This window comes from Desulfosporosinus sp. I2 (assembly GCF_000960765.1).
Lineage (GTDB): Bacteria > Bacillota > Desulfitobacteriia > Desulfitobacteriales > Desulfitobacteriaceae > Desulfosporosinus.
Genome location: NZ_JYNH01000004.1, coordinates 57,672 through 105,462 on the forward strand (window position 1 = coordinate 57,672; position 47,791 = coordinate 105,462).

41 protein-coding genes, 4 pseudogenes and 1 riboswitch are annotated in these 47,791 nt (G+C 43.0%); of the genes and pseudogenes, 36 read left to right on the forward strand and 9 right to left on the reverse strand.

Annotation, left to right across the window (positions count from 1 at the left end; all coding sequences use genetic code 11):
- The first annotated feature begins 280 nt into the window (after window positions 1–280).
- From UF75_RS02115 to UF75_RS02185, 15 genes are all read left to right on the forward strand, one after another.
- Window positions 281–1,432 carry a membrane protein gene (locus UF75_RS02115; protein WP_045572948.1) on the forward strand — a complete coding sequence of 384 codons (1,152 nt, stop codon included), beginning with the start codon at window positions 281–283 and terminating at the stop codon, window positions 1,430–1,432.
- A 114-nt stretch (window positions 1,433–1,546) separates the two neighbouring features.
- A complete protein-coding gene (locus tag UF75_RS02120; protein WP_045572949.1) occupies window positions 1,547–2,605 on the forward strand; it encodes a 2,3-butanediol dehydrogenase in 1,059 nt (352 codons plus the stop codon).
- Between the two features lie 281 nt (window positions 2,606–2,886).
- Entirely contained in the window at window positions 2,887–3,273 is a 387-nt protein-coding gene (locus UF75_RS02125; protein WP_045572950.1) for a Lin0512 family protein, read from the forward strand.
- A gap of 13 nt (window positions 3,274–3,286) precedes the next feature.
- Window positions 3,287–4,249, forward strand: a complete 963-nt coding sequence (gene pdhA, locus UF75_RS02130; protein WP_045572951.1) for a pyruvate dehydrogenase (acetyl-transferring) E1 component subunit alpha — start codon at window positions 3,287–3,289, stop codon at window positions 4,247–4,249.
- Between the two features lie 24 nt (window positions 4,250–4,273).
- Window positions 4,274–5,248, forward strand: a complete 975-nt coding sequence (locus UF75_RS02135; protein WP_045572952.1) for an alpha-ketoacid dehydrogenase subunit beta — start codon at window positions 4,274–4,276, stop codon at window positions 5,246–5,248.
- A gap of 92 nt (window positions 5,249–5,340) precedes the next feature.
- On the forward strand, window positions 5,341–6,372 hold the full coding sequence (locus UF75_RS02140; RefSeq protein ID WP_045572953.1) for an NAD(+)/NADH kinase: 1,032 nt from the start codon (window positions 5,341–5,343) through the stop codon (window positions 6,370–6,372).
- 49 nt (window positions 6,373–6,421) lie between these two features.
- Window positions 6,422–8,014 carry a 2-oxo acid dehydrogenase subunit E2 gene (locus tag UF75_RS02145; RefSeq protein ID WP_045572954.1) on the forward strand — a complete coding sequence of 531 codons (1,593 nt, stop codon included), beginning with the start codon at window positions 6,422–6,424 and terminating at the stop codon, window positions 8,012–8,014.
- A gap of 18 nt (window positions 8,015–8,032) precedes the next feature.
- A complete protein-coding gene (gene lipA, locus UF75_RS02150) occupies window positions 8,033–9,574 on the forward strand; it encodes a lipoyl synthase (protein WP_045572955.1) in 1,542 nt (513 codons plus the stop codon).
- 14 nt (window positions 9,575–9,588) lie between these two features.
- On the forward strand, window positions 9,589–10,023 hold the full coding sequence (locus UF75_RS02155; protein WP_045572956.1) for a glycine cleavage system protein H: 435 nt from the start codon (window positions 9,589–9,591) through the stop codon (window positions 10,021–10,023).
- A 2-nt stretch (window positions 10,024–10,025) separates the two neighbouring features.
- Window positions 10,026–11,534 (forward strand): FAD-binding oxidoreductase, encoded by a 1,509-nt coding sequence (locus tag UF75_RS02160; protein ID WP_045572957.1) that lies wholly within the window; start codon window positions 10,026–10,028, stop codon window positions 11,532–11,534.
- Complete coding sequence (locus UF75_RS02165) at window positions 11,531–12,700, forward strand: (Fe-S)-binding protein (protein WP_045572958.1); 1,170 nt, start codon at window positions 11,531–11,533, stop codon at window positions 12,698–12,700. Before UF75_RS02160 ends, UF75_RS02165 begins: the two co-directional genes overlap by 4 nt.
- Before the next feature lie 69 nt (window positions 12,701–12,769).
- A complete protein-coding gene (gene gcvH / locus UF75_RS02170) occupies window positions 12,770–13,192 on the forward strand; it encodes a glycine cleavage system protein GcvH (RefSeq protein ID WP_045572959.1) in 423 nt (140 codons plus the stop codon).
- Window positions 13,185–14,291, forward strand: a complete 1,107-nt coding sequence (locus UF75_RS02175; protein WP_052692952.1) for a radical SAM protein — start codon at window positions 13,185–13,187, stop codon at window positions 14,289–14,291. The genes gcvH and UF75_RS02175 overlap by 8 nt, the downstream gene beginning before the upstream one ends.
- A complete protein-coding gene (locus UF75_RS02180; protein ID WP_242860076.1) occupies window positions 14,288–15,286 on the forward strand; it encodes a radical SAM protein in 999 nt (332 codons plus the stop codon). The genes UF75_RS02175 and UF75_RS02180 overlap by 4 nt, the downstream gene beginning before the upstream one ends.
- 37 nt (window positions 15,287–15,323) lie before the next feature.
- The gene (locus UF75_RS02185; protein ID WP_045572960.1) at window positions 15,324–15,998 is read left to right on the forward strand and encodes a class I SAM-dependent methyltransferase; all 675 of its coding nucleotides are present in this window, start codon (window positions 15,324–15,326) and stop codon (window positions 15,996–15,998) included.
- A 191-nt stretch (window positions 15,999–16,189) separates the two neighbouring features.
- Here the strand turns inward: UF75_RS02185 and UF75_RS02190 are convergent.
- Window positions 16,190–16,745, reverse strand: a pseudogene (locus tag UF75_RS02190) (phosphomethylpyrimidine synthase ThiC); the annotation flags it as partial.
- Between the two features lie 625 nt (window positions 16,746–17,370).
- Here UF75_RS02190 and UF75_RS02195 point away from each other — a divergent pair.
- Window positions 17,371–17,979 carry a molybdenum cofactor guanylyltransferase gene (locus tag UF75_RS02195; RefSeq protein ID WP_045572961.1) on the forward strand — a complete coding sequence of 203 codons (609 nt, stop codon included), beginning with the start codon at window positions 17,371–17,373 and terminating at the stop codon, window positions 17,977–17,979.
- Window positions 17,980–18,043: 64 nt separating this feature from the next.
- On the opposite strand, the gene fdhD is transcribed toward UF75_RS02195, so the two are convergent.
- A complete protein-coding gene (gene fdhD / locus UF75_RS02200; protein ID WP_045572962.1) occupies window positions 18,044–18,829 on the reverse strand; it encodes a formate dehydrogenase accessory sulfurtransferase FdhD in 786 nt (261 codons plus the stop codon).
- A gap of 148 nt (window positions 18,830–18,977) precedes the next feature.
- Window positions 18,978–19,110: riboswitch (molybdenum cofactor riboswitch) on the forward strand.
- 71 nt (window positions 19,111–19,181) lie between these two features.
- Here fdhD and moaA point away from each other — a divergent pair.
- The 7 genes from moaA (at window position 19,182) to groL (ending at window position 25,064) form a co-directional block, all read left to right on the forward strand.
- Entirely contained in the window at window positions 19,182–20,153 is a 972-nt protein-coding gene (moaA, locus tag UF75_RS02205) for a GTP 3',8-cyclase MoaA (protein WP_045572963.1), read from the forward strand.
- 4 nt (window positions 20,154–20,157) lie between these two features.
- Window positions 20,158–20,643: a cyclic pyranopterin monophosphate synthase MoaC gene (gene moaC / locus UF75_RS02210; RefSeq protein WP_045572964.1), complete on the forward strand. Its 486-nt coding sequence runs from the start codon at window positions 20,158–20,160 to the stop codon at window positions 20,641–20,643.
- Between the two features lie 21 nt (window positions 20,644–20,664).
- A complete protein-coding gene (locus UF75_RS02215; protein ID WP_045572965.1) occupies window positions 20,665–21,102 on the forward strand; it encodes an MOSC domain-containing protein in 438 nt (145 codons plus the stop codon).
- Complete coding sequence (locus UF75_RS02220) at window positions 21,099–21,602, forward strand: MogA/MoaB family molybdenum cofactor biosynthesis protein (protein ID WP_045572966.1); 504 nt, start codon at window positions 21,099–21,101, stop codon at window positions 21,600–21,602. Before UF75_RS02215 ends, UF75_RS02220 begins: the two co-directional genes overlap by 4 nt.
- A gap of 392 nt (window positions 21,603–21,994) precedes the next feature.
- Entirely contained in the window at window positions 21,995–22,822 is an 828-nt protein-coding gene (locus UF75_RS02225) for an NYN domain-containing protein (protein WP_045572967.1), read from the forward strand.
- A gap of 280 nt (window positions 22,823–23,102) precedes the next feature.
- A complete protein-coding gene (gene groES, locus UF75_RS02230; RefSeq protein WP_045572968.1) occupies window positions 23,103–23,387 on the forward strand; it encodes a co-chaperone GroES in 285 nt (94 codons plus the stop codon).
- 33 nt (window positions 23,388–23,420) lie between these two features.
- Window positions 23,421–25,064: a chaperonin GroEL gene (gene groL, locus UF75_RS02235; protein WP_045572969.1), complete on the forward strand. Its 1,644-nt coding sequence runs from the start codon at window positions 23,421–23,423 to the stop codon at window positions 25,062–25,064.
- A gap of 76 nt (window positions 25,065–25,140) precedes the next feature.
- Here the strand turns inward: groL and UF75_RS02240 are convergent, their stop codons facing one another.
- From UF75_RS02240 to UF75_RS02270, 7 genes and pseudogenes are all read right to left on the reverse strand, one after another.
- Entirely contained in the window at window positions 25,141–25,968 is an 828-nt protein-coding gene (locus UF75_RS02240) for a site-specific integrase (RefSeq protein WP_197079303.1), read from the reverse strand.
- 215 nt (window positions 25,969–26,183) lie between these two features.
- Window positions 26,184–26,834, reverse strand: a complete 651-nt coding sequence (gene istA / locus UF75_RS26065; protein ID WP_052692954.1) for an IS21 family transposase — start codon at window positions 26,832–26,834, stop codon at window positions 26,184–26,186.
- The gene (locus tag UF75_RS02245) at window positions 26,831–27,073 is read right to left on the reverse strand and encodes a hypothetical protein (RefSeq protein ID WP_052692955.1); all 243 of its coding nucleotides are present in this window, start codon (window positions 27,071–27,073) and stop codon (window positions 26,831–26,833) included. The genes istA and UF75_RS02245 overlap by 4 nt, the downstream gene beginning before the upstream one ends.
- A gap of 108 nt (window positions 27,074–27,181) precedes the next feature.
- Entirely contained in the window at window positions 27,182–27,667 is a 486-nt protein-coding gene (locus UF75_RS02250) for a hypothetical protein (RefSeq protein ID WP_242860077.1), read from the reverse strand.
- Between the two features lie 1,398 nt (window positions 27,668–29,065).
- Window positions 29,066–30,484 carry a sigma 54-interacting transcriptional regulator gene (locus UF75_RS02255; protein ID WP_045572971.1) on the reverse strand — a complete coding sequence of 473 codons (1,419 nt, stop codon included), beginning with the start codon at window positions 30,482–30,484 and terminating at the stop codon, window positions 29,066–29,068.
- Window positions 30,485–31,200: 716 nt separating this feature from the next.
- Window positions 31,201–32,070, reverse strand: a pseudogene (locus tag UF75_RS02260) (IS110 family transposase); the annotation flags it as partial.
- An 807-nt stretch (window positions 32,071–32,877) separates the two neighbouring features.
- Window positions 32,878–34,377 carry a transposase gene (locus UF75_RS02270; RefSeq protein WP_045572973.1) on the reverse strand — a complete coding sequence of 500 codons (1,500 nt, stop codon included), beginning with the start codon at window positions 34,375–34,377 and terminating at the stop codon, window positions 32,878–32,880.
- A 269-nt stretch (window positions 34,378–34,646) separates the two neighbouring features.
- Here UF75_RS02270 and UF75_RS02275 point away from each other — a divergent pair, with 269 nt between their 5' ends.
- The 13 genes and pseudogenes from UF75_RS02275 to UF75_RS02335 all read left to right on the forward strand — a co-directional run bounded on the left by UF75_RS02275 (window position 34,647) and on the right by UF75_RS02335 (window position 47,559).
- Window positions 34,647–35,435 carry an aspartate/glutamate racemase family protein gene (locus UF75_RS02275; RefSeq protein ID WP_045572974.1) on the forward strand — a complete coding sequence of 263 codons (789 nt, stop codon included), beginning with the start codon at window positions 34,647–34,649 and terminating at the stop codon, window positions 35,433–35,435.
- A 31-nt stretch (window positions 35,436–35,466) separates the two neighbouring features.
- Entirely contained in the window at window positions 35,467–36,891 is a 1,425-nt protein-coding gene (locus tag UF75_RS02280) for a trimethylamine methyltransferase family protein (protein WP_045572975.1), read from the forward strand.
- Window positions 36,892–37,008: 117 nt separating this feature from the next.
- Window positions 37,009–37,820 (forward strand): annotated as a pseudogene (locus UF75_RS29795) (branched-chain amino acid ABC transporter permease).
- A 13-nt stretch (window positions 37,821–37,833) separates the two neighbouring features.
- A complete protein-coding gene (locus tag UF75_RS02295; protein ID WP_045572978.1) occupies window positions 37,834–38,841 on the forward strand; it encodes a branched-chain amino acid ABC transporter permease in 1,008 nt (335 codons plus the stop codon).
- Window positions 38,842–39,032: 191 nt separating this feature from the next.
- Window positions 39,033–40,267, forward strand: a pseudogene (locus tag UF75_RS29800) (ABC transporter substrate-binding protein).
- Window positions 40,268–40,386: 119 nt separating this feature from the next.
- Window positions 40,387–41,103 carry an ABC transporter ATP-binding protein gene (locus tag UF75_RS02310; RefSeq protein ID WP_045572981.1) on the forward strand — a complete coding sequence of 239 codons (717 nt, stop codon included), beginning with the start codon at window positions 40,387–40,389 and terminating at the stop codon, window positions 41,101–41,103.
- Between the two features lie 56 nt (window positions 41,104–41,159).
- Window positions 41,160–41,867 carry an ABC transporter ATP-binding protein gene (locus UF75_RS02315; protein ID WP_045572982.1) on the forward strand — a complete coding sequence of 236 codons (708 nt, stop codon included), beginning with the start codon at window positions 41,160–41,162 and terminating at the stop codon, window positions 41,865–41,867.
- A gap of 123 nt (window positions 41,868–41,990) precedes the next feature.
- Window positions 41,991–43,130, forward strand: coding sequence for an MFS transporter (locus tag UF75_RS02320; RefSeq protein ID WP_197079304.1), 1,140 nt, complete (start codon window positions 41,991–41,993; stop codon window positions 43,128–43,130).
- 220 nt (window positions 43,131–43,350) lie between these two features.
- A complete protein-coding gene (locus tag UF75_RS26070; protein ID WP_282433755.1) occupies window positions 43,351–44,007 on the forward strand; it encodes a serine dehydratase beta chain in 657 nt (218 codons plus the stop codon).
- A gap of 7 nt (window positions 44,008–44,014) precedes the next feature.
- Window positions 44,015–44,884, forward strand: coding sequence for an L-serine ammonia-lyase, iron-sulfur-dependent, subunit alpha (sdaAA, locus tag UF75_RS26075; RefSeq protein ID WP_282433756.1), 870 nt, complete (start codon window positions 44,015–44,017; stop codon window positions 44,882–44,884).
- A 64-nt stretch (window positions 44,885–44,948) separates the two neighbouring features.
- Window positions 44,949–46,541: a hydantoinase/oxoprolinase family protein gene (locus tag UF75_RS02330; protein ID WP_052692959.1), complete on the forward strand. Its 1,593-nt coding sequence runs from the start codon at window positions 44,949–44,951 to the stop codon at window positions 46,539–46,541.
- A gap of 23 nt (window positions 46,542–46,564) precedes the next feature.
- Window positions 46,565–46,915 carry a hypothetical protein gene (locus tag UF75_RS29805; RefSeq protein WP_052692960.1) on the forward strand — a complete coding sequence of 117 codons (351 nt, stop codon included), beginning with the start codon at window positions 46,565–46,567 and terminating at the stop codon, window positions 46,913–46,915.
- Window positions 46,912–47,559 carry a DUF1638 domain-containing protein gene (locus UF75_RS02335; RefSeq protein ID WP_045572984.1) on the forward strand — a complete coding sequence of 216 codons (648 nt, stop codon included), beginning with the start codon at window positions 46,912–46,914 and terminating at the stop codon, window positions 47,557–47,559. Before UF75_RS29805 ends, UF75_RS02335 begins: the two co-directional genes overlap by 4 nt.
- Window positions 47,560–47,791 lie beyond the last annotated feature (232 nt).

Genomic DNA, 47,791 nt, shown 5'->3' on the forward strand with positions numbered 1-47,791 from the left:
AGTGCTCGGGGAACGAACATACTGTTCAGTTCCCGGGCACTTGTTTTTAGGGATAGTATACAAAAAGCTGAACATACCTTAATTAAAATAGTATTGTTTAGAGGTATTTCAAAAGATCGATAAAATTAAACTTTGGCACAAAATTTGCAATATATTGAAAACTGGCTAGCCAAATTAATAATAAGGGGGTATTTCGCGAGAAAGCATTAAGCCATCGGAGATTTTTTTGGAACAATTGTAATGGAGAGCTGGAAGAAAAGGCGATTTAATTGGGAGGTGTATGGGTTTGGATGCTTCAACCAATGCGGCAGGGAAGGGTGGCGAGATTATTAGCGCCAAGAAACAATTTGGTTTATCCGTTAATCCGATCACGTTTGCACTGGCGCACCTAACAATAATTCTGGTAGTTAGTCTTGTGGTTTGGAATTTGTTTGCGGATCCAAAGCAAGGCATATGGAAACTGTACCCACAGCCCTTTGGTGCTGTCATGTTCTGGTTCATTTTAGAGGTTGTATTCCTGGCATTTAATGGTGAGCTATGGCCCTTTCATCGCTTAAAGCAACCTCTATCAGGATTAGTTACATTTGTTACCGGCGCAGTTTTAGCTTTTCTAACAGTGGGAATACTCGTTTTCGGCATCGGAAGTTATGAACCGGCTTTTAATCCAAGCGGAGCAGGTTGGACGGCAACCGGCATGATTGTCCTAATGGGTTTTTACTTTTTCGGTATCTTACCAACAAACATGGGGCATTGGCCATGGGTGGATTTAGGGCTAAAGCAGCCATGGGTCGGGATTATAGAGTTCTTTGAAGGGTTTTTCCTGGCGTTTTTGGGTTATCTGATATTAATTTATCCGAGCGTAGCCAGTTGGTCCCAGAGCGGAAAAGTGATTCTTCCATTGGTCACAGCGGTTGGCTGGTTTTATTCAGTTATTGTCTCTTGGCTTACGACAGCTAATGCCTTAGATAACTGGCCGTGGAGCCAATTGGGTTCAAGAGCCAAAACTGCTCTGGTATCACTCTTCGGCAACTTTGTCATCGGTACAGGTATTTATTTCTTGTTTTTGGCTATCCTTAAAAATTTCCTGATCCCTGTTGAGGCTCAGAAATCTCTTGGAGTTGCGATTACAATGTGGCCAGCTCAATTAGGGGTTTGTATCTTGTTTTGGGTCTTAACGTGGTCGACAGTTTTTGACAATCAACCTCTAAATACCGTCTCGAAAAAGGTTATCAGAGTGGTGATTACTTACGGCCTGGGGCTGATAACATTTTTGGTTTATACCCGGTGGTTTGCGATTTCGGTACTGCATGAAGCTGAGATCAGCAAAGGATTCGGTGGAGATCCTTTAACGTGGATAGATTTGATGATTTTAGTTATGTTGATTTATGCCGTATATTTCGGTTCTTATGGCTTAATCAAAAAGAACAAATAAGGTTTGAAATTTTTAAAGCTTGTTCATTTTTAGTAAACTTGGGCTTTTTAAACAGAGCATCCAAAGTATTTCGAATATTGGAGAATAACTATATTTTTAAAGGAGAGATGATCAATGAAAGCAGCAGTGTGGTATGGAAGAAAAGATGTTCGCGTTGTGGATGTACCGGAGCCACCTACACCGGGTGAAGGGTGGGTAAAAGTAAAGGTTAAATGGTGTGGAATTTGTGGTTCCGATCTCCATGAATACTTAGCTGGGCCAATTTTCATTCCTGTTTCAGCGCCAGATGCGCTAACAGGTAGTAAAGCACCAATTATTCTTGGACATGAATTTTCCGGAGAAGTGGTAGAAATCGGCCCAGGAGTAAAAAATGTTCAGGTGGGAGATCGGGTTGCACCTGATGCATGCCAAGTGTGTTGGGAATGTTATCATTGTAAACGCATGAATTACAATATGTGCGAAAAATTGGCGTTTACTGGGTTGATGACGGATGGTGCCTTTGCAGAATATGTCAATGTACCAGCCTATACGATATATAAAATTCCGGATGATATGTCCTACGAAGTAGCAGCCGTAATCGAGCCGATAGCTGTTGGGATCCATGCAGTTCGAATGGCACCTGTTATCGAAGGAGATATAGTCGTTGTCCTGGGCGGGGGAACAATCGGGCTCGCGACATTACAAGCTGCGAAGGCAGCTGGAGCTAGTAAAGTTTATGTGATTGAAATGGCTAAGGCTAGAAAAGAATATGCTTTAAATATGGGGGCAACGGCAGTCTTCGATCCTAGAGAAGTAGACGTTGTCGCAAAGATCAAGGAGCTTACCGACGGATTAGGAGCGGATATTACCTTCGAATGTATCGGGAATGAGAAGACAGCACCACTGGCCATACAATTGGCAAGAAAAAGCGGTAAAGTTGTCATGGTAGGTATCTTTGAACGTGAGAGTACGTTTAACTTTTTCGAGGTTACCGCTAATGAAAAACACATTATAGGATCCTTGGCCTATAATGGAGAGTTTAGTACGGCGATTGCTTTAATGAATGATGGCCGGATTCAGGGAGAACCCATGATTACGGGAAAAATTAAACTCGATGATATTATAGAAAAGGGATTTGAAGAACTGGTAAACCGGAAAGAGGTAAATATCAAAATATTGGTCTCACCGAGCTAAGCGATACAACTCGTCTGAAAAAGCGCCTGGAATATCTAGGCGTTTTTCTATTGAGATTTCTAAAACGTTGTTCGAAGATCGAACGAATGTTCAATTCGCGACCACTGGATGGATACAGGGCTAGTGAAGTGTTTAACGCTGCAGGTTTAAATGAATTGTCAAGAATCGTTCAAACAAGGTAGTTTCGCAGCTTTACATTAAATTTTTCATGAGAGTCTAGTTTGGCACATGGCTTGCGTATATATCATTTATTCGGATATTCAGAAGAGAAGGGGATAGGTATGAATCTAAAACGCTACATTATCGAATTAGGAGTTGGTACGGACTTGCATGGACAGGATGTGACGAAGGCAGCTACGAAAGCGGTGCGTGATGCCATTTCCAGGAGCTGTTTGTGTGGTCTTGTTGAGGTTTTTAACTTAAAAAATCTCAATGAAATGGTCGTAAAGGTTCATGTGGCTGCCCCTTATCCTGAATTGGTTCGGACGGAGGAGGTGTTAAATCAAATTCCGTTCGGTAGAAAGGATATCACGGTCAGCAAAGGAGGAATGGAAGTAGAGGGGATGTTAGTGCCTGGATTGGGCGATAGCGTTAATAGCATTTTGGTGGTTAATGTTTGTGTGACAGTTTATGTGGACTTGGACTGGAATCAAAACTTATTCGGATGAGGAGTGATATTAAGTGGCGCTTAATAAAGAACAAATGCTTGATTTATATCGTCAAATGCGTACGATCCGTGAATTTGAAGAAACAGTGGCTAACTTCTTTTCGCAGGGTCAAATTCCTGGCTTTGTTCACTTGTACATTGGTGAAGAGGCTGTGGCTACCGGAGTTTGTGCGAACTTAGAGAAACAGGATTATATTGCCAGCACCCACCGTGGCCACGGACATGCGATTGCTCGTGGAGCCTCGGTGAACAAAATGATGGCTGAGATTTTTGGTAAGATCGACGGATTCTGTAAAGGAAAAGGCGGCTCCATGCATATCGCAGATATAGAACTGGGTTTCCTAGGTGCAAATGGAATAGTGGGTGCGGGTCTACCTTTGGCGACTGGAGCAGGCTTTGCCCTTAAATATATGAAAAAGAATGGAGTCGCAATCTGCTTTTTTGGGGATGCAGCATCGAACAGAGGGACTTTCCATGAGTCCTTGAACATGGCGAGTATTCAGAAATTGCCGGTGGTGTTCGTCAATGAGAACAATGGGTACGGCATTTCTATGAGCCAGGCAAGGCATCAAAACATAAAGGACATAGCAGACCGGGCATCGGCCTACGGCATGCCTGGTGTGGTCGTTGACGGCAATGACGTTATGGCGGTCTACGAAGCGGCAGAAGAAGCTGTGAAGCGTGCCCGTGCGGGTGGAGGCCCCATCTTAATTGAATGCAAAACATATCGACATCATGGCCATTTTGAAGGGGATCCGACCGTATACAGGACCGATGAAGAAGTGAACGCATGGAAAGCAAAAGATCCTTTGCCACGGTTTGCGAGCCGTTTGCAAGAAATGAAAATGGCTACGGAAGCGGAAATTAAGCAAATCGATCTTGAAGTTAAAAAGATTATTGCTGATGCGGTTGAGTATGCTCAGAAGAGTCCTGTGCCTTCTCAAGATGAACTGTTGACCGATGTTTATTGCAATTAAGGAATTAGAAGGGGTGAGATTATTATGGCGGAAATGACATATTCTCAAGCAATTAATGAGGCTCTCCGTGAAGAAATGCGTAGGGATAAGAATGTGTATATTCTAGGAGAAGACGTTGGAGCATTTGGTGGGTGTTTTGGAGTAACAACTGGACTTATTGATGAATTTGGCCCGGAAAGAGTGTTGGATTCTCCGATCTCGGAGACCGCTATTATGGGTTCAGCTGTTGGAGCCGCTGTTGCGGGTTTACGCCCAGTGCCAGAAATCATGTTTGACGACTTTTTAGGTGTATGCATGGATGAGGTAGTAAACCAGACAGCAAAAATGCGTTATATGTTTGGTGGCAAAGCGAAGGTACCGCTGACATTAAGAATGGCCTGCGGTGCCGGAGTGGGTGCAGCGGCTCAACATTCTCAATGCCTAGAAGCATGGCTTTGTCATACTCCAGGACTTGTAGTCATTATGCCTTCGACGGCGGCAGATGCTAAAGGTTTGTTGAAAACTGCCATCCGTGATGATAATCCGGTAATGTTCTTAGAACACAAACTTCTCTATGGGGCAGGTGGGGAAGTTCCTGAAGGGGAGTATACAATTCCCATTGGCAAGGCGGATATCAAGCGGGAAGGAAAAGATGTCACTATCTTAGCTTATTCTATGATGCTTCATAAAGCGCTAGCGGCAGCGGAAACCCTAGCTCTAGACGGAATAGATGCAGAAGTGATTGATCCTCGGACACTTATCCCATTTGACAAGGAAACATTGTATAAATCCATAGAAAAAACTGGACGGTTGGTTATTGTGCATGAAGCTGTCAAACAAGGAGGATTTGGGGGAGAAATAGCAGCAATGGTTGCGGAAGAATGCTTTGATTCTCTCGATGCTCCCATTAAAAGGGTAGCAGCACCTTTTACTCCAATTCCTTTTGCATCTGGCCTAGAATCAGCCTATATTCCGGATGAGGCCAAAATCATTGATGCGGTGAAATCCGTTCTGGGATAAAATCTATTCTTTAGGATGTCTTCGTAAAGTAATTTCGCTTTTGAAGAAGGGCGGCCGTCCGTCCGGCCACCCTTAATCTTTGGTAGGAGGAGATGAACTTGATTGCAGGAATTATTGCAAATCCGGCTTCAGGAAAAGACATCCGACGTTTGGTGGCTCACGCCACTGTCTTTGATAATCTGGAAAAAGTTAATTTAATTCGGAGAATTTTGCTTGGGCTTCAAGCGGCTGGGGTTCAAAGGGTCTGGGTTATGCCGGACTATTTTAATTTTTATGAGCAAGCATTAGATTTCTTCATCGGTGAGAATCAGCTAACCATGGAAACAAAGCTCGTACCCATGAAGTGGAATGCGTGTCAAGAAGATTCACAGTTTGCGGCGGCTAAAATGGCAGAATTAGGAGTACGTTGTTTGATCACCCTGGGTGGTGACGGAACAAATAGGGTTGTAGCTAAAGGGGCCGGAGATGTTCCTATCATGCCTGTTTCCACAGGAACCAACAATGTTTTCTCGGTCATGTTGGAAGGCACTCTAGCGGGATTGGCAGCTGGTTTAGTTGCAACAGGAGTGGTAGAACGGGAATATTCTCTTCTCCGTACCAAAAAATTGATAATCCATCTCAATGGTAAAGCTGTAGATATAGCCTTAATCGACGCGGTTGTGCTCGAAGATCAGTTCATCGGTTCCCGGGCCATATGGAACATGGGTAAGGTCCGGCAGATTGTGGCAACACGTGGCGAGCCCTTTCATATTGGTATTGCGGCAATCGTCGGCGCTTTGCATCCTATCGATATGAGAGCAGCCGAGGGAATTAACTTAATCGTCGCAGCAAGTGGCGAGCAAATGCTGGACCAAAATCAAGGTTCTATAATTCAGGTAAAAGCGGCAGTAGCACCTGGTTTGATTCGATCAATTCCTGTTCGTTCACACGAATTAATGAGTCCCGGTCAGAAAGTAACTGTACGTCATCGCCCTTGTGTCATAGCACTCGATGGTGAAAGGGAAATTATTGTTGGCCCAGATGATTGTTGCGAAATAGAACTTGCGCAGACGGGTCCCTATGTGGTCGATTACAAAAGAACGTTAAAACGTGCTGCTGAAAAAGGTTACTTCATAAATCGTTGAACTTCTTTAAAACAAAGAAAATAAGCATAAAATTCAGGAGGAAATTAGAATGGCACATATTATGCTCATGCCTAAATTAGGCCTAACCATGAAAAAAGGAAAAATAGTGAGCTGGCTCAAAAACGAAGGGGAGACGGTTGCCCAAGGAGAGGCACTTTTAGAAGTGATGACAGAAAAGGTCAACATTAAAGTTGATTCACCTTATAGTGGAGTACTTTATAAGATCATTGGTGCTCCAGGCTCGAGTTTCCCGATTTCTGTTCCACTTGCTGTTTTAGCGGAAGAAGGGGAAGATGCCGCTTCTTTAGAAGGGGCTCTGGCAGAGGCGAAAAGTGTTCTACAAGCAGCACTAGCAGGTGGGAGTGGCGAAGGAGAGAAGAAGAAAGAAACAAAACCTGTTAAACCTTTTGGGATTTTTGCCAGTACTGGCAAGGTATCTCCTCGTGCGGCTAAACTCGCCGATAAAGAAGGCGTCGCAATTGGTTTAATTAATGGCAGCGGTCCAAACGGCAAGGTTGTTGAAGCAGATGTATTAAATTACATTCTTCAGGTCAAGGGAGAGACGACTTCTGAACTGCGTTCAATTGATCCTCTGAGCATGCGGGGTGTCATCGCGGAGCGTATGCTTAAGAGCCGGAGAGAGGCTGCCCATGTCACTCTCATGAAAGAAGTGGATATGACCTCATTGAAAGATGTACGGGAGCAATTAAACGAGTTGGGCGCGGACAAACGAGTTAAATTTTCCTTTACTGATTTCCTTGTTAAGTTTACAGGACAGGCTTTATCGGAATTCCCGCTGGTGAACTCGCGGAGCACCGAGAAGGAAATTGAATTAGCCAAATCGGTCAATGTTGGGGTAGCCGTCGCCTTGGAAGAGGGGCTTGTCGTTCCCAATCTGAAAAATGTTCCAATGCTTACCCTGGAACAGATTTCAGCCAAAATTAAAGACCTAGCAACGCGAGCACGCAATTCTGAACTCAATCCGGAGGAGATAGAACAAGGCACCTTCACGATTACCAATCTGGGAGCATACGGAGTGGAAGGGTTTACTCCCATTATTAATCGACCGGAAACCGCCATTCTCGGTGTTGGAACGATAAAACAGAAACCAATAATGGTCGATAGTCGCTTAGAAAACCGCTTTTTTATGACACTTAGCCTTTCTCTCGATCATCGAATCATCGATGGTTCACTCGCTGCAGAGTTTTTAGGCCGTCTTATAGAAATGTTGGAGAATCCCTATCCTTGGCTCCAGTTACATCCGCAAGGCAATGACGATCTTCTCATCAAGACCGGAGGCAAAGAAACACCTCACGACCTGTTGGGGGCGTTTTCAGGTGGGTTGGAAGAATTGAAAGAAGAAGCCCCAGAATTAGCGATTGGCTTCGAAAGCCTCATGGCTCCAGTCTTTTGCGAAGGGGAACTGGGGATCATGGAAAAAGAATTAATGGCGGTGGCCATCGCCATTTATGGGAAATGTGAGTACTGCATTGCCGCTCATGTTTATAATGCCATGAATGCCGGAGCATCTGGTGATCAAGTGCTGGAGGCAGCCGGAGTCGCTGTCGCTTTTGGAGGCGGCCCGGCAATGGCTTATACCGTAACAAAAGTTCGCGAATGCATCAAAGCTTTTGGCGGTTAAAGAAAGCGGGGATAACCGATGGTTGGGTCTTTTCACCCCACGTATCTTCTTGACCTCGGGAAAGCGGACTATAAACCGGTTTGGCAACTTCAGAAGAATTTACAAAATCTCAGAATTGAGGGTCAGGTCGCAGATAGCTTTATTTTGGTCGAACACTCTTCCACAATTACGGCGGGTAAAGACAGTCGCAGGGAACATATCTTAGTCGATGAAGAATGGCTCGCCGCCCATGGGTTCCAAGTTTTCCAGATTGAAAGAGGTGGAGATGTTACTTACCATGGTCCGGGACAACTTGTAGGGTATCCCATTCTAGATCTTAAAGACTACGATAAAGACGTCCATTTGTTGGTTTATAGATTAGAAGAAATGTTGATAAGAACGCTTTCTGCATTTGGAATCAAGGCGGTGCGACGGGTTGGATTTACTGGAGTGTGGGTTGGGGAGAAGAAAATTGCCAGCATTGGATTAGGGGTAAATCATTGGGTGACAATTCACGGTTTTGCCATTAATGTTAACCCGGATTTGTCTCAATTTAAGACCATTGTTCCTTGCGGCCTGTCCGGTGTGCAAATGACTTCGCTTGCCGAAGAACTAAACAGTTCAATTAGTATTTCCAAGGTCAAAAATAGGATTATTGAAGAAATGTGTGCGCTTTTTCAATGGGAAATTCGCCCAATATCCCAAGAAATAGAAACGTTGTTGGCTGTCGACGGCCTAGAAGCAAAAGTTAATCGACCAAGTTGGTTAAGGGTAAAGGCTCCTTTATCGGGCGTGATAGAAGAAATGGAAGGGCTTTTGGCAAGGGGCCGTTTGCACACGGTCTGTGAGGGAGCATGTTGTCCTAACGCGGGTGAATGCTTTGCTCTAGGTACGGCCACGTTTATGATTCTTGGTGACGTCTGCACTAGGGGATGCCGTTTCTGTGCGGTGAGCAAAGGAATTCCTTGTGCTCCTGATCCAGCGGAAGCGGAAGCAGTAGCTCAGACCGTTAAAACTCTTAACCTCAAACACGCTGTCATCACATCCGTTACCAGGGATGACTTATTCGACGGCGGAGCAGGAGAATTCGCCCGAGTTGTTATAGCCTTACGACGAATAACCCCGAAGACAAGCATCGAACTATTGATTCCGGATTTCGCTGGATCAGAATCAGCGCTTGAAACCGTTGTTGCCGCTAAACCCGAAGTCATCGGTCACAATATAGAAACCGTTCAGCATCTCTATCCTCAAGTACAACCAGGGGCAGACTACGAACGTTCGTTAATGGTTTTAAGAAATGTTAAAAAACTGGACCCTCGGATCAAAACCAAAAGTGGGCTGATGGTCGGTCTAGGGGAAACAACGCAAGATGTTTGTACGGTCATGCGTGACTTGAGAAAGGCAGGGTGTGATTACCTGACTATCGGCCAATACCTGCAGCCCACGCCTAAACATCTGCCGATAAAAGGGTTCATTCCTCCGAGTATGTTTGCTTGGTATCGGGAGCAGGCCCTTGAGCGTGGCTTTAAAAAAGTGGAATGTGGCCCATTAGTCCGCAGTTCCTATCATGCACAACCCTAACGGAGGTGGAGAATATGGCAATTATTGAAGGATACAATTTACCCGATGACCTCTACTATACTGAAGACCATGCCTGGGTGAAAGTAGAGGGAAATTTAGTCAGAGTAGGGATGAATGATTTTGCCCAGAAATTGGCGGGAGATATTTCGTTTGTTAAACTACCTAAAGTCGGTAAAGACGTACCAATAGGTAAACTTCTCAGCTCTATGCAGTCGGGGAAATGGGCGGGACGTATCGAGGTACCTGTAGCAGGTAAGATCGTGGAAGTCAATAAAGAGTTATTGCATGAACCGCAAAAGATGAACCAGGATTGTTATGGAGCTGGCTGGATTGCCTTGATTGAGCCTAACAATTTCCAGGAGGACTCCGCCAAACTCATGGATGGGGCGAAAGCCGCAGTGTGGCTTAAGGGAGAAATTACCCGGAATGTTCCGGGTAAGGAGGGGTAGTTATGGAACAAGCTTTGCAAAAAATATGTGGGAAAAGGGTCACAACCGACCCTTTTGAATGTGCCCCATATGCTAAAGATGTAGCCTATATCCCTGGTTTTTTTGTCCATTTACTCACGAATCCTGTACCGAAAGCCGTGGTTCAGCCCATCTCTGTAGAAGAAATCTCTAGTTTGATCAAGTGGGCAAAGCAAGGCAAAATACCGGTCACCGTCCGGGGCGGAGGCTCTACCGCCTATTTCAATTCCGTTCCGATGCGAAGTGGTTTAGTAATTGATACGAATCGCCTCCAAGGGTTTTCCAAACTTGAGCTAAGCCAGGGGAGCAATAGAAAAATGGTCTGGGTCAAAGCAGGGATGACTTGGAAAGACCTGGATGACGGATTGCGACAGCAGGGTTGTGCGGTTTGCTCAAGCCCTAGCAGTGCCCCCTCCGCTACTATCGGAGGGTGGGTTTCCATGGGGGGGTTAGGTATCGGTTCTGTCCCTTATGGTCCAGTTCACGATCAGATTATGGCCATAAGGGGGGTGACGGCCACTGGGGAAATAGTGGAACTCTCACGACCTGGCAAAGATCTTACAAAGATACAGGGATCTGAGGAATTGGGCTTACAATTTGATGATTTGATGGGCACTGAAGGAACTCGGGGAATTATTACGGAGATTAAGCTGTTGGTGCGTGACGTTCCAGAAAAAGAGGAACACCTGCTGGCGGTATTTAATAGTGAAACGGATACTGGCTCGATGATGTCCTGGCTAGGCGGAGAAAATTTAACTTCTCTGTACAATGTTCATTTTAGTAGTCCGGAATTCATCATGACGCTCCAGGAAGCTGGATACGCTCATGAGATTCCTCTGGGGAAGTTCAGTCTGGAAATTGATCTTGAGGGCAAGCGTGACGAGGTGGATGTAGCTGTTGCTCACATCAGAAAACATGTAAAAGTCCTAGGCGGAACTTTATTGCCTGATGGGGTAGGAGCAGAGGAATGGGCCGATCGGTTTAAATCCCTCCGGCTTGAACAAACACTTCCTTCCCTACAAGCGGCAGAAATTACACTCCCTGTCAGTAATTTTGCGGCTTTTTATGAGGGGTTAAGTAAGTTGGCCCAAAAGACAAATACCCTATGTGTTACTTATGCCCATCTCGTGTCTCCTGAAATGGCCCTGGTGATGGTTCTTTATCCCTCAGATGAACTTAACACGATCCGTTACATTGCCGATCTTAGCTTCATCAGCCAGATTTACAAGTTGGGACAAAGCTTTGGTGGTAAACCCTACGTCATTGGTCTTTGGAATACCCCCTATTTGGGAAAAGTATATGACCGGGGTGAGAGAGAGCGTCGGCGCCAGCGTAAACAAGCTCTAGATCCCCAAGCTCTACTCAATCCCGGAAAGGGTTACAATCCCCCTTCAATTATTCTGAACAGCTATGTCTTTGGTTTTGGTATGATCATGATTGGTCTCTTGCGACCTTTGGTCCTTAAAATCCTAAAAGGAGGAAAAGGACGATGAAAACTATTGAAGAACTTCGGGAGCAAATAGCCAAAACCAGTTATATCTGCGGAAGCTGCGGCAGTTGTCGAAGTGTCTGTCCCGTTTACCGAGAAATTGGTTGGGAATCCGCTGCACCCCGAGGGAAAATTGCTTTGGCCAAAGAGGTATTCCTGAAGAAAAAAGAGGAAAAAGCCACGGACCAATATGCTCAGCGTTTGCAGGAGTGTACGCTGTGTGGTAAATGTGCGGAAATATGTGCAGCTGGAATTAAAACACGTGAGCTCTGGTTGAATCTGCGGGAGGATTTAAGAGCTCGGGGAATGGAACATCAGAACTTAACACAGATGGCTCGGCAAATTAAAACGACACACAATATCAGTACGTTCTCCAATGAAAATCGCCTTGACTGGGTGGACGATTTAGATGAGGTTGAAGTAGAAGTCTCAAAAGCCGGAAGTGAGGTTGCCTACTTTGTAGGATGTGTGTCTTCCTTCTATCCGATGTCGGTTGGAATCTCCCAAAGTATTGTAAGTTTATTGGATCGAGCAAACATTAATTATACCGTTCTAGGAAGTGAGGAATGGTGTTGTGGATTTCCCCTCATCGCTTCAGGAAACACGCAACAAGTCACTGAATTAGCCAAACACAATGTGGAAAAGGTACGCGCTCTTGGTGTCAAAACCTTAATAACGGGCTGCGCCTCCTGTTATCATACCTGGACACACGAATATCCGACGATCCTTAGGGAAAATCTTGGCTTTGAGGTGCTCCATGCAACTCAGTATCTGGCTGGATTAATCCGTAAAAGACAATTAGTGCCTGGCAATTTAGATGAAACCGTCACTTATCACGACCCTTGCGATTTGGGTCGTAACAGTGGAATCTATGACGAGCCCCGAGAACTTTTACAGGCCATGGAGGGGGTTAACTTTGTAGAAATGCCTCATCGCCGGGAGATGGCCGACTGTTGCGGTGGTGGAGGGAATCTAGCTGCCGTAGATAAGGATTTAAGTCAAGCTATTGCTGTGAAACGGGTACGTGAGGCTGTAACAACCGGGGCAACTATTTTAACCTCTGCGTGCCAGCAATGTGTACAGACTTTGCAAATGGCGGCAAGACAGGAAAAATTACCGCTTGAGGTCTTAGATGTTACTGAGTTATTGTGGCGATCCTTGGAAGAATAGTTTATTAACCTTCCTGAAATAGCATAGGAACTTGGCTACTTGCACGATAATGATAAAGAGGGTGAGAATATGAAGGTCGGAGAGTGGCATTTCCCAGATGAATTACTCTATGATGAACACCATCAGTGGCTCAAAAGGGAAGGAAAAACTATCATCATTGGCTTAACCGATTACGGGCAATACACCAGGGGGGATATATTGTACTTGAATTTGCCAGAATCCGGCACTCAGGTGAAGGCAGGAGAGGCCGTAGGTTCTCTGGAAACGGGAAAATGGGTCGGGCGTTTTTATGCTCCCCAGACAGGGGAAATCTGTGCCGTGAACGCGGAAGTCCTGGAAAGCACACGCTTGATTAATCAAGATCCCTATGGGCGCGGTTGGCTGTTTAAAATAGAAACTCATTCCTCTGAAGGACCAATGCTTATGACGGTAGAGCAACTCAAGGAATGGTTAGACGTGGAATTAGCCAGAGAGAAGGCCTGTGATGTCTAACACTCACGCTGATCGTTCCCAAGCTGAACTTACCCAAGAAATCGAGGACCTTGGTTTAGAAAGTCCGGAGGTTATCCAAACGAGTCTTGCAGCCGCGATGACTCTCGGTTTAAAGGGCGGCATTTTCTATCGCAATGCCAAGCTCAGCTGCTTAAACTTGCTGCTGACTTATCGAGAGGGCTGTCAGGGACGCTGCGGTTATTGCGGTTTGGAACAAAAACGTTCAGAAAAAACCAAAGGGACAACGTTCATCCGAGTTGCTTGGCCCACCTACTCCTTTGATCTTATTCTCGAACGGACAAAACAATATCAAAACTCTTTGAAACGAATTTGCCTATCCATGATTACCCATAAGAGGGCCATTGAGGATTCGTTAAAGCTTGTATCCCGTTTACACAGTGCAGTCAATTTGCCGATTAGTATCCTTTGTGCCCCGACGCTGATCCACAAGACGGAAGACCTGCAAAAACTTAAAGAGGCTGGTGCCGATCAACTTGGGGTGTCGATTGACGCAGCTACCCCAGAAATCTTCCAAAAATACCGAGGAAAAGGTGTAAGGGGACCTCATCGCTGGGAACATTACTGGGAGATTTTAAGAAAGGGTGTTGCTGTTTTTGGACAAGGCCAGGTCAGTGTTCATCTGATTGTTGGCCTCGGAGAAAGCGAACAAGAGATGGTCATGGCTTTGCAGCAAGTACACGATTTAGGCGCGGTGGTTCATCTGTTTTCGTTCTATCCCGAACCGGGGAGTGCTCTGGCGGAGAAAGCGGCACCCTCTCTTAGTCAATACCGCCGTATGCAATTAGCCCGTTATCTAATTATGAATGATTTGGCGAGTGCCAGAACTATGTACTTTAATAGTTCTGAACAAGTTTATGATTTTGGGATGGATGTCGAACCTTATGTGGCTTCCGGCCAACCTTTTCGCACGTCCGGCTGTCCCGGGCATGATGGAGAAACTGCCTGTAATCGGCCCTATGGCAATGAACGACCAGGTACTACCCTAGCAAATTATCCGTTTGTTCCTAATGCACGAGATGTGGAGCAGATCAGAGGTGAACTCTACGCCGGGCTCATGGAGGGTGTTGAACAATTGTGAATTCGAATGAAGAGAAGATGCTAGGGAAGACAATTATCGGAGGTTGGACGGAATTTGATCAAAGTGCGAACTTACCTAATCTGCTAAAAGAAGCCTGGAACCTGCGCCGGAGAACCTTCCCTGATTTCATCCACTTTGCAGTTCCCGGCGGGAGGCACTATGAAGGTAAGCATTTTTGCAATTCAGGCCGATTTCTCAATGTGAGCATCACAGGAACCTCCTGCGCTCTTCAGTGTGACCATTGTCAGGGGACAATGCTAAATGGAATGATTCCGGCTCCAGCCCCAGAAAAACTACAGGAACTGGGAATCAACCTGCGGAAAAAAGGAGTTACGGGCCTTCTTATCACTGGAGGATGTAATCAAGAGGGGCAGGTCCCCCTTAAGCCCTTTTTGCCGGCTTTAACTTATCTAAAATCCCTGGATTTTACGATTCATGTGCATACTGGCTTAGCAGATAAGGAAACCGCAGTTGGGTTAAAACAGGCTGGGGTTGATAAAGTATTTCTGGATATGATCGGTGATGCCGCTACAATTCACAGGGTTTATCATCTTGACCGCAAGCCTAGTGACTTTATAGATACTTTAGAAATCCTGTTAGCCGAAAGTTTAGATGTCGTCCCGCATGTGGTGCTCGGCTTAAACTACGGGAAAATAATGGGAGAAAAAAACCTTATTCAAATGTTAAGTGACTATCCCTTGGAAACATTGGTGTTGGTTGCTTTACGAGCCGTGCCGGATACTCCGATGGGCGGAGTCATTGGACCGGATCCTGCTGAGATCATCAGAATCACAGCTCAAACTCGTCTCTTGAATCCGTCGCTTAAAATTAGTTTTGGTTGTGCTCGACCCTATACTCAAAAGGCTTGGTTGGAGAGAGGGCTCATAGCGGCGGGAATTAATACGTTGGCCTTTCCACTTGATGAAACCATAGACTTCGCTTTAGCGCACGGGTTGAAATCTGTCATGAGTGAGATGTGCTGTGGTGGACTGTAGGGAAAAAGTAGAAAGAACTAAAGTGGGAGTGATTATAATGCCGATTGAACTATTTGATCCGATAGCCGAAGATTATGACAACTGGTACGAAACGGAAATAGGACGAATTGCTGATCAAGTAGAGCGGGACCTGGTTGTTCAGCTCTTTCAACCATCCGGTCTCAAGATCTTAGAAATTGGGTGTGGAACAGGACAATACACCACTACGCTAGCGAAGCAGGGGTATCAAATCACGGCTGTTGATATATCTGAAAAAATGATGGCACGAGCTCGAGAAAAAATTGCGAACTTAGGATATTCGGTAAAGTGGCTTAATGCGGATATCACTCAAATCATGGATCAACTTGAGCAATATCATGGTATTCTTTCGATGAGTGCTTTCGAGTTTATTCCAAATCCTGAGGAAATTTTAGCTAGATTATTTGAGCATATAGAGCCCAAAGGATGTCTGGTGATTGGAGTTATTGCGGGAGAATCTCCCTGGAGCGAGTTCTATGGTAGGAAAGCTAATACGAAACCTGAATCCGTTTTTGCCCACGCACGGTTTTACACGGAATTCGAAATTCGTCAATGGGAGGTAGGGGGACGGCTTAAAATTGGCGAAGCACTTTATTTTCCGCCAGAGGTGTCTTCGGTAGACCGAGCTTTAACACTGGAAAAACAAAAAAATACGAACCCTAATTTTTTGGTCGCCAAGTGGGTAAAAGAATGATCGTTGGAGATATCTGATAAATGAGAGACGCATAGTTTACGGACTCTCTTTTATTTATTAATCAAATCCAGTCCTATGAAAATATTCACCGGAAAGTTCGGACGTCTAACGCCATAGAGTTAAGATAATCAAAGGAGCAAGTAGCTAAGGTCCTCATCGGATAAGCTGCTTGCTCCTTTATGTAATTAGGTCTACTTGTCCATAATACGGTTCATGAGGCGCATCGAACACATTTCTCCGCACATGGTGCAGCTGTCCTGATGCTCAGGGGCGGATTCTTTACGATAACGCTCTGGTTTTTCACGGTCTAAGGCTAGACAAAACATTTTCTCCCAATCCAAATCTTGTCTGGCCTGGCTCATTCTCTTGTCCCATTCGGCTGCTCCAGGTATCCCTTTGGCAATATCCCCGGCATGTGCTGCAATCTTGACTGCTACGATCCCTTCGCGCACGTCGTCCAAAGTGGGCAAACGAAGGTGTTCGGCGGGCGTTACATAGCAGAGAAAATCTGCTCCTGCCGAGGCGGCTAAGGCTCCGCCGATTGCACTGGTGATGTGATCGTAACCAGGAGCCACGTCTGAGACTAATGGCCCCAAAATGTAGAAGGGCGCTCCGTGGCAAAGTTTTTTCGCCAACTGAACATTAGCCACTACTTCCATGCAAGGGAACGTGGCCGGGTCCTTCAATCATGACTTGTACATTGCGTTTCCAAGCCCTTTGAGTCAATTCTCCCATCACCTCCATTTTTAGCCTGTTCCATTTGTGTACTCATCTAATCACACTCTTTCTTATATTTTTCTTATAGTTGTGTTTCCATAATGCGCTGTATAACTAAAAGGTAGATAAATAAATAATGAATGCTGACTGCAAAGTGATTAGGCACATTTATTTATACTCTTTGGAAATTAGCGATTTGGTCCTGGGTGGTTAATCTTGAAATAGATCACCTAATGGTGTCAAAAAGGGCGTTAAGAACCATCCCCATGTTCCCCATCTAACTTAAGTCTCTATGTTCAATTAGCTGAAATATAGTCGCGTGACAATAAAAGTCTGATGTGGTACATTGAAGATAGAGCAGTCGGTTTTAATATCAGTTAGAATCAAATAGGGTGGGAGTGAAAACTTATAATGCAACCAGAAGAAGTGATTATGTATACTGTCCCCCTTTGACCCCACTGTTTTCGCGCTAAGCGATTCCTTTCGGGTAAAGGGATTTTGTTTATAGAGAAAAATATTGTAGTTCCGAAAAACTTGATAGAAATGAGAAACGCGACCAATGCGATTGGAGTTCCTGTAACGATTGTTGGGAAACGGGTTTTGACGCGCTTCAAGTCCGCCGAATACGAGGAGGTATTCAAAGATTACTAAGTTAATAGAAGACTTCGGAAAACAACTTCCGAAATTAAAGGCTACCGGCGTCTTATTAGCTGGCGGGAAAAGCTCACGAATGAGTAAAAATAAAGCCTTCTTGGAACTAGACGGGAGCCCCTTGGTAGAACGGAGTCTAGCTGTCTTACAAACAGTGTTTAAAGAGGTTTTAATTAGCAGCAACAAGCCTGAATTGTATGCGGACTACGGAGTGCCCATCATTCAAGACGAGGTTCTTGATCGGGGCCCTTTAGAAGGGCTCTATCAGGGCTTGAAATCAGCGACCAATGAGTGGGCTTTTTTTGTGGCTTGTGATATGCCGTTTTTGAGAGCGGAGGTTATCCGTTTTCTGTTTAGGTGGATTTCAAATTATGACGCGGTTGTTCCACGGTTCCAATCCGGCCTTCACCCACTGCACGCTTTTTATCATCGACGTTGTCTTCCCTTAATCAAAAAGAATCTTGAGGCGGATCGCCTCAAGATTATCGATTTCTATCCTAGTTGTTCAGTAAAGTATGTGGGGGAAACGGAACTTAAGATCTTTTCAGATTTGACGAATGTTTTTTGTAACGTTAATACACCACAAGAATGGTCTACTATTCTTAAACGATAAAGAAAGGTTTTCAGAGGGTAGTATTAGACTTCATGCTGAAGTTAGATGAACTTAAGGATACTGTTCAGCGGATAATTCGCTCTGAACAGGTATAAATATTTAAGCGTTGTTCTCTGGCAAACCCTATGACTGTGATGTTTAAAGCGGTCGCTTGAGAAAGAGCCATATCTGTCGGTGCACCACGAGCGATAAGAATGGGCACTTTCATTTTGGCCACCTTAAGCAGGATTTCCGAGGAGACCCGACCACTGAAGAAAATGACATGGTTTTCAAGACTAAGGTGAGAGCGAAAGGCGCTACCACTAAGTTTATCAAAGACATTGTGTCTGCCAATGTCATAGCTTGTCAGGACAGCCTCGCCACGATTTCCAACTCCGCCGCTATGGATGCCACCCGTTTCTTGAAAGAGTGGGAGATAGGATTGCAAAAATTTTGCATAATCATAGGCTTCCTGGAGTAATATGCTATAGGTTGACGTGACTGGTTTAACCATCAGAGCGTCATTAGCAAAACAAAAGGAAGCTCTACTTTTGCCGCAACAGGCGGAAACAAAGCGTTTGCTCATCAGTTCTTTCTGCAGAAGACAAGGCTTTCCTTCCACCCAAACCAAGTGGTCAAGGGGATCATGGCGAATTTCATAGACGTCTTCGGGAATCTGAATAAAGCCTTCATTGATCAGAAAACCCAGAGTAAGTTCTTCAGTTTGGAAGGGAGAGCATAAGAGCGTCGCGATCTCCTCGCGATTATAATGGATGGTCAAAGGAACTTCTCTGACTACAGTGTCTTCTATCCAATCGAGTTGTGGTCCATTGGCTTTAAGAATGGAGTGGGTAACCGTTTCGTTTGGCATTGCTACCTCCTTGATGCGTATCTTTCCTTTCTTCTAGTGTACAATAGTTTTAAACAAACATGAATCATTTTCTGAAAAATAGATTAAAATATAGACAGAATAAAGGAATTCCACCCTTGATCGCGAACTATATAAAAAAGGTTAAAATTTAATTGTCTCGCTCCGAAGCTGGATCCCCTAAAGCCCATGGCTATGGTGACCAGACTGGTGTCTTAAAGACACTCGGGTATTATGGGAAACTGTAATATCTCCTGCTGGAAAGGAGTCTGTCAAACAGGTGGATTTAATTCCCCGGTTGTTTACAGACCGCGGGTTTTTTTATTTGCGCATTTATTTGAAATGAGGAGTGGCTATGCAGGATCAATTTCTAAGAAAGATTGACTATCTCAGAATTTCAGTAACGGATCGTTGCAATCTGCGTTGTAAATACTGTATGCCAACTGAGGGAATTCAATGGATGCCCCACGATTTTATTCTTTCTTTCGAAGAGATATTAAGATTGATGAGGATAAGCACGCAATTAGGATTTCGGCGATTCCGTATCACAGGAGGAGAACCCTTGGTTCGCAAGGATATTTTGGACTTTCTACGGGAAGCGGCTCAACTGCCAGGGGTTGAGGATCTTATGCTGACAACTAATGGTATGTTGCTCCCGGAAATGGCCTTCGACTTAAAAGCGGCAGGTGTTCAGCGCGTTAATATTAGTTTGGATACTATGGATCCGAAGCGTTTTTCCGAAAATACGCGAGGCGGCGATGTTTCAAAAGTGATTCAAGGGGTGTTTCGTTCACTTGAAGCGGGTCTAAATCCGGTTAAAATTAATGTCGTGGTTGTTAGAGATTTTAATACGGAGGAGTTGCCCGATTTTCTCAAGCTGGCTAAGCAATATCCTTTGCATATTCGATTCATCGAACTCATGCCAATTGGAGTAAGTTCAGATCATCGAACGGACTTCGTCCCAATAACAGAAATGAAAGAACGCTTGGGTATCCTTGAAGAACCTCCAACTCAGGATATTCGCGGGGGTGGACCTGCAGAGTATTTTCGACCGAGTGGATATAAAGGGAGTATCGGGTTTATCAGCGCACTAAGCCGCCACTTTTGCAATACTTGCAATCGGGTGCGCTTAACTGCGGATGGGAAACTAAGGCCTTGTTTGCATAGCCGCCATGAAGTCGATTTGCGGGAGGCCTTGCGCAACGATAGTTCGGACGCAGACCTTTTGAAGCTGTTTGCGCAAGCCGTTTGGAATAAACCTGCAGAACATCACATGAATAGCCAAGCATGGCAAGATACACGTGTCATGTCTCAGATCGGAGGGTAACGAAGTGGATTTAACACATTTTGATGAAGAAGGGCGCGCCCGGATGGTAGATGTCAGTGACAAAGCGGAAACGGCGCGGGTCGCGGTTGCCCAAGGTAAGGTGCTGATGAACCCAGAAACCTTCGAGCGCATTCGTTCAGGTCTTATTGCCAAAGGGGACGTTTTGGCAGTAGCGCAAGTAGCAGGAATCATGGCAGCTAAACAAACGTCACAACTGATCCCTATGTGTCATCCATTAGCGATCACTGGTGCAAAGCTTAGTTTTAAATTAGTGGAACCGGATGAAATTGATATTGAAGCTAGTGTCAAGGTTTATGGAAAAACTGGAGTAGAGATGGAAGCCCTAACAGCCGTTAGTGTTGCTGCCTTAACAATTTATGATATGTGTAAAGCCATTGATAAAACTATGACAATAAAGGACATTTATTTGGTTGAAAAGCTGGGTGGGAAAAGCGGACATTTTTCTCGAACCTTGCCCAAAATAGGATGAGATGAAAGCGAGGACTTAAAAATGGGTAAAATAGTCGCTGTTTGTACGAGTGAACGAAAAGGAATGCGCAAGAAGAATGTTGGAGAGGGGATCTTAAAAGTTAATTTTGGACTTGAAGGGGATGCGCATGGCGGGGATTGGCATCGAATGGTCAGCTTACTGGCAATGGAAAGCATCAAGACAATGCAGGATAAAGGGTTAAAAGTAGGTCCAGGGGACTTTGCAGAAAACTTGACAACCGAAGGCTTAGAATTATTTACTCTTCCGATTGGAACTAAACTTAAAATTGGAGAAACCAGTATTGGAGAAGTGACACAGATTGGTAAAGAATGTCACACGAAGTGTGCTATTTTTTATCAAGCTGGGGACTGTGTAATGCCGAAAGAAGGGATTTTTATCCGGCTGCTAGAGGGCGGAGCGGTTCGCGTCGGAGACAATATTGAGGTGATCCCCACATGATCCAAGTAGGGGTAATTACAGCGAGTGACAAAGGATCGCGCGGTGAAAGGGAGGATCTATCCGGGCCAACCCTCGCTACGCTTGTTCAAGAAATCGGTGGACAGGTTGTCGAGTATGTGGTGCTCCCCGACGACCAGGGCTTGCTAGAGGATATGATGCGCCTTTGGGCAGATGAACGTAGCCTTGACTTAATCTTAACGACGGGTGGAACCGGGTTTTCGATGCGGGACGTGACGCCTGAGGCAACGTTAGCGGTAGCAGATCGTATGGTTCCAGGCATTGCTGAAGTGATGAGAATGGAAAGCCTTAAAGTTACTCCTAAAGCGATGTTAAGTAGAGCGATTGCCGTCCTTAGAAAGCGAACCTTAATTATAAATATGCCAGGTAGTCCTAAAGCGGTGCGCGAATGTTTTGCAGCCATTGCCCCAGCGCTTCCCCATGGAATTCAGATCCTCAAAGGGGAAGCCAGTGAATGTGCTACAACGTTAAAGCAGCCTTAATAACCTTTAAGGTTAGTCCTCTCAATACACTTAAACTTGATCGATCAAGTATCCAGACTGAAATTTAAAAGAGATTGGCAAAATTGCCAATCTCTTTTAAATTAGAAGAAAGAATTAAACTTTTACTATTTCTGCCATAGATTAATTTCCACTCGACTTTCTGTAATTTGAACGTAGATGACAACCCCTAAGATAAGCGAGATTCCGACAATATTACTGAGGTTAAACCATTGGAGTCATATTGGAAACCTTGACTAAAACATCCAAAACTAGGCAAACCATAATCATACCAAACAAGTTGTAAGTCACTACACGTTTATTGCTTGGCTTGTCACCTATGTCCATTGTTTTGCGTATATTATGTTAGATTAGTGGCTAGTGAGGTGAATGATTTGAAAGCCATTGCGTTTGTCGATTACGAAAATATTTGGACCAGCTTATTGGAACGAGGGTATGAATTATCGCCGGAACAGTTGGTGCAATTTTTACAACTTTATGCAGAGCAAAATAGTATCGATTTATTGGCTATCTATCTTTACGCCAACTTCGACCGTGAAGAGTTTTGGCGAACCCAAACAACCTTTGAGAAAACAAACGTCTATACGCGCCATGTCTTCGGAAAGAATAATTACGCGAACACGGGACTACGCCGTAACGCAGCAGATTTAGAGTTAATGCTTGAGGCACAAGAAATTTTACTGACCCGAGCGTCCACCTTCGATCTTTTTTTATTGCTTACGGGTGACGGAGATTTCCTATCTCTGTTTAGAAAAGTTCGAGCTTGGGGGAAAGACGTTAAGGTAATAGGAGTAGCAGGAAGTATTCATCATGCCTTACAACCCTATTGTGAAGGAGAAGATCTTTTGCATTGGGTGCTCCATGAAAAGCAAGAAGCAGAGTATCACCCAGAGCAAGACTTGGAAAAAGGAATTCAAATTTTGGGAAATCTTCAAATTCGCTTGCCTTATGTCGCGTCCACGAAAGCGAGGGCTGCCTTGACTGAGCTTTTGGGGAGATCAATCCCCCAAGTAAAAGAGTTCATTCGATACGCTTTAAAAGAAAATATCCTTATGGAGAGAGAACACCCTGATCAGAATTTGAAAATTGGCAAAACCAAAATTTATCTTCTTAATTTAGAAAATGATACAGTCGCGAATGCTCTAGGAACTATCCGAGAGGAAATCTCTCAGCGACAATTTAAATTGATTCAAGAGGAATAATCATGCATAGAAGGGTTCAGATCTGGCAATTATAGTGTGTAGACGATATGGTAATGCGCTCCGGGGAAGGCCTTTGAACCATTATTTAAATATAAAGCCTAAAAACATGAGATATATAGAGGAAAATAAAGATAATTAAAGATAATATTATGTTTTTGGGGCCTTAAGGGGCTTGCTTTCCTGCAGCCCCTTGCATATTATTATAGATATATTGTTAGCACTCAATAGAGTCGAGTGCTAACAAGTATTAAATAAAAAAACATAGGAGGGACTTTTCTTCATGAACATTAAACCACTCGCGGATCGGGTCATTATTAAGGCACTCCCGATGGAAGAAAAAACAAAAAGCGGAATTATTATGCCAGATACCGCTAAAGAAAAACCACAAGAAGGCGAAATTGTTGCCGTAGGCCCTGGCAAAATGGAAAAGGGTGTTCGTGTTGCTCTAGATGTTAAATCAGGCGATCGTGTGATTTATTCCAAATATGCTGGGACCGAAGTGAAGTATGATGGTGAAGAATACTTAATTCTAAAAGAATCCGATATTTTAGCTATTATTGGCTAGTTATAAGAATCATTTTTAAGGAGTGAATATACGTTGGCAAAACAAATTATTTTTAATCAAGATGCACGTCACGCTTTAGAGCGCGGTGTCAATGCTCTCGCTGAAGCCGTTCGTGTAACCCTAGGACCTAAAGGTCGTAACGTTGTACTCGATAAGAAATTTGGATCTCCTTTAATTACAAACGACGGAGTCACAATTGCTCGGGATATCGAATTAGAAGATCCGTTTGAAAATATGGGAGCACAACTGGTTAAAGAAGTTGCTACCAAGACCAACGATGTGGCTGGGGATGGTACAACTACTGCAACCGTTTTGGCACAAGCGATTATTCGCGAAGGGCTTAAAAATGTCGCAGCAGGTGCCAATCCTATGGGTATTAAACGTGGGATTGAGCAAGCAGTTGAAGTTGTAGTTGCAGACATTAAAGCTAATGCTAAACTTGTTGAGACGAGCGAAGCCATCGCACAAGTCGCTTCCATCTCTGCCAGCGACAAGAATATCGGGGATCTAATTGCTCAAGCTATGGAGAAAGTCGGTAAAGACGGTGTCATCACGGTTGAAGAGGCCAAAGGCATGACGACTGAACTTGAAGTAGTTGAAGGAATGCAATTTGACCGCGGTTATATTTCTGCATATATGATCACTGATACGGAAAAAATGGAAGCCATCCTTAACGATCCTTACATTCTAATTACGGACAAGAAGATCAGCGCAATTCAAGATGTATTGCCGGTCTTGGAAAAGGTAGTTCAAGCGGGTCGTCAATTGATGATTATTGCTGAAGACATCGATGGGGAAGCTCTGGCTACCCTAGTGGTCAACAAACTACGCGGAACCTTTGTTTGTGTCGGAGTTAAAGCTCCAGGCTTTGGCGATCGTCGTAAAGCAATGCTCGAAGACATCGCAGTTCTTACTGGTGGAACTGTAATCACTGAAGATCTCGGCTTGAAACTGGAAAATACCACCGTTGAAATGCTCGGACGTGCTCGCCAAGTTCGTGTAACTAAAGAGGAAACCACGCTGGTAGAAGGTGCTGGTAACACAGATGATATTAAAAAGCGTGTTGAAGCCCTCAAACGACAAATTGATGAAACTACATCTGACTTCGATCGCGAAAAACTCCAAGAGCGTTTGGCAAAATTAGCCGGCGGTGTTGCAGTTATTCAAGTCGGTGCAGCAACTGAAACAGAAATGAAGGAGAAGAAACTCCGCATTGAAGATGCTTTGGCTGCGACCCGTGCTGCAGTTGAAGAAGGTATCGTGTCTGGTGGAGGAACGACCCTGATTGATGCCATCCAAGCTTTAGATTCACTTAAATTAAGCGGTGACGAGGCAACAGGTGTCAATATCATTCGCCGTGCTCTCGAAGAGCCACTTCGTCAAATCGCCAACAATGCTGGGCATGAAGGATCCGTTGTGGTTGGCAAGGTTCGTGAATCCGGCAAACGAGGAATTGGCTTCAATGCTGTAACTGAGGTCTATGAAGATATGATCGCTGCTGGTATTGTTGACCCTGCAAAAGTTACTCGTTCGGCTCTGCAAAATGCAGGCTCGATTGCTGCTATGCTATTGACAACAGAATGCTTAGTCTCTGATCTGCCTTCAAAAGATGGCGGAATGGGCGGCGGCATGCCTGGCGGAATGGGCGGCATGGGTGGCATGGGCGGCATGATGTAATATTGCCCTGAAACCGTTGGTATCACTGGGCTTAGGATTGAACAACCCCTCTCTGACCACATTTAATTTTAAAAATTTAGAGGCTTCTCATTAATTCGCTGAATTTTTGGGAGGCCTCTTTTTTCATTGTCTTCGTTACGTGCAAATAAACTCTTCTGGTACTTTCATCGTCAGCATGCCCAAGACGTTCCATAATTTCTTCTAGCCCGACTTTAGCTTCCGCTAACAAGGATGTATGAGTATGTCGAAGAGAGTGTGGTGTAAGAGCTACATCTAACTTTGCGAGTTTAAGCAGTCTAGCCATACGGTTCTCAATCTTTTTTATATATACCGGATATCCGTGATTCTTGTCAGTCATGGCGAAAATAAAATCTTTATCATGGTACGTGATCCCGTGTTCCATTTTGACCACATTTTGCCGCGCTTGATGATTTTCTAATTCAGTCAAAATAACGGCATCCACATCAATTGTTCTTATGGAACTCTTTGTTTTAGGGGGAAGCAATAGGTAGTTCTTTATGTTATTTGTTGGATTATAATAAGTCTTGGTAATGTTTATTGTGTGGTCTTCGAAGTTATTATCTTTCCATTTCAGCGCACATAATTCCCCGGCTCTCATGCCTGTGTAAGCCAGGGAAGTAAAAACAACGGCGTCCATCTCTAAGCCTTTCTCGCGCGCCGTTTTTAAAAAGATGGCTAACTCTTCTTTTTCGAGGTACTTAGGGATCTCTGTATATGCTTCGATTTCCTCAACGGTTTTTTGAGTCTTAGGGATTATTGCATATTGAGTCGGATCAACCTTTATATATCCAAGCTCCACTGCTTTCTTGAAAATCATCCGCCCAGTGCAATGAATACCTTCGAGAGTATTCTCAGCAAGCCCTTCCTTTTTTAACCTATTCAATGCGTTTTGGTACATTTTTCTCGTTATGGCCTTAACCTTATTACGAGCAAAATATGGCATAAGCCTTCCAAATTCGTGTTCTCGCACTCTGACTGTACTTACTTTAACTCTGCCAGTTCCCTGATAGAGAGCTAACCATTCTGACGTAAAATCCTCGAAGAGTATATCCGCCTCTTTAACGTAGGCCCCTTGATCTAACTCTTGTATTAGTTTAGCTACTGCGTGCTGCGCTTCTTCTGAAAGGGGCGATTGATCAGTTTTACAAGTTCTTCCTTTATAGATTGGTTAATCTCGTACAGGCTGAAAAACTGTCTGTTTCTGAGTACGGCAATAATTCTCCTCGAAACATTACCCACCATATTTTCGTCCGCAGCCTTATCTTTAGTCTTGTAGGCCCGTGCTGGGACTAAAGTTGTCCTGTAATGTCGGGCCATTTCGTTATAACTTTTGTTTAATACTGGGTCTACGAGATCCGGTGTGATGACTGCCGTTTTCGTATTATCAGGAATGGTGACTTTGGGAACTCCTCCGTAATATTCATAGGCCCTTACATGGGCATCTATCCAGTTTGAAAGTTTGGTATCGCCATAGGCATAGACAAAAGGATAGGCACTAGCAGGTAGGACGGCAACAAATATGTAGGCAGACTTGATTTCTCCGGTCTCAGGCTCTACATAAGACATGATTTGACCCGCCCAGTCAACCTGCACTTCCTCGCCCGCTTTATGCTCAATGTGCATTGTGATCTGATTATTCTTTTTAAATTTCCTGTAACGCTCACAAAATTGAGTATACATTAGTCCGTTAGGGTGTTTCTCTTTATATTCCTCCCAAAGTAGCATCAGTGTTACGCTTTTCTTCTTCATTTCGTAAAAACATACTCAATATCAGGTTCAGGAGGTGTATTCTTGTTTCCTACAGGCGGGTAGAGCAAAGACATTAATTGCTTGTCACTAAGCTCGATTGGCCACGTTACTCCAGCGTTCTCTGCCCGTTCAAGCACTTCTGATACTGAAGTTTTGCCGCAGTTGCAGGATTTTCCGATTTCTCGTAGGGACAGTCCTACTTCATGTTTCAACCTTAAAATCTCTCTTGCTTTCAACATCTCAAGCCTCCTCATCTTTTGGCCCCCTTACTCAATCCGATTAAAGGGTACCATCTAATGAATTAACTCGACAAGGTGTCCGGATATGACCGAAATGCTGTCCGGATGTCACCGGAATCGGTGTCCGGATGTTGCCGAAATACGCAACAGAGAGACTTCCGTTAATTTTCCACCGATATAGACTTTTGCCCTACCCCAGTCAACCTGGGCCTGTTCTCCCCAATCTGCGGTAAAAGGGATGAACATCTCCACATGTCCGTTCTTTTCTTTCCGGACAAATATCCTAACGGTTGACTCACCGCCAGTAAAATCGTATTCATGAATCAAACGATCGTATATTCTCTTCGCTGTATGCCTTTGTTTAGGTGGCGCTGACTGATCTTGTTTTAGCCACTCACGGATTATTTCTTTATAAGGCTCTAAAACGGGAGAACGCTTTTCTTTGGATAGTTTATATTGTGGTATATTGGAATCTTTAAGGGCCTTACGTACAGTCTGACGAGATATTTCGAAATTTCGACTAATCTTTCGGATTGACCAACCTTCAATGTAATGCTTTTTTCTGATATACTCTTTATCGACCATCCTTAGCATGTCCTTTCCCTCTGTACGATTGTTGTCTTGCAACTCTAATCATACAGGACTAGGCTCTTGGGGTGGTCAACTTTTTTGTTAGCATTTGATATTTAAGTGGTCAACTATTATGTTAGCACTACTATTGCTCGATGTTGGCTGGGTATATGCGATGTCACAAATAATGCAATTAGTTAAATAAACACAAGCAAGCTTTAAACCAAGCCCTTAATTTCCATGTAGAATGACAAGGCATAAGAGGTAACTCAAAAGGCGTATCTGTAAAACGCCTGATGAAAATATTATTTATCTAACACCGTGGTCACGGCAAAATGACTATAGAAAATATAGCACTATTATCGTCTCCACGCACGTGGAGACGGTGGTTTGTCTGCAAAAATTTACAGTCTAAGAGCGGCTTGTGGTGCGGGTTGCAGGCTTTGAATTGTGTGATGGTTCAATAGGACCACCTTCGACCGACGGAACATATTCGTAGAGTTTGGTTGAGACAGTATTGCGGGTAGGGTGGACCGCGAGAACATATTGTGGATGTAAATGTTTCCATTATCGTTGGTAATTTTTGCTGGGGTATTGGCAGGGAGTCGTTTCTTGAAAAATGTTTGACGAATTTTTAATGCGTTGGTTGAGAAGATAGAAATTCTCACACCAATGCATTTTGTTTTTGAATTGAGAGGCGGGTGGGGCGATAGTGTCAATAAATGTTCGCAAAAACCATCCGAATTCCTTAAGGCAGAATAGCATTTTGTTGAACGGTAAAAACAAAAGATATAGTATGTGAAAAGCGTGAGAGTAAGAAGAGTGTCAAGGGTGATGCGAGGGATACCGCAGGCCTTCAGGCCGAGGATATGCTCGCAATCATCCAATTGACACGTGCTCTTACCAGAACGCTTGAAGACGGCAAAGTCTCTTTCACGTATAAAATAAAGTATGGTATTGTATTGTCTTTTAGTGATTTTAAGCGACAGTACCCTATTTTTTTATTTTGTATTCCGATGCAAAATATTGATAGGAAAATCTGTATTATGGAACACCTATTTGTATTAATTATGGGACACTTTAGGGTAGAATAGTAGTGAAGATTTGCGCGGACTGGAGGGATTTATATTAGAATCGGATATACAAGAGGAATAGAAAATAGTCGTTCATACAAGACACAAATGGACTTTCTAAATAATTCAAATGTAAAAGATTATTTCATGAGAAAAATGCCGGCAAAACACCATTAAATGAGATGATTCATTATGCTAGGTCTGGCGACATTGTTTTTGTATACAGCATAGCCTCGTTAGGGAAAAACGTTAGGAAAATCATTAGGTTTTTCATTGAAACGCAAGAGCAAACTATTGCATTATACATAAAAAGTGAAAAATTCGATTCTGCCAGTCAGCTGTTTCTGAATTATTTTAGGCCAAGTCTTTTTAAGCGATACTGTAGCAACTGTCGACTTAACACTAAATCTTCAGCTGCTTTAGCAACATTCCCTCTTGATTTCATTAAGGCAGCTATTACAATATCCTTTTCTTGATCTTTTATTTTATTTAAAATTGTAGAAGGTGGACTAATTTGACCTTCACTTTTAAGTTCAACATGGATATTTTCAGTGTCAAATAGGCCTAAATAGCTTGGAATGTGGTTTTGGGAAATGATTGTTTCATGTGTAGCAATGATATTCATAGCACATTCAATAGTGTGTTTAAGCTGTCTGATGTTTCCTGGCCATGCATAACGTTTAAATGCAGATATTACTTCGGGGTGGAGTCCTGTGATGTTCTTTTCTAGTGGGCTGTTCAATTCTTGAATAAAATAGTTGGAAAGTAAAACCATGTCATCAATGCGGTCCCGTAGCGGCGGAATGAATAAATATACCACTGCCAGACGGTAAAATAAATCTGCTCTAATTTGGCCCCGTTCAATTGCTGTCGCGGGTAGTACGTTACTACTACTTATGATACGAGGATTAATCAAGATTTCCTCATTACCCCCCACTCTTCGTACCTTCTTCTCCTCTAGCACTCTAAGGATTTTAGATTGTAGAGTTAAGGGCATGGAGTTGATCTCATCAAGAAAAAGAGTTCCTCCGTTAGCTTGTTCAAAAAGACCTACACGGTTAATGGCACCTGTAAAAGCTCCTTTAACAGTGCCAAACAAAATTCCTTCAAGCAAGTTTTCAGGAATGGCAGCACAGTTTATGGCTAAAAAAGGGCCCTTGGATCGCTTGCTTTCTTCATGAATACTTTGGGCAAATAATTCCTTGCCTGTTCCTGTTTCGCCAAATAACAAAATTGGAGAGTCAGTTTTCGATGCGGACTTTGCCCAACTAATACTTTTCTCAAATAGTGCATTTAATCCGATTAACGTATCAAAGGTAATAAGTTTTTCATTTTGCAGGCTACTAGTCTTTGAATATTTAGTAGTTAACTTTTCCTGGAGATCTAAAATTCTTTCAGCCATATGACGAAACTGTGTAAAGTCCTTCGAAATAGCGATAGAGCCAACAATTTTGTTTCCATTATGCAGGGGCATTGTACTGGTGATAACATCAATATGTTTTCCGTGTTTTGTGAAATACACTTGACGTTTATTATAAATAGGTATGCCTGTTTCAATCACATTTAGTAACATGCTAGTTGTTTTGTCCAGGTTATAGATTTCTGTAACATGTTTTCCTAGGATATCTGAGGCTTTATAGCCTTCTATTTTTTCTTCGGCAGGATTATAAAGCAAAAAGTTGCCGTTGTAATCAATGCAATGAATTCCTTCATCAATAGAATTAATTATAATCTCATAAGTTTCTTTCAAGACATTTGCTTCTTCCAATTGGCGAGTAAGTTCTGTTTGTAGGGGATCTATTTCAGAGATGTATAAAATAGTATATTCAATTAATCCTGTAGAAAAGTTGTTTTTTCGAATAATTAATCTTGTAGAGGATTATCGAGAATAATAACTAATTATATCGAAATTTAAGGATGTTAGTTCAGGGATTATTGTGGCTAAAGATAAGCCTACCAAATTCTTATCAGGATACTCTAATAGTCCGAGTAGTTTCTGATTATGTTTAAGGATTGTGCCATGGGAACTTATTATTACAATGCCTTCATTAGAGCTCTGTAAAACACTGTCTAGAAGGGCTTCTTCTATACTAATTTTTAAATTCTTTTTTTGTAGTAAGTTATCTTTGTTACCATTTTTTCATAAAGTTTCACCTTACCTTATTTAATTTTAAATAAAAGTAATTTATTGGAATAAATTTAAAATACTTAAATTTTAAGGCAATTGAAAAAATAGATTTAAATACACTATACTTGTCTCTGTAAAAAAATGCAATGTAAAGTAAAGTAATAAGTTTTTACTTTACTTTACTTTACATCATTTAACTATTGATTACTAGCGAATATGTTAATCTAAGCTTCTGTTTCGAAATGGCACAATATTTGCAAGCATATTTGCTTAATAGAGTTTAATCTTACCCGAAAATTGAGGGCTATTCATGAAGCAGATTTCAATAGATGGATCTCTATTAAGGTCATTACTTAGCCAATACCGGGAATGGTAATGAGCGTATTAGGGAAATGCCTGATTTCTGCTTCGATCGCCTTATCGATTTTCTTTACCTGCTTCTCTAAAGCGTGGATGGTTTCGATGCTCGTGGCTAGGATAAGGTTAATGGGTTGCAATAGGCTTCCACGTAGTCGATGGGCCTTGCGGGCGGCTTCCTTCAACTCTCTGGCTTTGGCTTCCGGATCCTCAAAATGACTTCTTCCTTTCTCCATGAGGAAATCAATCAATTCATCAAGCGGTCGAGCCGCAACCTCTTCTGGAGAAAAAAACTCAAGTGTCAAGGATTCAGAAGTAGCGCCGAAAGTGTTGCTAAAAACCGCACCTTGGGCAAGAGTGCTAAACTTCAAGAACAAGTTCGTGAGGAAATAGTTTTTCTCTCTGGAGATCATCTCAATCAGATGACAACGAAAGCGAGTGAGGCGTTGTAACGGTAAGTAGCGGAAATCGACCTGAGAGCCCTCCGGGAGCCGGCCGAAGCGTAAACGTTCGGCAATGACCCAGGCATCAATCCAGTCGTTCTTCGGAAGGTCCACATAAGCCTTCTTGAAATTAGCAACGACCTTGGGGTTAAAGGAATAAATTTGGGGCTGTAAAGGTGCTAAATAATGGTCTTCCGCTAAGAACATTTGTAATGGCCAACTGTATACGGAAGTGGCCTCTAAACCAATAACCAGCCGGTCTTCTTTCTCTTTAGCGCAGGCTTCAGTGAGATATCGGGCAACTTGCTCACAACCAGGCTGATCATTCAAAACCCGTAGTTTTTTAACCGGTTCATTACCCCGGTCATCTAAGATTCGCACTTTAAAATCACTAGAACTCACATCAATACCGACAAATAAACTCAAGTAAAATCACCTCACTTTCTGAGTCGAAGAATTTGTAAGATTAACGTTGGGACCAGGCACCACAACAGGTCAACAACCTCGCCGAATACTTGTCTTAAAAAGACCTTGGATCCAACCGATCTGCTACCATCGGAGGAGTTCCCTTTAAGCTGTGCAACCTTCGAGTTAAAAGTTCAAATTGTGGGCTGGCAGTCAGACTTAAAAAGAGGTCAAAGCCTCAAGGAGGAAAAGGCCTTACCAGAACGAACCTCACGGTACCATTTTGCCTGGAATCCCAACAAAATTAAATACTTTTTTGTTCTCAGAAAGCCATTTGTTAGTCATTAAAAAGGGTTTCCCCCCGCACCCCCTTCCTAAAATCAGATATTCCTCATCCTGAGCCTGTGGACAGTGCCAGCCTGTGGAAAAGCTATTTGGGGTCTGTCTTAAAAGAGCTTTCCCAACAGGCTTTGGACAAGTCGAATTTGAAGTATCCTTTGGGGCTGACTTGTCCACACTGCCCACAGGCACGACGACTGCATGGGGTATGCGTTATCCTGCGCGCATCTTGTTGATGTTGACCATACTAACAAAATTTCCGGTTTTCTATGGTTATTTAAATACCCCACGTTCCATTAGTTTCTTGGACTCGTGGGGCAGGAACTAAATTAATATAGCCTCTCGGAATTTCGGTGAAGGAAATGGTCTGATTCCCAAAAAATAACTGGAAATTAACGATGCCCAAGGCGAGATGCGGTAGATGCACAATGTTTTTTAAAAAATGGCATAGCAAACAAGCGTCACAGTATCACTTTTTATAACAAGCCGTTATCCTGCTTGGGAGAAAATCAATGCTTTAAGTTCAGCAAAGCTCTCCTTCTGATGAGAATACCAAGCATCCATATGCTGACACATCATTATTCCGTAGATGCGGATGTACCACATTTTAGTAGAACGATGCCGTCCCGATTCTAGCTTGTAGTCGATCTTTTCGCGTTTGTTCGAACGCTCGATGGAAGAGCGACGTCTGTAAATCAAGGTCCATTTTTCCGAGTTGCGAGGTGTCTTAGTAAACAGCCGTATGTTGTCCAACCGATTCGTATAGTAGGTACGACCGTACTTCGCTTTGGAGCAAGGGGTGGTGCATGAACAAAGCGTACCTCTAGAAAGTGGACATCTCCACTTATTACGATGTTGTACGTAATCATGGCCGTTGGACTTCATCTCTAATCCGCTGGGGCAAATGGGAATGCCCTTCGGTGAAATCTGGATATCGCCACTAGCCTTTGTAGTTTTCTTACTGCGGCAGTTGAGATCAATAAAAGGCTCGGTGTTTTGGTGATCCAATAGGCGATAAATGGCTTCAGCATCATGAGCGGCATCCAACAGCATTTTCTCAACCGTGCCCAAGGTAAAACGTTGCTTGAATTCAACAGAACTAACGACGAGACTGACAGCATCGTGCCTGGAAGCAGGCTGAAGTCTTGGATACAATGGCAAATCGTAGTGACTGTCCGAAGCGGAAATCATGTAGAGATGATAACCGTTGAAGCACGTCTCTCGGGCACTGTCCCAACCCGCATTGCAGTCGGGTTGGGAATAGATACGAGGATGGTTGCAATCAGCAAGGCCTTGGGCACGACAATTACACGTTGATTTACTTCGTGTATAAACAGAAGTGACAATGGGTGTTCCGTCACCAGCAGCAGTAAGTGCATTCATGTCTCCAAGTAAACCAAGATTTGCTGAAATGGTAAGGATTTGAGTCTGAAAAAAGTGGAACAGCCGATCGCTTGGTAAATCCAATTTCTTGTCAGAGTGACGAATCATCCACTTTACCAGACGTTTGACCTTACCCGGCGTGGTCGTCGGAGCTTTTTCACCCTTTTTCCCCTTCTTAGGTTTACGTTTGCGTTTCATCTGCTTTTTGGGCTTAAGATTATTTCCACTGGCAGCCCAAAGGCGTTTGAAGAAGTCGTAGAAGGTACCAACACCTGGAAGATCTCCGGGTTCGAAACCGCTGAGGATGGCGTAATAGGGGATGCGTTTCATTTCATTAATCCATTCGGTAAGGCCGATTTCTGGTTTCGTCATGAGAAAGAGAAGATATGAACGAAGCATGGAAGCAGGATCACGAGGCTCGGGACCTTTAGCATCATAGCAATCCTGAAGTAGAGTAGTGATGTAAGACAAATCGGTTCGCCAAAATTTTGCGACAAGAGGCCAGTCCTTATTGACGACGACGAAGACGCCACCAGAATAATGCTCGCGGAGACGCAGGAGAACAGAATCTTGATAAAGTTCATGAGAAATCAATATAGGTTTCAAACAAGCCACCCCAAATTTCGTAATCAAAGGTAATAAAGCCCTTGTCACGCGATTATGGGGACGTTTTTAAAAAGTCAAGTGTTTTTAGACGTTTTCGGGACATTAAGAAATATTTTTATCACTCGCGAATTTCCAGTTAAACGTGATGTAAAGCAAAATTCCTCCCACTAAAAGAGGGAGGAATGCTATAAGGTTGGTTCAAGGAAACCCTTGTCCCAACTGCCTCGGCGAATGCCGAGAGTCTATTAATTATACGAGGAGGAAGTAAAATGTTATATTTAAGCAGAGATTTAGGCATTAACTTAATCAAAACTCGAAAAGCTCAGAAATGTTATGGTATGGGTCTTGGAATTATTATACTGGATGATGCTTATCCTGGTTTTCCAGGAGATGTACGTAACGCAAGTGCTTGGCCCTTTCCAGTTCAGTATGAACTATGTGAAGGCATTGATATCAAAGAATTGATATGGGGAGAAGAGAAAAACAAGTGCCTTGAACCTATTTTACGAGCTGCTAAAAAGTTGGAGAAAATGGGATGTAGGGCCATTGCGGCCGAATGTGGGTACTTTGCGTATTTCCAGAAAGCTGTCGCTGGCGTTGTCGATGTTCCTGTCTTTATGTCGAGTTTACTTCAGGTTCCATTTATTCAACAAGTCATTGGGCCGGACAAGAATGTGGGGATCATGTGCTATCAAAAACAGTTTTTATCTGAGACACACTTGAAAAACGTTGGAATAGTACAGGGAAGTAACTATTTAATTGCGGGAGCGGGAGACGAATATAATGTAACTGAATTCAACAATTTATGGAGCTGGGAAGTTAGACCGAACCCCCCTGAATCTTTTTATGATAAATCTGAGCAACAAATTGTCAGCGCCTGTGTTGATTTTGTTGAGAAAAATCCCAGTATTGGCGCAATAATGCTAGAGTGTACGGGGATGCAACCTTTTGCTCGAGCTATTCAACGAGAATTAGATCTTCCAGTGTTCAGTTGGGGAACGTTGCTGGATTATGCCTTTTCAGTAGTCGCCCATAGAGACTATTATGGACATGTTTAAACGAGGGCTTGAGCAATAGGAGGATTTGTAGATGATGGAACTAGAAAAAATGGATGAAGACCTGAGACAAATCCATGAAGCGTCTATGACGATTTTAGAACAAACAGGTATGATGTTTCATCACTCTGGGGTTCTACGGATTATGGAGCAAAATGGTATCAGGGTTGAAGGGCAAACTGCTTTTTTCACACGTAAACAGTTGATGGAATGGGTAGGTAAGGCTCCGGCTCAGTTTAAGATGTATGCGCGTAATCCGAAATACGATATGGAAGTGGGCGGGGATCATGTTGAACTATGCCCGGGGTATGGAGCTCCTTTTGTCTGTGAAATTAATGGTAATAAACGTGCCGCTTTACTGAACGATTACGTCAGTCTTCTTAAACTATTCCAGGAGTCCAACTACCATAATGTCAATGGTGGTGTTGTTGTACAGCCTACTGATGTGGAAAATTCAGCCATTCTAGTTATGCTTTATGCTACCATGATTTACTCAGACAAGGTAATCATGACAGGTTCAGGCAGCGCTGATGAAGTGGAAAAATTGATGGATATGTTAGGAATCTTGTTTGGCGGTAAAGTAGCTCTGTCCGAAAAGCCAAGATGTATGACTATTGTTAATACGAATACCCCTCTTCAGTTGGATACAAAAATGTTGGAAACGATGATGGTGTTTAATAAGTACAAACAGCCTGTCGTTATTGCTGCCGCTGCAATGGCGGGAACGACATCACCGATGACTCTTGCCGGGACAATCGCATTATCCAATGCAGAGGTGCTTGCGGGAATTGCAGTTGCCCAGATGGTTAATGAAGGCACGCCTGTAATTTACGGCTCCCAATCAACCACCGCTGACATGAGGACAGGAAGTATTGCAATAGGTGCTCCCGAAGGGGCTTTGTGTTACCACTATGCAGCTCGTTTAGCAAAGTCATATGGACTTCCCTGTCGGGGTGGCGGTGCTTTGACTGATGCGAAATCCTTGTCTGTACAAGCAGGGTATGAAAGTATGTTAACACTACTAGCTGCTTATTCGGCAAAAACAAATATCATTATTCATAGTGCGGGTATTATGGAAAGCTATAACGCTATGTGCTATGAGAAGTTTATTATTGACTTGGAAATTATCGGAATAGTTAAACGATTTTGCAAGGGTGTAAAGATAAATGAAGAGACACTTGCCTTAGAGGTCATTAACAAGGTAGGGATAGCAGGGGAGTTTCTAACCACAGAACATACCATGAACCATTGCCGGAAAGAGCCGTTTGCCCCTGATATTAGTTTAAGAGGAGCAGTAACAGGTGATCTTGACGGAGTATTGTTAGGTAATATCAGGAAAAAGAAAGACAAAATGCTTGCAAGTTATCGTAAGCCCGAAATGCCTGAGGATATGCATAATAGGTTGGTCAATTATCTCGTGATTTGCGGCATTGACGCCAACATACTTGAAGGCGTTTAAGATAGGTCTAACAAACTATGAAATCCTTGTTAAGGAGAGGGTGTAATGGATTCAGCAGTAATATCTGATGTATTGATTGGAGGAATCTTAAGAGGAGGCATGTATGTTCTCATGGCCATGGGTCTTTCTCTTGTGTTTGGCGTGATGAAGATCCCCAATTTTGCACATGGTGAATTTTACATGATTGGTGCCTATTTATGCTATTTCAGCGTTTCTATATGGGGTCTTCCTGCACCTTTGGCTATCATTGTTGCTGCATTAGGTGCCTTTGTGATCGGCGCAGTGATAGAAAAGTTAACATTTTATCCACTACGAAAAAGGTCTCAGGGTGATTGGATATTAAACAGCTTTCTGGTGACGGCAGGTTTGTCCTTTGTTTTACAAAACTTAGCGCAAGCCTGGTTGGGGGTTACCTTCAAAGGGGTACCACAGTTGTGGGGTGGAACCTTAGCTTTTGGCGGTATGCACATTTCTTTAGACAGGATATTTGCTTTTGTGATTGCCATGTCTACAGTTGCAACCTTTTGGTTGTTTCTTAGAAAACTAAGACAGGTAGTGCCATTAGAGCTGTATCAGAACATGAAACGGGCGCAAAGCTCATGGGTATAGATCTCGACACAATCCATACTTTAACATTTGCATTGAGTTGCATGCTAGCAGCCATTGCAGGGGCCGCATTGTTATCTATCATTCCAGCTTCTCCCTTCATGGGGTTGCAGCCGTTGTATAAGTCGTGGTTTGTCGTCATTCTGGTAGGGCTAGGTAACATTGAGGCAACTATTATAGGTGGATTCATGGTTGGACTGATTGAGATGTTAGCGTCTTATAATTTTGGCGCAGGCTTTCAAGATGTAATAAGCCTTTCAATTATTATTCTAGTATTGTTGTTCAAACCTTCTGGCTTGTTCGGAAAAAAGCTTAAGGTATAGGTGGGGTGATATTATGCAAAAAACAATAAAATTAATAGCAGGACCTATAAATTCTTTATATAAAAAGCTCAATATAATTGGCTTATCTCCGCTGAGCTTGATCTTGTTTATAATATTGGGATTATCGCCCAGCCTAATTAAAGAAGAATACTTAATGCACCTGTTAGTTATTTGTTTATTGTTCGGCACGTTGGCTATGGGTTTTGATTTATCTGCCGGATATATTGGTGTTGCCAATTGGGGTTATGGCGCACTTATGGGATTAGGGGCCTATACTTCTGCCTTGCTCATGATGAAACTGGGAATTAGCCCTTGGATTGGTATTTTTGCAGGTGCGTTGTTAGCCGGGCTGTTAGGCTTGATGATCGGATTACTAACCTTGCGCATGGAAGGAATGTTTGCAGCAATTCTAGCGTGGTTTGTAGGGTTAGTGCTTATGGCACTATGCGCAGCACTGGTGCCGTTAACTCGGGGGGCACTAGGATTAAACGTTGATTTGTTCTTTGACACGGGTTGGGCAAAACAATACGCTTACGTGATGTTAATTATCTGTTTTGTTACATTTATAGCCTTGAGAATGATTACAAGGTCCAACCTTGGATTGGCCTTTAATGCATTGGGGCAAGACGTGGAGGCTGCTCGGACCTCGGGTGTAAATCCGATGAAATATAAAGTTATTAATTTTACCATTTCTTGTTTTATTGCGGGATTATGCGGAGGTTTCTATGCACATTTTATTGGGATATTGACTCCGGAAATTATGAGTACCAAAAAAACGGTTGAAATACTGGTCATCGCTTATATCGGTGGGAGAGGGAGCATTTGGGGTCCTTTGATAACAGCATTTATGATTATTCCTGCATTTGAATATCTTAACTTTTTGCTAGAGTATAAATTCGTAATTTACGGATTACTGCTTATCGTCGTTATGATTTTTTATCCCAGCGGATTATCTGGTTTCCTGAATAATCTCAGTAGTTTTGTAAAACGGAAAGTAAGTGAACGTTCTGTAAACAAATAAGCATAAGAATATGAAAAAACGAGTAGAGGAGGTGATAGATCGGCAATTTAGGGTACAACAAATTAGGCCCAATGTATTGGCTAGAATGAGTGAAATGAAATGAAATGAAATGAAAGGAATGGAAAGTAAGTATGAAGAAATATTTGAAATGGCTGTCTATGGTAGTAGTGACATTGCTTACAGTATCTTTAATGTTAACGGGTTGTGGTTCTAGTACTCCTACTTCTACTTCTACTTCTACAGCTAAAGAAAAGGTTCTAACTGTAGGTGTCGATCTACCTTTAACAGGCCCTGGTGCCAGAACAGGGGAAGAATTTAAGAATGCCGTCGATATGGCATTTACTGAAGTAGGCTACAAAATTGGGGACTATAAGGTGAAATTGGCTTGGATCGATGACCAGTCCGATCCAGAAAAAGCTACGTCTGCCTATGAGCAAGCAGTTCAAAAGGAAAAAATTGATGTTAGTATATTGGGCTGGAATAGTTCTGTAGCAGTAGCACTTATGGAATCCGCTGCTAAATACAAAATACCACACTATTTTGCGTTCGGAGCTACTGAAGTAGTCAATCAGAAATATGCATCTAACGATAAGTATAAAGTTTGGATAGGGAAAGGCTGGGCATCACCTTCCAAATTGAGCATTGCTTACGTCGATACGGTTAATGAAGCTATCAAAAATGGCACCTACTCCCCACGCAACAAGAAAGTTGCTGTTTATGGAGAGGACACCGACTGGGGTAGAAGTTTTGGGGCTACCGTCGGAAAGGGATTTAAAGATTCAGGCTGGACCGTAGTAAATGAAGAGTATTTAAAAATGGGGAAACTGATCTGTATCCAGTACTTACAAAGATGAAAAACTCAGATGCTTCAGTCATCGCAGGAACGGTATCATCTCCTCCTTCAGTAGCTGCCCTGATTAAACAGGCTAGAGAAGTCAACTTGAAGGCCCTTATGATCGCGGACGGGTTGGGCTACGCTGGTGACTGGTATAAAATGACTGGCGATGCTTCCAATGGTATTTTAGATAATGTTCCGCTTTTTGCAACGGATAAAGCCAAAAAGTTTGCTACTGATTTTAAGGCTAAGTATAATATTGAACCCTCCGCAGCGGCCGCTGGTCAGGTATACGATTGGACGAGGTTCTTTATCAAGGCAGCCAATGAGACCTTGAAAGAATATGGCTCGTTGAACAGCGCAAATCTTCTTAAATATGGCCAAGAAAAGGTGATGACCGGTAAAGTTGCATTTGATGAAGGTATCATCATGAAACAACTCAAATTTGATGAGACATCTGCTCCAGATCCGATCGTAGGTCAAGGTAACTACATTTTCCCTGTTGTACAATACTTTGGCGGGAAAGAGACAGTCATTTGGCCTTCTGAGCAAAAATCCGCTGTTTTGAAGATGCCAGATTTTGCTAAATAAGAATAACAAAATTCTGAATACATGCTTACATTATAGGCCATGAAGTATATATGGTGCCCACAGTTTATGTGGGCACCATACCTAAAAAAAGACACTCAAACGGAAAGCAGGTGGCATAAGTGTTAATTACAGAGGGTGTTGAAAAACGGTTCGGTGGTTTAACCGCAGTTAATAACGTTTCTGTAAATGTAAAAGAGGGAGAGATTTTTGGTATCATAGGCCCAAATGGTGCAGGGAAGACAACATTTCTTAATTGTATTTCGGGTTTTTACGAGCCTGAAAAAGGCAAGGTTATTTTTAAGGGTCAGAATATTGTTGGGTTATCCCCTCACCAGCTTTGCCACAAAGGTATGGCTAGGACGTTTCAGATAGTTAGGTCTTTTCCCAAAATGAGTGCCTTGGATAATGTGAAAGTCGCAGCAGTATTCGGTGGAAAAAAGCATAAAAACCCTGAAAAACAAGCAGAAGAATTAATGGATTTTGTTGGTTTTCCAGTAGCTAAGAATATTCTGACCGAAAACTTGAATACAATGCAGCTAAAACGCTTAGAATTGGCGCGAGCCCTAGCTACCAATTGCCAACTACTCCTATTGGATGAAGTGGCTGCTGGATTAACTCCGTCGGAAATACCTGACTTCATTGCCTTGATCAAACGAATAAGAGACAGCGGAGTAACGATAATTACAATTGAACATGTTATGAAATTCATTATGGGTGTTTGTGATCGAATTACGGTCTTACAGTTCGGGACGCAAATAGCAGAAGGGACTGTTGAGGAAATAAAAAGCAATCCTAAAGTTACTGAAGCTTACCTTGGAGAAGAACACGTTGGTTAGTTACACATAATATCTGACGTTTTTCTGTACTAACATGGTGGTTAGGAGAGGTTAAAATGCTGAAATTAAATAATATTGACGCAGGATACGGAAAATTGGGAGTATTATGGGATGTTTCTCTCAATGTAGAAATAGGTGAGTTCGTGGCATTGGTAGGTCCCAATGGAGTGGGAAAAACAACAATCTTGCGGACAATTGCCGGGTTAATCAAACCGACTAAAGGTGAAATAGTATTTTTGGACCAAAGAATTGATGGGAAACAAGTCCAGAATATAACTAAGTTAGGTATAAGCTTTGTGACAGATGATGGCTGTCTTTTTTCAGGCATGACAGTCCATGAGAATCTTTTATTAGGAGCCTATATCATCAAAGAAAAAGAAAAAGTAAAAAGGCTACTTAAGGAAGTTTTAGAGTTGTTTCCTAGACTGGCAGAGCGAAAAACCCAGACTGTTGGGACATTGAGTGGTGGAGAACGGAAGATGGTTGCTATTGCCCGAGGGTTAATGTCTGACCCTAAACTGATGCTTGTGGATGAACCTTCTTTAGGACTTGCTCCCAAACTAGTTTTAGCAGTTTTCGAAAGCTTAAAGGAACTGACTAAAAGGGGCGTGACAGTTCTTTTAGTAGAACAGAATGTCAATACAACTTTGAAGATTGTTGATCGAGGATATGTGATAGAACAAGGACAGATTGTTCTTCAAGGGAATAGTAAAGATCTAAGAGAAAATGAACACATTAAAAAGTCATATCTTGGGATTGAGTAAGAAAAAACCAAATAATGAATTATATTGATTGATCATTATCGGTGGATGGAGTGTTTAATGATTGATTTACTTACTAGGAGAGCCAAGGTATCAACTCGAAAAAACCTTTTTTTTATGTCTTTAATGATCTTTTGTATATCGGTCGGCGAAGGGCTAACAGCCCCTGCTATACCTTTGCTTGCCAAGAGCTGGGGCGCAGGTTATTTGGAAATCGGATTACTTATGACGGGATATGGATTGGCCTACATCGTTATGACTATTACTGCAGGTCATCTTTCAGATCATTTAGGACGAAAAATCATGTTATCTATAAGTCTTGGACTATCCTTAGCTGCGTCAATAGGATATTATCTGGCAGGGAGTATACTTGTATTATCATTTTTTCGTATTATCGAAGGGGCAAGCCGTGGAATTTTATGGCCGGTTTCCGAAGCTGCTATTGCCGATAATTCTGAATTAGGCAATGCCGGTCAATCCATGGGTAAGTTTGCGGCTTCTTACGGATTAGGAGTTACCTTAGGCACAATAATTGGGGGAGCTGTGATGTTAAACGGGGGTTATACCGTGTTCGTTTTTTATCCCGTTCTAGGCACAGCAGCTTTTCTAATAATTTCCATGGGCTTTACTAATTGCCATTGCTTGGAGGAACGCAGGATTTCTCTTTACGCAGATAAGATAAAATGGCAGCGAATTCTAAAATTATTATGGCCTGTGGGAGTGATCGGGTTTGCTTATGGAGGATTTTTATATTCTATTTGGGCACTACTCTCTGCTTTAGCCAACGAATTCGGAGTGCAGGTAGGTGGGATCGGAATTTTGTTCGGTTTTTTTTGGGGGTTACGTACTTTATCCTTTCTCGTTTGCCAAAAATTAATTAATAAGTGGGGTAGCAAGTCGATGTTGCTATCAGGACTTCTCCTTTGTACGGTTGGGTCAGGAATATTACTATTGGCAAAATCCTTTGCCTTATTTTTGTTAGCCACTTTTCTGTCAGGAGCCGGTACAGGATTATTGTTTCCAACAGTGCTGGTTTTGGTTATGGAGAGGACGACTGAGGAAAATCGTGGTTTTGGAATGGGTTTTCTAGAACTCTCAATTGCCATAGGTATAGTTGGACAAACGGCTGTTGCCGGTTTTTTAGGCCATTGGGTTGGGCCGGGATGGATCTATTTTTCTATTTTTGTGATTAATGTTTTAGCTCTTTTCGTGGGAGTGATTACGAGGCTGAGCAATCAAGGGAACTTACTTCAGGCGGAGATTTAAATTAGTTTGTATCACTCCTCTTGTGGACTCGATGACTTAAATAATACTGAAAAAGTATGTGTGCTTTGATAATGGCAGTTATTCAAAAATAATTGGGATAAGCAGAGGGGGTATTCTCGTTATTGTAATATTTTTATAGAGGAATACAAAAAATGTCTGAGAAAGGTTTTGAGATATGAGAGGGCATTCAAGTATTTTTAATGATGTCATTGGGCCAATCATGGTGGGCCCTTCAAGTTCCCATACGGCTGGACCTGCTCGAATTGGGCTTATGGCAGGGCAACTTATGAAAAACCGAATCAAGAATGTAACTATTGTGTTTGATCCACAGGGATCGTTTGCTGCTGTGAATAAAGATCAATGGTCGGACAGAGGATTCGTCGCAGGACTTTTGGGATGGGGTCCTGACAATAGAGAATTGAATCGAGCATTAGAGGAAGCGGCTAAGCAGGGAATAAGTATAGAATTAAAAATTGCTCTCTTGGATGAAAAACATCCCAATGCTGTGCTACTTATGCTAGAAGATGAAACGGGAGAAATCATAATACTAAAGGCAATTTCTTTAGGGGGAGGAATGGTGCAGATCACTGAAGTGAAAAGTTTTCCCGTTTCCATTTCTGGAGATTTTTTTGAATTGTTGATCTTTACCCATAATCTTTCAAAAGAAACTTTAAAAAAGCTACAAATAGAAATAGGAGAAATGTTATCTGGTTTCGAAATTAGTAGTGTTGTTATGAACGGAGAAGTTGGGCTAATTAATATTAAAACTAGTAATGAAGTGGATCATCAGGTTTTATGCGTAATAAACAATATAGAAGGAATTACAGGGACAAGACTGGTAAGTCCAGTGTTACCTGTCTTGTCAAAAAGAGATTAATTACGTCATTCCTTTTCGAACGGCAAAAGAAATGGCGCTATATGCTTGTGGGAAAGAACAGAAATTATGGGAGCTGGCGATAGTCTATGAATGTGCGAGAAGCGGCTGGACGGTTGAAGATATCCTAGACTATATGAAAATGATTGTTTCAGTGATGAGACGTTCTATAAATGATGCCTCTTCCCAAGATCTTAAGGGTACTCATCTAATAAAGGAAGAGTCTTGGGCAGCAAGGGAAGTCATTGAAGAGGGAATGGCTTTAAATATGGGTATTCTCTCCAAATCTGTCTCGTGGGCTTTAGGGGTTATGGAAACTAGCAGTTCAATGGGGAGAATTGTGGCTGCACCAACCGCCGGATCTGCTGGGGTACTGCCCGGGGCTATCTTGGGTGGGGCAGAGGCTTTGGGGCTTGATGTGGACGAAGCGGTAAAGGCAATGCTGGCAGCAGGTATGATTGGAGTTTTTATTTCTGAAATGGCAACCTTTGCAGCAGAAGAATGCGGGTGTCAAGCTGAATGCGGTGCAGCCTCAGCTATGGCTGCAGCGGGTTTAGTCCAATTAGCCGGTGGGTCGGCTAGTCAGGCCATAGCTGGCGCATCTTTAGCACTGCAAAATCTTTTAGGATTAGTTTGTGACCCTGTTGCGGGAAGGGTAGAGATTCCTTGCGTGGGAAGGAACGTTATGGCAGTTGCAAACGCAGTGACTTCGGCGAATTTAGTTCTTGCATGTTTTGACCCAGTGATTCCTCTGGACGAAGTGATTCAGGCTATGTACAGTGTGGGATCTATGCTCCCGAGAGAATTAAGATGCACTGGAAAGGGTGGGCTGTGCGTTACACCTACAGCTCAAAGTAAAAAACAGGAATTTACTCATTAGACACAAGCAATTGACAACGGTTTGGGGTTGAATGTTTTGGATGGCTAGAAATGGAGTGAGAACTATGCCCCTAGTATTGGGGATTGATACTGGTGGAACCTTTACTGATGGCGTGCTTCTAGATATAGGCACAAAAGTGGTCAAGAGAAAGGCTAAGGCCTTTACAACTCGTGAAGATTTATCGATAGGAATCCGGGAATGCATTGAAAACATGGGCGATTTAGACTCAAGCCAAGTTCATCTTGTATCTATGTCTACGACATTAGCAACCAATGCCATTGTGGAGGGGCGTGGTTGCAGAATTGGCCTAATTCTCATTGGCCATGAATCGATCGGTAACCTTCCTGCCCAGAAGGTTTTTGTTGTACGGGGCGGACATGATATCAAGGGGGAACCAGTTACTGAACTGGATTGTGATGCTGTTCGGAGCGCAGTAGCTGAAATGAGCGATCAGGTTGATACAGTGGCAATCTCTGGTTATCTAAGTATTCGTAATCCGGAGCATGAACAAGATGCACGGAGAGTCATACAAGAACAATGGGATATACCCATCGTTTGTGCTCATCAACTCACCACAGCTCTAGGCTTTCACGAGCGAACAGTAACAGCTTGTCTGAATGCTAGATTGTTACCAATTATTGCAGAGCTTCTTGCTGCGGTAAAAATAGTTCTTAAAGAGAAAGGCATTCAGGCTCCTTTAATGGTCGTTAAAGGGGATGGGTCTTTGATGAGTGAAGAGATAACCAGGGGAAAGCCCATTGAGACAATACTTTCAGGTCCAGCTGCCAGTATTGTTGGAGCAACTTTTTTAACTGGTGAAGGTTCAGCCTTAGTTTTAGACATGGGCGGAACAACAACTGATATTGCTATATTAAATAAAGGCCGGCCTCGAATAAATTTTGAGGGCGCTATCGTCGGAGGATGGAAAACTCGAGTTGAGGCTGCTGAAATCAGTACCTTCGGATTAGGTGGAGATAGCTACGTTCAAGTTTCTAAGGACCGAAAACTAACGATTGGACCAAGAAGGGTATGGCCTCTGTCAGTTATTGCGAACAGGTATCCTATTCTAGTTGAGGAATTGTCCAAAGTTAATCCTAACCGGGAAATTGTCGATGCTCAACCAGTTGATTGTTTTATGTTGGTTAAGAAATCTGAGGACGGATGCAGGTGGAATGACACAGAACGAAAGATAATTAACGTCCTCGAGGACAGCGCTCACAATATTTTTGTACTTGCTGAAAAGGTAGGAAGAGATCCTAACTTTTTGCCGATAAAAGCTTTAGAACAGGCTCAAGTCATAGGACGGATTTCTTTTACTCCCACTGATTTATTGCATGTTCTCGGGACCTTTTCTGACTATAATATGATGGCGGCGCAGCAAGGAGCCCGGATTCAAGCGTGTAGACTACGGATGGAACTTGGCAAATTTGCATCTAAAGTCTTGAGTGAGATTCAAACCAGTCTTTGTATGAACATCTTACAAAGCTTTGTGCACATAGAGGGGTTGGAAATTAATCTTAATGCTGATACTGGGGCTAAATTCATATTAACCTCTCTACTCAACGGAAACCAGAATCAAGGCTTTAAGTCCGAAATCACTCTTGATTATCCGATTGTGGCTTTGGGGCCCCGGTTGCAGCTTATCTTCCTGCTGTAGGTAGTATTTTACATACCCCTGTCTTGATACCGACCCATGCTGAAGTGGCTAATGCTGTTGGGGCGGCCTCAGGCCAGGTCGCGGAAACAATTCGAGCTCTGATTAAGCCGGGTGTAGGAGGGGGATATGTCGTTCATGCTCCATGGAAACGAGAGACCTTCTTGTATCTTGCTGAGGCAGAAAAACATGCCTTGGAGAGAGCTCAGGAAATTGCTGTGGAGAACGCTTGCCGAGCAGGTGTAGTTAATCCGGAGATTTTCGTCGATAAAGAAGAGATCATCAGCCATACATCGGGTGCAGATGACGATGTGTTTATCGAGATGCGCATTGGGGTCACGGCTTTAGGGCGTCCTAGTTGGGAGGGGTACGTATGAAGGCTAAAGTAATTGCCTGTTATACATTGGCAGACGAAATTCAGAAGATACTTCCACCGGAGATAGATTTAGAATTGTTACCCTATGCACTGCATCGTGAACCACAGAAACTACAATTCGAACTTCAACAACGAGTGGATGCTGATACTCAACACGACACTCTGCTTTTTGGCTACGGCCTATGCTCTTTCGGCGTCGTTAATCTCCATTCAGAACGTCACACGTTGGTAATCCCTAGAGTGCATGATTGTATAAGTATTCTAATGGGTGCACGCAAGATCTATGATGTTGAGTTCGCAAAATATCCTGGTTCAATCTATTTGAGTAAGGGCTGGATTGACCAGGGTGCAGAACCTTTAGCGGAGTTTAAACGCTACTCCGAAACTTATGGTGAAGTGAATTCTCAATGGATGATTGATACACAATATAGCAATTATCAACGGGTAGTGTTTATTGATACAGGTGTAGGAAATAGAGAAGAACTTACCAATTATTCAAGTGAAGTTGCCAATTATATCAAGGTAGATTATCAAGAACAGCAAGGGTCTTTAAGACTATTAGAAAAACTCATTCAAGGCGATTGGGATGAGGAATTTGTGGTCACACCTCCAGGGCGAATGGTTATGCAACGCAATTTTCTTTAATTAGGGATTACTGAATAACCTCAAAACCTGCATGGGAGTAAGAACTAAGACCGTTTTCGTGGTATAATAACCTGACTTTGGCAGTTGAATAGATAAAAAAAGGGGCTGTCTCAAAATAGAAATGTAATTTCTATTTGAGACGCCCTTTTTCTATATATCAGAATGTATAAGTTTTGGGGTACCGGAGGGTACCCCTTTACTTGATATATCAGAATGTATAAGTTTTGGGGTA

What these genes read in the sequence shown, in the direction of transcription:
- UF75_RS02115 (WP_045572948.1), top strand. Translation starts at nt 281, where the DNA reads ATGGGTTTGGATGCTTCAACCAATGCGGCAGGGAAGGGTGGCGAGATT.
- UF75_RS02120 (WP_045572949.1), top strand. Translation starts at nt 1,547, where the DNA reads ATGAAAGCAGCAGTGTGGTATGGAAGAAAAGATGTTCGCGTTGTGGAT.
- UF75_RS02125 (WP_045572950.1), top strand. Translation starts at nt 2,887, where the DNA reads ATGAATCTAAAACGCTACATTATCGAATTAGGAGTTGGTACGGACTTG.
- UF75_RS02135 (WP_045572952.1), top strand. Translation starts at nt 4,274, where the DNA reads ATGGCGGAAATGACATATTCTCAAGCAATTAATGAGGCTCTCCGTGAA.
- UF75_RS02140 (WP_045572953.1), top strand. Translation starts at nt 5,341, where the DNA reads ATGAACTTGATTGCAGGAATTATTGCAAATCCGGCTTCAGGAAAAGAC.
- UF75_RS02145 (WP_045572954.1), top strand. Translation starts at nt 6,422, where the DNA reads ATGGCACATATTATGCTCATGCCTAAATTAGGCCTAACCATGAAAAAA.
- lipA (WP_045572955.1), top strand. Translation starts at nt 8,033, where the DNA reads ATGGTTGGGTCTTTTCACCCCACGTATCTTCTTGACCTCGGGAAAGCG.
- UF75_RS02155 (WP_045572956.1), top strand. Translation starts at nt 9,589, where the DNA reads ATGGCAATTATTGAAGGATACAATTTACCCGATGACCTCTACTATACT.
- UF75_RS02160 (WP_045572957.1), top strand. Translation starts at nt 10,026, where the DNA reads ATGGAACAAGCTTTGCAAAAAATATGTGGGAAAAGGGTCACAACCGAC.
- UF75_RS02165 (WP_045572958.1), top strand. Translation starts at nt 11,531, where the DNA reads ATGAAAACTATTGAAGAACTTCGGGAGCAAATAGCCAAAACCAGTTAT.
- gcvH (WP_045572959.1), top strand. Translation starts at nt 12,770, where the DNA reads ATGAAGGTCGGAGAGTGGCATTTCCCAGATGAATTACTCTATGATGAA.
- UF75_RS02175 (WP_052692952.1), top strand. Translation starts at nt 13,185, where the DNA reads ATGTCTAACACTCACGCTGATCGTTCCCAAGCTGAACTTACCCAAGAA.
- UF75_RS02185 (WP_045572960.1), top strand. Translation starts at nt 15,324, where the DNA reads ATGCCGATTGAACTATTTGATCCGATAGCCGAAGATTATGACAACTGG.
- fdhD (WP_045572962.1), bottom strand. Translation starts at nt 18,829, where the DNA reads ATGCCAAACGAAACGGTTACCCACTCCATTCTTAAAGCCAATGGACCA.
- moaA (WP_045572963.1), top strand. Translation starts at nt 19,182, where the DNA reads ATGCAGGATCAATTTCTAAGAAAGATTGACTATCTCAGAATTTCAGTA.
- UF75_RS02215 (WP_045572965.1), top strand. Translation starts at nt 20,665, where the DNA reads ATGGGTAAAATAGTCGCTGTTTGTACGAGTGAACGAAAAGGAATGCGC.
- UF75_RS02220 (WP_045572966.1), top strand. Translation starts at nt 21,099, where the DNA reads ATGATCCAAGTAGGGGTAATTACAGCGAGTGACAAAGGATCGCGCGGT.
- groES (WP_045572968.1), top strand. Translation starts at nt 23,103, where the DNA reads ATGAACATTAAACCACTCGCGGATCGGGTCATTATTAAGGCACTCCCG.
- istA (WP_052692954.1), bottom strand. Translation starts at nt 26,834, where the DNA reads ATGAAGAAGAAAAGCGTAACACTGATGCTACTTTGGGAGGAATATAAA.
- UF75_RS02245 (WP_052692955.1), bottom strand. Translation starts at nt 27,073, where the DNA reads ATGTTGAAAGCAAGAGAGATTTTAAGGTTGAAACATGAAGTAGGACTG.
- UF75_RS02250 (WP_242860077.1), bottom strand. Translation starts at nt 27,667, where the DNA reads ATGCTAAGGATGGTCGATAAAGAGTATATCAGAAAAAAGCATTACATT.
- UF75_RS02275 (WP_045572974.1), top strand. Translation starts at nt 34,647, where the DNA reads ATGTTATATTTAAGCAGAGATTTAGGCATTAACTTAATCAAAACTCGA.
- UF75_RS02280 (WP_045572975.1), top strand. Translation starts at nt 35,467, where the DNA reads ATGATGGAACTAGAAAAAATGGATGAAGACCTGAGACAAATCCATGAA.
- UF75_RS02295 (WP_045572978.1), top strand. Translation starts at nt 37,834, where the DNA reads ATGCAAAAAACAATAAAATTAATAGCAGGACCTATAAATTCTTTATAT.
- UF75_RS02315 (WP_045572982.1), top strand. Translation starts at nt 41,160, where the DNA reads ATGCTGAAATTAAATAATATTGACGCAGGATACGGAAAATTGGGAGTA.
- UF75_RS02320 (WP_197079304.1), top strand. Translation starts at nt 41,991, where the DNA reads ATGATCTTTTGTATATCGGTCGGCGAAGGGCTAACAGCCCCTGCTATA.
- UF75_RS26070 (WP_282433755.1), top strand. Translation starts at nt 43,351, where the DNA reads ATGGTGGGCCCTTCAAGTTCCCATACGGCTGGACCTGCTCGAATTGGG.
- UF75_RS02330 (WP_052692959.1), top strand. Translation starts at nt 44,949, where the DNA reads ATGCCCCTAGTATTGGGGATTGATACTGGTGGAACCTTTACTGATGGC.
- UF75_RS02335 (WP_045572984.1), top strand. Translation starts at nt 46,912, where the DNA reads ATGAAGGCTAAAGTAATTGCCTGTTATACATTGGCAGACGAAATTCAG.